This is a genomic window from Nocardioides sp. NPDC000445, assembly GCF_040300245.1.
Classification (GTDB): domain Bacteria; phylum Actinomycetota; class Actinomycetes; order Propionibacteriales; family Nocardioidaceae; genus Nocardioides.
In genome coordinates this window covers 57,672-113,994 of the sequence record NZ_JBEPDH010000020.1, presented here as the reverse complement: position 1 = coordinate 113,994, position 56,323 = coordinate 57,672, and the positions used below count along the sequence as shown (strand labels likewise).

Annotated in this window: 56 protein-coding genes and 1 pseudogene (2 of these 57 only partly in view); 8 read left to right on the top strand and 49 right to left on the bottom strand. The window is 70.4% G+C overall.

The annotated features are described in order from the left end of the window. A protein-coding gene (locus ABT304_RS24150; protein WP_350719102.1) for an NAD(P)/FAD-dependent oxidoreductase crosses the window boundary here: on the top strand, positions 1-755 show its 3' portion. 622 nt of this gene lie to the left of the window's left edge; only the last 755 of its 1,377 coding nucleotides appear in the window; its start codon lies beyond the left edge, outside the window; its stop codon occupies positions 753-755. Positions 756-919: 164 nt separating this feature from the next. Next, positions 920-1,792, top strand: a complete 873-nt coding sequence (locus tag ABT304_RS24145) for a serine protein kinase RIO (RefSeq protein WP_350719100.1) — start codon at positions 920-922, stop codon at positions 1,790-1,792. A gap of 3 nt (positions 1,793-1,795) precedes the next feature. Here the strand turns inward: ABT304_RS24145 and ABT304_RS24140 are convergent, their stop codons facing one another. Further along, positions 1,796-2,389, bottom strand: coding sequence for a TetR/AcrR family transcriptional regulator (locus ABT304_RS24140; protein ID WP_350719098.1), 594 nt, complete (start codon positions 2,387-2,389; stop codon positions 1,796-1,798). A gap of 71 nt (positions 2,390-2,460) precedes the next feature. On the opposite strand from ABT304_RS24140, the gene ABT304_RS24135 reads away from it, so the two are divergent. Together ABT304_RS24135 and ABT304_RS24130 are read left to right on the top strand one after the other, a co-directional pair. Continuing rightward, positions 2,461-3,339: an oxidoreductase gene (locus tag ABT304_RS24135; RefSeq protein ID WP_350719096.1), complete on the top strand. Its 879-nt coding sequence runs from the start codon at positions 2,461-2,463 to the stop codon at positions 3,337-3,339. A gap of 18 nt (positions 3,340-3,357) precedes the next feature. Further along, positions 3,358-4,470, top strand: a complete 1,113-nt coding sequence (locus tag ABT304_RS24130) for an LOG family protein (protein WP_350719094.1) — start codon at positions 3,358-3,360, stop codon at positions 4,468-4,470. Here ABT304_RS24130 and ABT304_RS24125 read toward each other — a convergent pair. Beyond that, entirely contained in the window at positions 4,445-5,605 is a 1,161-nt protein-coding gene (locus ABT304_RS24125) for a glycosyltransferase family 4 protein (protein WP_350719093.1), read from the bottom strand. The two genes, ABT304_RS24130 and ABT304_RS24125, sit on opposite strands and share 26 nt — an antisense overlap. A 187-nt stretch (positions 5,606-5,792) precedes the next feature. On the opposite strand from ABT304_RS24125, the gene ABT304_RS24120 reads away from it, so the two are divergent. Then, on the top strand, positions 5,793-6,227 hold the full coding sequence (locus tag ABT304_RS24120) for a hypothetical protein (RefSeq protein ID WP_350719092.1): 435 nt from the start codon (positions 5,793-5,795) through the stop codon (positions 6,225-6,227). A gap of 4 nt (positions 6,228-6,231) precedes the next feature. Here the strand turns inward: ABT304_RS24120 and rlmN are convergent, their stop codons facing one another. The 8 genes from rlmN to rpsB form a co-directional block, all read right to left on the bottom strand. Beyond that, positions 6,232-7,350: a dual-specificity RNA methyltransferase RlmN gene (rlmN, locus tag ABT304_RS24115; protein ID WP_350719138.1), complete on the bottom strand. Its 1,119-nt coding sequence runs from the start codon at positions 7,348-7,350 to the stop codon at positions 6,232-6,234. Positions 7,351-7,472: 122 nt separating this feature from the next. Then, positions 7,473-7,871, bottom strand: a complete 399-nt coding sequence (locus ABT304_RS24110) for a hypothetical protein (RefSeq protein WP_350719090.1) — start codon at positions 7,869-7,871, stop codon at positions 7,473-7,475. Between the two features lie 79 nt (positions 7,872-7,950). Continuing rightward, a complete protein-coding gene (locus ABT304_RS24105) occupies positions 7,951-8,454 on the bottom strand; it encodes a histidine phosphatase family protein (protein WP_350719088.1) in 504 nt (167 codons plus the stop codon). Between the two features lie 15 nt (positions 8,455-8,469). Beyond that, on the bottom strand, positions 8,470-9,378 hold the full coding sequence (locus tag ABT304_RS24100) for a phosphatidate cytidylyltransferase (RefSeq protein WP_160024469.1): 909 nt from the start codon (positions 9,376-9,378) through the stop codon (positions 8,470-8,472). 144 nt (positions 9,379-9,522) lie between these two features. Continuing rightward, the gene (frr, locus tag ABT304_RS24095; RefSeq protein ID WP_201451342.1) at positions 9,523-10,077 is read right to left on the bottom strand and encodes a ribosome recycling factor; all 555 of its coding nucleotides are present in this window, start codon (positions 10,075-10,077) and stop codon (positions 9,523-9,525) included. A 62-nt stretch (positions 10,078-10,139) separates the two neighbouring features. After that, positions 10,140-10,853 carry a UMP kinase gene (gene pyrH, locus ABT304_RS24090; RefSeq protein WP_091049739.1) on the bottom strand — a complete coding sequence of 238 codons (714 nt, stop codon included), beginning with the start codon at positions 10,851-10,853 and terminating at the stop codon, positions 10,140-10,142. 168 nt (positions 10,854-11,021) lie between these two features. Then, positions 11,022-11,831 carry a translation elongation factor Ts gene (gene tsf, locus ABT304_RS24085; RefSeq protein WP_350719085.1) on the bottom strand — a complete coding sequence of 270 codons (810 nt, stop codon included), beginning with the start codon at positions 11,829-11,831 and terminating at the stop codon, positions 11,022-11,024. A gap of 48 nt (positions 11,832-11,879) precedes the next feature. After that, entirely contained in the window at positions 11,880-12,779 is a 900-nt protein-coding gene (gene rpsB, locus ABT304_RS24080) for a 30S ribosomal protein S2 (RefSeq protein WP_350719083.1), read from the bottom strand. 422 nt (positions 12,780-13,201) lie between these two features. Here rpsB and ABT304_RS24075 point away from each other — a divergent pair, with 422 nt between their 5' ends. Further along, positions 13,202-13,825 (top strand): murein hydrolase activator EnvC family protein, encoded by a 624-nt coding sequence (locus tag ABT304_RS24075; protein WP_350719082.1) that lies wholly within the window; start codon positions 13,202-13,204, stop codon positions 13,823-13,825. Between the two features lie 54 nt (positions 13,826-13,879). On the opposite strand, the gene ABT304_RS24070 is transcribed toward ABT304_RS24075, so the two are convergent. From ABT304_RS24070 to rplS, 8 genes are all read right to left on the bottom strand, one after another. Next, positions 13,880-14,842, bottom strand: coding sequence for a tyrosine recombinase XerC (locus tag ABT304_RS24070; RefSeq protein WP_350719080.1), 963 nt, complete (start codon positions 14,840-14,842; stop codon positions 13,880-13,882). Positions 14,843-14,871: 29 nt separating this feature from the next. Further along, entirely contained in the window at positions 14,872-16,044 is a 1,173-nt protein-coding gene (gene dprA / locus ABT304_RS24065; protein ID WP_350719078.1) for a DNA-processing protein DprA, read from the bottom strand. Beyond that, a complete protein-coding gene (locus tag ABT304_RS24060; RefSeq protein WP_350719076.1) occupies positions 16,041-17,624 on the bottom strand; it encodes a YifB family Mg chelatase-like AAA ATPase in 1,584 nt (527 codons plus the stop codon). The genes dprA and ABT304_RS24060 overlap by 4 nt, the downstream gene beginning before the upstream one ends. Beyond that, positions 17,624-17,989: a YraN family protein gene (locus ABT304_RS24055; RefSeq protein WP_160024477.1), complete on the bottom strand. Its 366-nt coding sequence runs from the start codon at positions 17,987-17,989 to the stop codon at positions 17,624-17,626. The genes ABT304_RS24060 and ABT304_RS24055 overlap by 1 nt, the downstream gene beginning before the upstream one ends. A 139-nt stretch (positions 17,990-18,128) precedes the next feature. Then, a complete protein-coding gene (locus ABT304_RS24050) occupies positions 18,129-18,437 on the bottom strand; it encodes a DUF2469 domain-containing protein (protein WP_045550889.1) in 309 nt (102 codons plus the stop codon). A 3-nt stretch (positions 18,438-18,440) separates the two neighbouring features. Then, positions 18,441-19,133, bottom strand: coding sequence for a ribonuclease HII (gene rnhB / locus ABT304_RS24045; RefSeq protein WP_350719074.1), 693 nt, complete (start codon positions 19,131-19,133; stop codon positions 18,441-18,443). Then, on the bottom strand, positions 19,130-20,032 hold the full coding sequence (gene lepB, locus ABT304_RS24040; RefSeq protein ID WP_350719072.1) for a signal peptidase I: 903 nt from the start codon (positions 20,030-20,032) through the stop codon (positions 19,130-19,132). Before lepB ends, rnhB begins: the two co-directional genes overlap by 4 nt. A 139-nt stretch (positions 20,033-20,171) precedes the next feature. After that, positions 20,172-20,522, bottom strand: a complete 351-nt coding sequence (rplS, locus tag ABT304_RS24035; RefSeq protein ID WP_091050100.1) for a 50S ribosomal protein L19 — start codon at positions 20,520-20,522, stop codon at positions 20,172-20,174. A 278-nt stretch (positions 20,523-20,800) separates the two neighbouring features. Between rplS and ABT304_RS24030 the strand changes: the two genes are divergently transcribed. Then, entirely contained in the window at positions 20,801-22,012 is a 1,212-nt protein-coding gene (locus ABT304_RS24030) for a Fic family protein (protein WP_350719070.1), read from the top strand. A gap of 57 nt (positions 22,013-22,069) precedes the next feature. On the opposite strand, the gene ABT304_RS24025 is transcribed toward ABT304_RS24030, so the two are convergent. The 14 genes and pseudogenes from ABT304_RS24025 to ABT304_RS23960 form a co-directional block, all read right to left on the bottom strand. Beyond that, entirely contained in the window at positions 22,070-23,329 is a 1,260-nt protein-coding gene (locus ABT304_RS24025; protein WP_350719068.1) for an ammonium transporter, read from the bottom strand. Between the two features lie 133 nt (positions 23,330-23,462). After that, positions 23,463-23,849, bottom strand: coding sequence for a GNAT family N-acetyltransferase (locus ABT304_RS24020; RefSeq protein ID WP_350719136.1), 387 nt, complete (start codon positions 23,847-23,849; stop codon positions 23,463-23,465). A 102-nt stretch (positions 23,850-23,951) separates the two neighbouring features. After that, positions 23,952-24,620, bottom strand: a pseudogene (trmD, locus tag ABT304_RS24015) (tRNA (guanosine(37)-N1)-methyltransferase TrmD); the annotation flags it as partial. Next, positions 24,617-25,177, bottom strand: a complete 561-nt coding sequence (gene rimM / locus ABT304_RS24010; protein ID WP_201451068.1) for a ribosome maturation factor RimM — start codon at positions 25,175-25,177, stop codon at positions 24,617-24,619. The pseudogene trmD and the gene rimM, both read right to left, overlap by 4 nt. A gap of 215 nt (positions 25,178-25,392) precedes the next feature. Then, positions 25,393-25,635, bottom strand: a complete 243-nt coding sequence (locus tag ABT304_RS24005) for an RNA-binding protein (protein ID WP_008363327.1) — start codon at positions 25,633-25,635, stop codon at positions 25,393-25,395. A 5-nt stretch (positions 25,636-25,640) separates the two neighbouring features. Next, positions 25,641-26,123, bottom strand: a complete 483-nt coding sequence (rpsP, locus tag ABT304_RS24000; RefSeq protein ID WP_160024482.1) for a 30S ribosomal protein S16 — start codon at positions 26,121-26,123, stop codon at positions 25,641-25,643. Positions 26,124-26,287: 164 nt separating this feature from the next. After that, a complete protein-coding gene (locus ABT304_RS23995) occupies positions 26,288-27,361 on the bottom strand; it encodes an amidohydrolase family protein (protein WP_350719066.1) in 1,074 nt (357 codons plus the stop codon). A 14-nt stretch (positions 27,362-27,375) separates the two neighbouring features. Continuing rightward, positions 27,376-29,076: an FHA domain-containing protein gene (locus tag ABT304_RS23990; RefSeq protein WP_350719064.1), complete on the bottom strand. Its 1,701-nt coding sequence runs from the start codon at positions 29,074-29,076 to the stop codon at positions 27,376-27,378. Between the two features lie 78 nt (positions 29,077-29,154). Continuing rightward, entirely contained in the window at positions 29,155-31,152 is a 1,998-nt protein-coding gene (locus ABT304_RS23985; RefSeq protein ID WP_350719062.1) for a glycoside hydrolase family 3 protein, read from the bottom strand. Between the two features lie 130 nt (positions 31,153-31,282). After that, positions 31,283-31,645: an NYN domain-containing protein gene (locus ABT304_RS23980; RefSeq protein WP_350719060.1), complete on the bottom strand. Its 363-nt coding sequence runs from the start codon at positions 31,643-31,645 to the stop codon at positions 31,283-31,285. A 13-nt stretch (positions 31,646-31,658) separates the two neighbouring features. After that, on the bottom strand, positions 31,659-33,221 hold the full coding sequence (ffh, locus tag ABT304_RS23975; protein WP_160024488.1) for a signal recognition particle protein: 1,563 nt from the start codon (positions 33,219-33,221) through the stop codon (positions 31,659-31,661). A gap of 103 nt (positions 33,222-33,324) precedes the next feature. Then, the gene (locus ABT304_RS23970) at positions 33,325-35,538 is read right to left on the bottom strand and encodes a [protein-PII] uridylyltransferase (RefSeq protein WP_350719058.1); all 2,214 of its coding nucleotides are present in this window, start codon (positions 35,536-35,538) and stop codon (positions 33,325-33,327) included. A 20-nt stretch (positions 35,539-35,558) separates the two neighbouring features. Then, positions 35,559-35,897, bottom strand: a complete 339-nt coding sequence (locus tag ABT304_RS23965) for a P-II family nitrogen regulator (RefSeq protein ID WP_008363338.1) — start codon at positions 35,895-35,897, stop codon at positions 35,559-35,561. A gap of 49 nt (positions 35,898-35,946) precedes the next feature. Beyond that, entirely contained in the window at positions 35,947-36,285 is a 339-nt protein-coding gene (locus ABT304_RS23960; protein WP_141803747.1) for a P-II family nitrogen regulator, read from the bottom strand. Positions 36,286-36,481: 196 nt separating this feature from the next. Here ABT304_RS23960 and ABT304_RS23955 point away from each other — a divergent pair, with 196 nt between their 5' ends. Continuing rightward, entirely contained in the window at positions 36,482-37,528 is a 1,047-nt protein-coding gene (locus tag ABT304_RS23955; protein WP_350719056.1) for a class I SAM-dependent methyltransferase, read from the top strand. Between the two features lie 111 nt (positions 37,529-37,639). Here the strand turns inward: ABT304_RS23955 and ABT304_RS23950 are convergent, their stop codons facing one another. The 17 genes from ABT304_RS23950 to ABT304_RS23870 all read right to left on the bottom strand — a co-directional run. Then, complete coding sequence (locus ABT304_RS23950) at positions 37,640-39,208, bottom strand: glycosyltransferase family 2 protein (protein WP_350719054.1); 1,569 nt, start codon at positions 39,206-39,208, stop codon at positions 37,640-37,642. Positions 39,209-39,396: 188 nt separating this feature from the next. Beyond that, a complete protein-coding gene (locus tag ABT304_RS23945; protein WP_350719052.1) occupies positions 39,397-40,362 on the bottom strand; it encodes a sugar phosphate isomerase/epimerase family protein in 966 nt (321 codons plus the stop codon). 40 nt (positions 40,363-40,402) lie between these two features. Continuing rightward, positions 40,403-41,410, bottom strand: coding sequence for a sugar phosphate isomerase/epimerase family protein (locus ABT304_RS23940; protein WP_350719050.1), 1,008 nt, complete (start codon positions 41,408-41,410; stop codon positions 40,403-40,405). A gap of 30 nt (positions 41,411-41,440) precedes the next feature. Further along, entirely contained in the window at positions 41,441-42,814 is a 1,374-nt protein-coding gene (locus ABT304_RS23935) for an alkaline phosphatase family protein (protein ID WP_350719048.1), read from the bottom strand. Beyond that, entirely contained in the window at positions 42,811-43,995 is a 1,185-nt protein-coding gene (eboE, locus tag ABT304_RS23930; RefSeq protein WP_350719046.1) for a metabolite traffic protein EboE, read from the bottom strand. The genes ABT304_RS23935 and eboE overlap by 4 nt, the downstream gene beginning before the upstream one ends. After that, positions 43,992-44,849 (bottom strand): TatD family hydrolase, encoded by an 858-nt coding sequence (locus ABT304_RS23925; RefSeq protein WP_350719045.1) that lies wholly within the window; start codon positions 44,847-44,849, stop codon positions 43,992-43,994. Before ABT304_RS23925 ends, eboE begins: the two co-directional genes overlap by 4 nt. Continuing rightward, complete coding sequence (locus ABT304_RS23920; RefSeq protein ID WP_350719043.1) at positions 44,849-45,595, bottom strand: EboA domain-containing protein; 747 nt, start codon at positions 45,593-45,595, stop codon at positions 44,849-44,851. The genes ABT304_RS23925 and ABT304_RS23920 overlap by 1 nt, the downstream gene beginning before the upstream one ends. Next, entirely contained in the window at positions 45,592-46,470 is an 879-nt protein-coding gene (locus tag ABT304_RS23915) for a sugar phosphate isomerase/epimerase family protein (RefSeq protein WP_350719041.1), read from the bottom strand. Before ABT304_RS23915 ends, ABT304_RS23920 begins: the two co-directional genes overlap by 4 nt. Continuing rightward, the gene (locus ABT304_RS23910; protein WP_350719039.1) at positions 46,467-47,315 is read right to left on the bottom strand and encodes an SCO3242 family prenyltransferase; all 849 of its coding nucleotides are present in this window, start codon (positions 47,313-47,315) and stop codon (positions 46,467-46,469) included. Before ABT304_RS23910 ends, ABT304_RS23915 begins: the two co-directional genes overlap by 4 nt. Then, positions 47,312-48,478 carry an inositol-3-phosphate synthase gene (locus ABT304_RS23905; protein WP_350719038.1) on the bottom strand — a complete coding sequence of 389 codons (1,167 nt, stop codon included), beginning with the start codon at positions 48,476-48,478 and terminating at the stop codon, positions 47,312-47,314. Before ABT304_RS23905 ends, ABT304_RS23910 begins: the two co-directional genes overlap by 4 nt. Continuing rightward, on the bottom strand, positions 48,475-49,296 hold the full coding sequence (locus ABT304_RS23900; protein ID WP_350719036.1) for a ThuA domain-containing protein: 822 nt from the start codon (positions 49,294-49,296) through the stop codon (positions 48,475-48,477). The genes ABT304_RS23905 and ABT304_RS23900 overlap by 4 nt, the downstream gene beginning before the upstream one ends. Positions 49,297-49,361: 65 nt before the next feature. Then, positions 49,362-50,537, bottom strand: coding sequence for a Gfo/Idh/MocA family protein (locus ABT304_RS23895; RefSeq protein ID WP_160024500.1), 1,176 nt, complete (start codon positions 50,535-50,537; stop codon positions 49,362-49,364). Positions 50,538-50,619: 82 nt separating this feature from the next. Beyond that, entirely contained in the window at positions 50,620-51,657 is a 1,038-nt protein-coding gene (locus ABT304_RS23890) for a substrate-binding domain-containing protein (protein ID WP_350719034.1), read from the bottom strand. 80 nt (positions 51,658-51,737) lie between these two features. Next, positions 51,738-52,790 carry an ABC transporter permease gene (locus tag ABT304_RS23885; protein WP_350719032.1) on the bottom strand — a complete coding sequence of 351 codons (1,053 nt, stop codon included), beginning with the start codon at positions 52,788-52,790 and terminating at the stop codon, positions 51,738-51,740. Next, the gene (locus ABT304_RS23880; RefSeq protein WP_350719030.1) at positions 52,787-54,346 is read right to left on the bottom strand and encodes a sugar ABC transporter ATP-binding protein; all 1,560 of its coding nucleotides are present in this window, start codon (positions 54,344-54,346) and stop codon (positions 52,787-52,789) included. Before ABT304_RS23880 ends, ABT304_RS23885 begins: the two co-directional genes overlap by 4 nt. Next, complete coding sequence (locus tag ABT304_RS23875) at positions 54,343-55,614, bottom strand: ROK family transcriptional regulator (RefSeq protein ID WP_350719029.1); 1,272 nt, start codon at positions 55,612-55,614, stop codon at positions 54,343-54,345. The genes ABT304_RS23880 and ABT304_RS23875 overlap by 4 nt, the downstream gene beginning before the upstream one ends. 230 nt (positions 55,615-55,844) lie before the next feature. Further along, a protein-coding gene (locus ABT304_RS23870; RefSeq protein ID WP_350719027.1) for a PQQ-dependent sugar dehydrogenase crosses the window boundary here: on the bottom strand, positions 55,845-56,323 show its final stretch. It continues 1,651 nt past the right edge of the window; 479 of the gene's 2,130 nt are visible here — the last part of the coding sequence; the start codon falls outside the window, past its right edge; its stop codon occupies positions 55,845-55,847.

Below are 56,323 nucleotides of genomic sequence, written 5' to 3'. Positions count from 1 at the left end.
ACGAGCAGACCCGGGTCACTGCGATCGAGCCGCACCTCGTGCGGACGGAGTGTGATGCGGTCACCGCCGACGTGGTCGTACGCGCCACCGAGGGCTACACCCCGACACTGGCCGGTCTCGAGCGCGAGGTCATCCCGGTGCGCTCCCTCATCATCGCCACCGAGCCACTCTCCGACCTGGTCTGGTCAAGCATCGGCCTGGACGAGCGCGAGACGTTCTCCGACGGCCGGCACCTGCTGATCTACGGACAGCGCACCGCGGACGACCGGCTCGTGTTCGGCGGGCGGGGCGCTCCGTACTCCTTCGGATCGAAGATCACCCACGCGGACTCCTCCGACGTCCGCACCCACCGTCGCCTGCAGGAGACCCTGGTCGAGCTGTTCCCTGCCGTACGCGGCCACAAGATCACCCACCGCTGGGGCGGCGTGCTCGGCATCCCGCGCGACTGGCACGCCTCGGTCGGCTACGACCCCGCCAGCGGCCTCGCGCACGCCGGCGGCTACGTCGGCGACGGCGTCGCGACCACCAACCTCGCCGGCCGTACGCTGCGCGACCTGGTCCTCGGCACCGAGTCCGATCTCACCGCCCTCCCCTGGGTCGGTCACGTCTCACCGCGCTGGGAGCCGGAGCCGCTGCGCTGGCTCGGCGTCAACGCCGGTCTGCGCGCGATGACCATGGCCGACGCGGAGGAGATCGCCACCGGCAAGGGTTCCCTGGTCGCCCGGGCCGTCGCGCCGCTCGTCGGAGGTCACTGACCCGATCCGATAAACCTGTTGCGTACGCCGGTCGCGGTCCTCCACCATGGAGCGCGACCGGCGTCCTCGTCCACGAGGCGCCCCTGATCGAGAGGAGCAGACCATGACTGTCGTTGTCCTGTGCCTGCCCACAGACCACATCTCTCGTATCAGGAGCACCCGAAGTGACTCAGGAGAACATCTCCGCTGATCCTCTCCAGGGGATCGACTCGAATTTCGTCTTCGACTTCCAGGCGTACGACGACCTGGACGACGGACAACGCTGGTCCACCTGGCTCTCCGTGGAGCCGCTCTCGCGTGGACCGGAGCCGCGCCCGGACTGGGTGGTGACCTCTCAGGGCGCCATCGACACCGAGCTCGGCATCCTCAAGACCGGCAAGGAGGCCGACGCCTTCCTGGTCGTACGGGCCGACCCGCTCTTCCCCGAGCAGGAGGCACTGATGGTCGCCAAGCGCTACCGCGACACCGACCATCGCACCTTCCACCGGGCCGCGAGCTACACCGAGGGCCGCTCGGTCAAGCGCTCCCGCGACGAGCGCGCGCTGAAGAAGAACTCGACCTTCGGCCGCGAGGTCGCCAAGGCCGAATGGGCCAACGCCGAGTGGAACGCGCTCGTACGCTGCTGGAACCTCGGCCTCCCGGTCCCCTATCCGGTGCAGATCGACGGGACCGAGATCCTGATGGAGTGGATCGCGGTCGACGACGGCAACGGCGAGCTCGAGACGGCGCCGCGGCTCGCCCAGACCCGGCCGGAGCACCACGTCCTGGAGATGTGGTGGGACGGGCTCATCGACGCGCTGGCCACGATGGTGCAGGCCGGCCTGGTCCACGGTGACCTCTCGCCGTACAACATCCTTGCCCAGCAGGACCGGCTCGTGATCATCGATCTCCCCCAGATCATCGACCTGGTCGGCAACCCGCTGGGCTTCGACTTCCTGCTCCGCGACATCACCAACGTCGCGAAGTGGTTCCAGGCCCGAGGCCTGGAGGTCGACGAGCAGGAGGTCTACGCCGACCTGATGGCGCACGCCTTCTGAGAGCTAACGGGCCAGGCCGCGCATCAGGGTGGCGACGACGTCTTCCAGCATCCCCTGCGACTGCTCGGGCGTCACGAAACCGGAGCCGACGAAGGTGGCGAGGCCCTGGATGGCGGCCAGGACGGTGACCCCGATGACCTCGGGGTCGCCGTCGACGACCTCACCACGGGCCTGGCCCTCGGTGAGCAGGGCGGTGGGGTGGGCGAAAGCGGCGGCGACGGCCTCGGCGATCTCGGCGCCGGAGGTCTCGCTGTGCTTGCGCGCGAACATCACCGAGAGCAGCGCCGGGTTGTCGGTGGCGAAGTCGAGGTAGGCCGAGGCGAAGGCCACCAGGTCGTCGGTGAGCGAGCCGCGGGTGGCCAACGCGGCGTCCATGACCTCGCCCAGCCGCCGGAACCCGGCGACCGCGAGTGCGTCGAAGAGCGCGTTCTTGTCGCGGAAGTGAGCGCTCGGCGCGGCATGGCTCACGCCCAGGTCGCGGGCGATGCCGCGCAGCGAGAGCGCGTCGGTGCCCGACTCGCGCAGCACCTCCTCCGCACGGCGGAGCACCGCGGCGCGCAGGTCGCCGTGGTGGTAGCGGGTCATCGTCTCGGTCATCAGGCACACCTTATCGAGATTTCACCGATTTAGACATTGTCAAGATTCTTGGCACCGCCTAGATTGGTTACATGACCGAACAGAAGTGGACTTCCGAACGGCTGCCGTCCTTCGAGGGCCGCACCGTCATCGTCACCGGCGCGACCAGCGGCCTCGGCCGCGTCGTCGCCACCCAGCTGGGCGCGAAGGGCGCCCACGTCGTCCTGGCCGTACGCAACGTCGCCGCCGGCGAGGAGGTGGCCGCCACGATCGGCGGCGGCGCCGAAGTGCGCGCACTCGACCTGGCCGACCTCAGCTCGGTGCGGCACTTCGCCGACGAGTGGGAGGGTGAGATCGACGTACTCATCAACAACGCCGGGATCATGATGGTGCCCAAGCGCCTCACGACCGACGGCTACGAGAGCCAGTTCGCCACCAACCACCTGGGACACTTCGCGCTCACCAACCTGCTGCTCCCCCACATCACCGACCGCGTCGTCACGGTCGCCTCCTCGGCCCACCGCTGGGGCGGCTTCGACCTCGACGACCTCAACTGGGAGCGGCGCGACTACCGGACCGAGCGGGCCTACGGGCAGTCGAAGATCTCCAACCTGCTCTTCACTCTCGAGCTCCAGCGGCGCCTGGAGGGCACCGGGCTCCGGGCGTACGCCGCCCACCCGGGCTACGCCGCGACCAACCTGCAGAGCCACACCGGCAACGTGGTCAAGCACGCCCTCATGGCGATCGGCAACCGAGTCGTCGCGCAGTCCGCGGAGGCGGGCGCACTCCCGACCCTGTACGCAGCCAGCCAGGACCTTCCGTCGGGAAGCTACGTCGGGCCGGACGGCTTCGGCGAGTACCGCGGCAGCCCGACCCTCGTCGGCCGCACCGCGGTCGCCTCCGACCCCGAGCTCGCCCGCAAGCTGTGGACCGAGTCCGAGCGCCTGACCGGAGTCTCCTGGCCACTGTGAGTCGGTAGGTTTCTCGGTATGAAGCATCACCGGGGACGGCATGTCGACATCGAGTCGGTGGACGAGCTCGACGGGCACTTGGCGGCTGGAGCCGGCAGTCTGAAGGGATGGCGGCTGCGGTCGCTGGACCTGAGCTCACGTTCGGACACCCTGCGGGAGACCGAGCTGGCCGGTGCCACGTTCCTCGGGTGCACCTTCGCACCCGGGGACGGCGACTACGCCGAGGACGAGGGCGCGCTGGTGATGCCGGTGATCCCGGAGGCACCCGTCGACGTCTACCGATCCCGGCTCTACACCGCCGAGGAGCTCTACGACGACCCGGTCTATGCGCGGAGCCTGGATGCGAGGGCGTACGCCTGGCTGCAGCAGCCGCTCGACGCCGACGACGAGCTCGCGATGACCTTGCACGATCATGCGATCGACGCCGCGCTCGAGGCATGGGTGCGGGCGCGACGCGACGAGGGCACGCGGATCATCGGGATGATGGGTGGGCACGCGCTGCGGCGGGGCGAGGAGGGCTACGCGACCGCCGCCCGCCTCGCCCAGCACCTGGCGAGCCGTCATGTGGTGGCCACCGGCGGCGGCCCGGGAGCGATGGAGGCCGCCAACCTGGGCGCCTTCCTCGCCGGGGCGCCGAAGACCGTGCTCGACGATGCGCTCGCGGCGCTGGCCGCGGTGCCGTCGTTCCGGCCCTCGATCCGGTCATGGGCACGGGTGGCTCTGGACGTACGGAACCAGGTCGAGGGCAAGCCCGGAAGGTCGCTGGGGATCCCGACCTGGCACTACGGGCACGAGCCGCCCAACGTGTTCGCCGGGGCGATCGCGAAGTACTTCCGCAACGCCACCCGTGAGGCGGTGCTGCTGGAGGTCTGCGACGGCGGGATCGTCTTCCTGCCCGGCGCCGGCGGCACCGTGCAGGAGGTCTTCCAGGACGCCTGCGAGAACTACTACGCCGACGCGAGCGCGGTCGCGCCGATGGTGCTGGTCGGGCGCAGCTACTGGACCGAGGAGCTGCCGGTCTGGCCGCTCCTGCAGGCCCTCGCCCGTGGCCGTGCGATGGAGGGCCACATCCACCTCGTCGACACCGACGAGGAGGTCCTCGACGTCATCGCAGCCGGCGCGCCCGGATGACGTCGCGGTAGTGGTCGACCAGGGCGGCGTTCACCGCGCCCCAGGACTTGTGCGCGACGCTCTTGCGGGCTTCGCGCCCCATCCGCAGCCGCAGCTGCGGGTCGTTGTGGAGCAGCGCGACGTGCGAGCCGAGGTCGTCGCGGCTGCCGGGCTCGTAGAAGAACCCGGTGACGCCGTCGGCGACCAGGTCCAGCGGCCCGCCCGAGCGCGGCGCCACGACCGGGACCCCGGAGGCGAGCGCCTCCTGGACCGCCTGGCAGAACGTCTCGTGAGAGCCGGTGTGCGCGAACACGTCGAGAGAGGCGTACGCAGCCCCGAGCTCCTCCCCCTGCAGCACGCCCAAGAAGGTCGCGTTCGGGAGCAGGTGGCGCAGCTCGCGCTCCTGCGGGCCGCCACCGACGAGCACGACCTTGTACGCCGGGTTGTGCGCCAGCGGAGCCAGCAGGTGCAGCTCCTTCTCCTGGGCGAGGCGGCCGACGTACCCGACGATGGTCTCCCCGTTGGGCGCGAGCCGGGCGCGCAGGTCGTGGTCGATGCGACTCGGGTGGAACAGCTCGACGTCGACACCTCGCGGCCACAGCCCGGTGCGCTGTACGCCGAGGCCCTCGAGCTGGGTGAGGGCCGACGAGCTCGGGGCCAGGGTGCGGTCGGCAGCCGAGTGGGCCTGGCGGGTGAGCATCGCCGCGGCCTGCGGGCCACCGACTGCCTTGTACTTGTCCCAGAAGCCGACCAGGTCGGTCTGGTAGATCGCCACGCTCGGGATGCCGAGCTCCTTGGCCACCAGCACCGCCTGCCGCCCCAGCAGCGCGGGTGAGGCGACGTGGATGACGTCGGGGCTGAACCGGCGCATCACCGCGCGCAGCTTGCGCCGCGTCTCCAGGCCCACACGGAAGTCTTTGTAGACCCAGAACGTCGCGCCCCGGGTGCGGGTCACCGGGAACCCGGCGTACTCGGTGGGCCCGGTGGGGGCCACGACCTCGACGGTGTGGCCGTCGATCGCAAGATGCTCCAGGACGCGGCGTACGGAGTTCGTCACGCCGTTGACCTGGGGCAGGAACGACTCCGTGACGATGAGGACACGGAGCGGCTCTGAGTTGGCGGCGACCAGCGGGACCCGATCGAGGCTGATGCTCATGTTCCCGATCGTGAGCGCCGTCCGGCAACGTGACCCCCGACTTGGTTGACGGGTCGGTGAACCTCCCGTGGCCAGAACTCCGTGCCGGACGACAGGTAGTCCGGGCGGTGTCATCAGCGGAAACACCGTGTGACCCTCAGAGATCCAGGGCTTGCCGCCCGCTCGCTCCGTTTGCCACGATCACGACATGACCACCGATGAGGAGCACATCCGGCCCGAAGGCGTCGACGACCTCACCGTCGAGGCGCTCGGCTCCATCAGCGAGGCACTCGAAGCGATCGAGATCGCCCGCGGTCATCTGTACGCGATGCATCGCATCACCGGCACCGCCGACCTCACCCTCGGCAAAGGTGTCCAGCAGCTGCGCGAGGCCGGCCACACCGAGCTGGCCGACACGTTCGAGCGCGAGCTCGTCGGACTCAACGTGCTCAACGGCCGGTGGACGTTTCAGATCGTCGAGGAGTACGACGACGGCTACTACGCCACCTTCAAGCGGCTGGAGAAGGAGGCTCGCGACACTCTCGTCGAGGGCAAGCGGCACCTCTACGAGGCGGAGATGAAGGAAGTACGCCGCACCCAAGGCCGACCCGGCCACGAGCGCCGGCCCGCCCCCGGGGCTTGAGCCACTACTCCGCGGCAGCGAGCTGGCCGCAGGCGCCGTCGATCTCGCGGCCGCGGGTGTCGCGGACGGTGGTGGAGATGCCCTTGGCCTCGAGGCGGCGTACGAACTCGCGCTCGTCGGCCGGGTCGCTCGCGGTCCACTTCGAGCCAGGTGTGGGGTTCAGCGGGATCAGGTTGACGTGGACCCAGCCCCAGTCGCCGTAGGAGTTGAGGACGTCAGCGAGCAGGTCGGCGCGCCAGGCCTGGTCGTTGATGCCGCGCATCATGGCGTACTCGATGGAGACCCGGCGCTTCGTGACGCGCGCGTAGTTCCAGGCGGCGTCGACGGTCTCGGCGACCGAGAAGCGGGTGTTGATCGGGACGAGCTCGTTGCGCAGCTCGTCGTCGGGCGCGTGCAGCGAGAGGGCGAGGGTGACCGGGATGCCCTCCTCGGTGAGCTGCTTGATCCGGGGTACGAGGCCGACCGTGGAGACGGTCACGTGGCGGGCCGAGAGACCCAGGCCCTCGGGCGCCGGCGAGGTGAGGCGGCGGACCGCGCCCATCAGCGCCTTGTAGTTGGCCATCGGCTCGCCCATGCCCATGAAGACCACGTTGGAGAGGCGGCCGGGGCCGCCGGGGATCTCGCCGCTGGCCATCTGCCGGGCAGCGACGACGACCTGGTGGACGATCTCGGCGGTCGACATGTTGCGCTCGAGGCCGCCCTGGCCGGTCGCGCAGAACGGGCAGGCCATGCCGCAGCCGGCCTGGGAGGAGATGCAGACCGTGGCGCGGTCGGTGTAGCGCATCAGCACCGACTCGACGAGAGCGCCGTCGAAGAGCTTCCACAGCGTCTTGACGGTGGTGCCCTTGTCGGCCTCCTGCTGACGGATCGGCGTCATCAGGTCGGGCAGGAAGGTGTTGACCAGCTCCTGGCGCTGGCCGGCGGGAAGGTCGGTCATCTTCTCGGGGTCGTCGACCAGCCGCTCGAAGTAGTGCACCGAGAGCTGCTTGGCCCGGAACCCTGGCAGCCCGGCCTCCTTCGCCGCGTCCTGGCGGCCGGCGAGGTCGAGGTCGGCCAGGTGGCGCGGCGGCTTCCCGCGGCCCTTGGGCGGAGCCATCACCAGGGGCAGGCGGCGCCCCTCCATCGCGGCGGCCTCGGCCTCAGGGCTGTGCGGGGCCGGTACGTTCGCAGGGTCGGGCTCGGTCACGCATCCATTGTCCCATCGGGGTGCGGCGTACGGCTAAACCTGGATCCCGCCCCGCTCGCTCAGCCGGTCTTCAGCAGGATCCAGAAGACCAGCGAGCCGACACCGACCACCACCAGCACGGTGAGGATGATCCCCAGCCAGACGAACTGGGCCAGGCGGCGGGTCTTGCGCGGGATGAGCAGGGCCAGGGGCACGAGAAGGGTCAGCGCCACCCACGGGAACAGCTCCTCGGCGCGCTCCTGCCCGACGACCCACGTCAGCAGTGCGCCCCAGGTGCCGGGGACGAGGATCGCGTACGCCAGGCCGATGTAGAAGCCGACCAGGGCCGCAACGGTCGGGTGCGAGTCGTGCAGCCAGGCCCACAGGCCACCGGACCCCGAGGACTCCTCCTCCGGGCCGTGATCGGCCTCGACGTCTGGATCGGAGTCCACGTCGAGGTCCGCGGGACGCTGGGTCACTCTTCAACCGTAGCGCCGAACACCGCGATCCTTGGGTAAAGAATCGCTGCCGCGACGAACTCGCGATGGTTGCGGACGATCAGGCGTCGACGGTGATCAGGTCCGGGAAGCCGAGGTCTCGCCACCGGGCGAGATCTGGCGGCGTGCCGGTCAGCTCGCTCACCAGGACGGTCCAGGCGGTGCCGTGACCGATGAGCACCGCGTCTTCGCCCGCGTGGGCCGAGAGGATCCCGGCCACGGCCTTCGTCACGCGGGCACGGCACTCTTGGAGCGGCTCCCAGCCGTCGTACGCCGGCACTGTCGGCTCTGCGAACGCCCGCTCGACCGTGGCCTGGAAGTCGTCGACCCAGGCCTCGCCGCGGCGGTGCTCACGGAGGGCATCGACCACACCGACATCGCCGTCGGTGAGGAGCTGGGCGGTCTGCTGCGCCTTGGGCTCGGGCGAGGAGTACCACGCGGCGCCGGCCGGCAGCCGGTCACGCAGAGCCCAGACGTCGTCGAACCCGGCCGGGTCGAGCTCCCAGTGCTCCGCGGCGACGCCGCGCACCTGGATGGGTCGTCCGTGGCGTACGAGGAAGAGCATCGGGGCCGGGCCTGCTCAGAAGACGGCGTAGTGAAGGATCAGCCAGACCGGGGCAACGGTCGCCAGGAGCGAGTCGAGACGGTCCATGAGGCCGCCATGGCCGGGAATGATCTGGCTCATGTCCTTGACACCGAGGTCGCGCTTGATGACCGACTCGACCAGATCGCCGAGGACGGCCATCACGCAGGCGACCACGCCGAGCGCGACACCGACCCACCAGGCGCCGTCGAGCAGCCATACGACCAGGCCGACGCCGGTGGCGACGGTGAAGACCACCGATCCGGCGAAGCCCTCCCACGACTTCTTCGGGGAGATCACCGGCGCCATCGGGTGCTTGCCGAAGAGGACCCCGGCCACGTAGCCGCCGATGTCGGACATGATCGTGAGCAGGACCCAGACGATGATGCCGCGTACGCCGTCGTCGGAGAGGCCGCCCGAGGTCCAGCCGCCGCCCTCGCCGAGCATGAGCGCGACGAACGAGCCCAGGAACGGCAGGTAGAACAAGGTGAGGACGGCCGCGGCCGAGGTGCGTACGTAGCCCTCGACCCCACGCCGCAGCACCCACAGCATGATCACCAGAGCGGTCACCGCGGTGGCCGTCACCAGCGCGTCGGAGCCCAGGAAGTAGGCGACCAGGACCATCACCGTGCCGCCGATCATCAGCGGTTGCTCGGGGACGTCCATGTCCTTGGCCATCAGGCCTCGGTGGAGCTCCCACACCGCGGCGACGACACAGCCGACGACGATCAGCATGAACGCCGTCTTCACGAACATCAGGCTCAGCGCGATGGCGACCAGGAGGACGACAGCAGAGCCGATCGCCGCGGGCAGGTTGCGGCCGGCGCGGCCGTAGTCCTTCTTCGGCGGCTCGGGGGCCGGGGAAGAAGGAGACGGCGGCGTCTGGGTCACTTGAGATTCAGCCATTCATCCGTGGGTGTTGTCGGCGGTGGAGCCGTGTCGGGAAACTCACTGGATCTCGACACGCGATCACGCTTTCGCAAGCTCAGGCGTGCGCTCGCTCGATCTTTTCGCGTTGTGACCCCGCTCGTTCCTCGCGGGGTCACAGGCTCAAACCTCGAGCAGCTCGGCTTCCTTGGACTTGAGCAGCTCGTCGATCGCGTCGGTGTGCTTCTTGGTGAGGCTGTCGAGGCGCTTCTCGGCACCGGTGACGTCGTCCTTGCTGGCCTCGCCGTCCTTCTCGAGCTTCTCGAGACCCTGCTTGGCCTTCTGGCGCACCTGACGCACGGAGACGCGGCCCTGCTCGGCCTTCTCCTTGGCGAGCTTGATGTATTCCTTGCGGCGCTCCTCGGTCAGCTCCGGGAAGACCGCGCGCAGGATCTTGCCGTCGTTGGACGGGTTGACGCCGAGGTCGGAGTCGCGGATCGCCTTCTCGACGTTGGCCATCGCACCGATGTCGAAGGGGGCGATGTTGATGATCCGCGGCTCGGGGCTGGTGAACGAGGCGAGCTGCTGGATCGGCGTCGGGGTGCCGTAGTAGTCGACCAGGATCTTGCTGAACATCTGCGGGGTGGCCCGGCCCGCACGAATCGTGGCGAAGTCCTCACGCGTGGAGTCCACCGACTTCACCATCTTGCTGTCGGCCTCGTTGAGGATGTCGTTGATCACCGGATGCTCCTGTGCGCTCGTAAGTGTTGTGGTGTGGGTGGCGTGTGGGCTCGTCCCGCTCAGCCAGCGGTGACGAGCGTACCGATCTTCTCACCCTGGACGATCCGGTAGACCGCCCCCTCGTCCTCGGCACCGTAGACGACGATCGGCATCTTGTTCTCCATGCAGAGGGCGAACGCGGTGGCGTCGGCGATCTTGAGCTGCTTCTGCAGGGCCTCGCCGAAGGTGATCTCATCGTACTTAGTCGCCGTCGGGTCCTTCTTCGGGTCGGCGGTGTAGATCCCGTCGACGCCGTTCTTGGCCATCAGGACCACCTCGGCGTGGACCTCGAGGGCACGCTGGGCCGCGACGGTGTCGGTGGAGAAGTAGGGCATGCCGGAGCCGGCGCCGAAGATCACGACGCGGCCCTTCTCGAGGTGGCGCATGGCCTTGCGCGGGATGTAGGGCTCGGCGACCTGGCCCATCGTGATCGCGGTCTGCACGCGGGTGTCGACACCCTCCTTCTCGAGGAAGTCCTGCAGCGCGAGGCAGTTCATGACGGTGCCGAGCATGCCCATGTAGTCGGCGCGCGACCGGTCCATGCCGGCCAACTGGAGCTCGGCGCCGCGGAAGAAGTTGCCACCGCCGACGACGATCGCGACCTGCACGCCGGAGGCCGCGACAGCGGAGATCTCCTTGGCGATCGAGGCGACCACGATGGGGTCGACACCGACCTCGCCACCGCCGAAGTTCTCTCCGGACAGCTTGATCAGGATGCGCTGGTAGCGGGTCATGCCGTGGCCTTTCCTGGGGCGACGTCGTGCGGGGTGGTGCATGTAGGGGTGGCGTACGAAAGGGCCGGTCCGATGATCACCATTCGGTTCATCGGACCGGCCCCTTTCGTCGTACGTTGCTGCTCAACCTAACTGATCGCGCGCCGTTGGCGCGGAGTCAGGCTCGGTTCAGGCGCCGACGTCGAAGCGGGCGAACTGCTTCACCTGCGTGTTGGCGGCGTCGAGGACCTGCTTGACGGACTTCTTCGACTCGAAGACCGACTCCTGGTCGAGCAGGACGATCTCCTTGAAGAACGCCTTGATCCGACCCTCGACGATCTTGCCGACGGCAGCCTCGGGCTTGCCCTCCTCGAGCGTCTTCTTGGTGAGGACGTCCTTCTCGGCGTCGACCACGTCGGCCGGCACCTCGTCGGAGGTGAGGTACTGCGCCTTGAGCGCGGCAGCCTGCTGGGCGGCCTGCTTCGCGGCCGCCTCGTCACCCTCGTAGGCGACCAGGACGCCGAGGCTCGGCGGCAGGTCGGAGGCCTTCTTGTGCAGGTAGACCGTGGTCTCACCCTCGAAGTAGGCGACCTGGCCGAGCTCGATCTTCTCGCCGATGGTGCGGGCGAGCTCCTCGACGGTCTCGCCGACGGTCTTGTCGCCGAGCGAGATGGCCTTGAGGGCCTCGAGGTCGTTGACCTTGTTGGCGTCGGCGGCCTCGGCGATCTGCTGGGCAGCAGCGACGAAGCTCTCGTTCTTGGCGACGAAGTCGGTCTCCGAGAGGAGGCTGACCAGAGCGTTGCCGGACGCGGCGACGAGGCCGGCCGAGGTGGTGCGCTCCGCGGCGCGGGCGGCGGCCTTGGCCGTGCCCTTGACGCGAAGGATCTCGACAGCCTTGTCGAAGTCGCCGTCAGCCTCGTCGAGCGCCTTCTTGCAGTCCATCATGCCGGCCTGGGTCAGCTCACGGAGCTTCTTGACGTCGGCAGCGGTGTAAGCCATGCGTGTCTTCCTCTGACTTGTTAAGTGGCTTTGGGTGGACGATGAGGCTCAGGCCTCGGCCGGGGCCTCGGGGGTGTCGGCGGGGGTCTCCTCGGCCGGAGCCTCGGTGGTCTCAGCAGCCTCGGCGGCGGGGGCCTCGGCGGCCGGGGTCTCCTCGGCCTTCGTCTCCTCGGCAGCCGGGGTCGCCAGGAGCTCGCGCTCCCACTCGGCCAGCGGCTCCTCGGCGGTGGCGCCCTCGGTGCCCTCGGTCTTGCCACCGGAGCGGGCGATGAGGCCCTCAGCGACGGCGTCGGCGACCACGCGGGTCAGCAGGCCGACCGCGCGGATGGCGTCGTCGTTGCCCGGGATCGGGAAGTCGACCTCGTCGGGGTCGCAGTTGGTGTCCAGGATGCCGACGATCGGGATCCTGAGCTTGCGAGCCTCCTCGACAGCGAGGTGCTCCTTCTTGGTGTCGACGATCCAGACGGCGGACGGGGTGCGACCCATCTCGCGGATGCCGCCCAGGGTCTTCTCGAGCTTGTCGCGCTCCCGCTTCATCTGCAGGAGCTCCTTCTTCGTGCGGCCCGAGCCGGCGACGTCGTCGAAGTTGACCTCGTCGAGCTCCTTGAGGCGGTTGATCCGCTGGTGCACGGTCTGGAAGTTGGTGAGCATGCCGCCCAGCCAGCGCTGGTTGACGTAGGGCATCCCGACGCGCGTCGCCTGCTCGGCGATGGCCTCCTGGGCCTGCTTCTTGGTGCCCACGAACATGATCGTGCCGCCCTTGGCCACGGTCTCCTTGATGAAGGCGTAGCTGCGGTCGATGTAGGCCAGCGACTGCTGCAGGTCGATGATGTAGATGCCGTTGCGGTCGGTGAGGATGAACCGCTTCATCTTCGGGTTCCAGCGACGGGTCTGGTGTCCGAAGTGGACGCCGCTCTCGAGGAGCTGGCGCATGGTCACGACTGCCATGATGTTTTTTCTCCTAGGTGGTGGCCCGCGTGTGCACCGCTGGTGGCTCGACCTTGCGTTTCTCGAGGTCGGGCGGGTGTTGGCGCGAGCCGGTCGGTTTTCAGTTTCGCGCCCATCAGTGCTGATGGGCCCTGACGCCTGCACGCGGTCCGACCTGAGCATTACGCTCGGGACTGAGGGCCGCGCCCGCGGGCGACCGGCGTCTCGGAGCGAGACACCGTCGCGGTCTGCTGGCGTGCGAAGTCAGCCCACAGGGGGCTGCCGGTCCAAGACTAGCCGCCGACCGGTGTCTCGGGCCAATCCTCCGTGACCGGCACCGGCGCGGGCCGATCAGTGTCCACAGGGGCGTCTCGGGACGGGGTTATCCACAGGACGTACGCCGCTCGTTGTGCGGGTCCCCGATCCGGGGTTGTCTGCTCGTCATGACCTCGAACCGCCTCTCCGACCGGGCCCGCGCCCTCGTCGCGGCCCTGTTCCTCGTCGTCCTCATCGCCCCGGCAGGCCCAGCACTCGGAACGCCACGTGCCGAGGTGGCGCCGTCCGGCGCCTCGCTGGGTGGGGCAGTGGGTCACGACGAGGGTCCGAGCCCGGTCGGAGAAGGCGACGAGGTCCCCCGAGGCGAATGGCCGCTGGCGCCGCAGCCGGAGGTCGTACGCCGCTTCGACCCGCCAGCTGCTCCGTGGGGTGCGGGTCATCGCGGCGTGGACCTGGCCGGATCGCCGGGCGCGGTCGTCCGCGCCGCGCTGGCCGGGACGGTCGCGTTCGTCGGAGTGATCGCCGGCAAGGCGGTGGTGAGCGTCGACCACGGGGCCACGCGGACCACCTATGAGCCGGTCGTGGCCACCGTGGCCGTCGGCGATCGGGTCGCGGCCGGAGCGCCGTTGGGCCGACTCGGCATCGCCGGCTCCCACTGCTTCCCGGCGGCCTGCCTGCACTGGGGCTGGATCCGCAACGCGGACGACGTCTACCTCGACCCACTCCTGCTCGTCGACGCACCGCAGCCGGTCCGGCTCCTCCCCCTCTGGCGCGGCGAGCCCGTCCGGTAGGCCGAGGCCCGCCACAACTACACACTCGGCCGACGCGGGTGACGTCTCGGCGGGTCAGGCGCGGGGGTGGGCCTGACGGTAGGCCTTGCGGAGCCGGTCGCTGCTGACGTGGGTGTAGATCTGGGTGGTGGCAAGGCTGGCGTGACCGAGGAGCTCTTGGACCGAGCGCAGATCGGCGCCACCCTCGAGGAGATGGGTGGCCGTGCTGTGGCGTAGGCCGTGGGGTCCCAGGTCGGGGGCGCCGGGGACGTCGGCGAGGCGGCGGTGGACGAGGGTGCGTACGGCTCGCTGGTCGAGCCGGCCGCCGCGGGCGCCGAGAAACAGAGCCGGACCGGAGGACTCGGTGACCAGCTGCGGGCGGCCACGGACGACCCAACGGTCGAGCGCCCGCACCGCGGGGCCGCCGAAGGGCACCATCCGCTCCTTGCGTCCCTTGCCGAGCACCCGGATGACGCGGCGTTCGTAGTCGACATCGTCCAGGTCGAGGCCGACGAGCTCGCCGACGCGGGCGCCGGTCGCATAGAGCATCTCCAGCACGGCGATGTCGCGCATCCCTACGGGCGTGCCATCCTCGGCCGCTGTGATGGCGGCGGCGATGAGGGACTCGACCTCATCGGGGCGCAGTACGGGCGGAAGGGTTCGGTGGGCCTTGGGCGAGCCGAGCGCGGCGCCGGCATCTACCTGCGCCCGGCCGGTCCGGACCAGCCATCCGCAGAAGACCCGGGCCGCGGTGGCCCTCCGGGCCAGGGTCGTACGCGAGTGGCCGGTCGTCTGCTGCTTGGCCAGCCAGCTGCGCAGCGTGCGCAGGTCGATCGCCTCGGGCTCGGTGCGGCCCATGCGGCCGGCGTGGTCGAGCAGGCTGCGGATGTCGCCCAGGTAGGCCCGGACGGTGTGGTCGGAAAGTCCGCGTTCGGCGCTGAGGTGTCGCTCATAGTCCCCGAGCAGCGCGGCGTAGACCTCGGGGAGCTCCGCATCAGCGGACCCACCTTCCGGGTCCGGCTCGGGTTCAGCGCTCACCCGAGCCAGGATAGGTGGTTGCTCGGGCCTCAGGTGCGAGCCGCGCCCGGTGCCAGCTGCCACCCGTCGGGGAACCGCTCGACGAGACCGAGCGCCTCGAGTCGCGACAGCGCTGTGCCGGCCGTCTTCGGGTGCAGGCATGCCGACCTCGCGATGGTGAGCTGTGACGAGGGGCTGCTCACCGGGACCGCGTCGAGGACCTGCTTCTCGACGGAGGTGAGCGAGTCGCGGCGGCGTACGGGGCCACGCGGTTCCTCGGGGACCGCCTCGCCGATGTCGCCGACGAGCTCGCGTACGTCGAGACCGTCGGTCACCAGGACGCCTTTGCCGCTGCGCACGAGCTCGTGGGTGCCGACCGAGGTCATCGCGCCCACCTGACCGGGCACCGCCATCACGGGTGTGTTGATGCTGTAGGCCCAGTGGGAGGTGTTGAGGGAACCGCTGCGCGCTGCCGCCTCGACGACCACGGTGCCCCGGGCGAGGGCGGCGATGATCCGGTTGCGGGAGAGGAATCGATAACGCGTCACGGGGAACCCGGGCGCGATCTCCGAGATCACCGCTCCGCTCTCGGCGATCGCGTCGATCAGGCGCCGGTTGCGCAGCGGGTAAGGAACGTCGACGCCTCCGGCGAGCACGGCGACGGTGCTCCCCGGTGGGCCGGTGAGCGCGCCCCGGTGTGCGGCCGAGTCGATGCCGACCGCTGCCCCGGAGACCGTCACGAAGTCGTTGACCGCGAGGTCCGCCGCGATCCGCGCCGCGGCGTCGGCACCGTAGGCTGTCGCGTCCCGGGACCCGACGATCGCGACCGACCGGTCGAGATCGCTGAGCAGGAGCGGTCCCCGCACCCACAGGCCGAGCGGGGTGCCGGTGCGGTATTGAAGAGGCTCCTGACCGGCGAGCCGCTCGACCTGGGTGGGCCACTCCTCGTCGCCGGGGATGACGTAGCGGAACCCGGCGTTGGCCGCCCGCTCCAGGTCGCGGTCGGGGTGGATCTGGGCCAGCCGCAGCCTGGCTTCGAGGCCGTCGTCGCCGAGGTCGGGGTCCTCCTCGGCGAAGCGTCGGTAGACCTCGGTGGCGGTCGATCCCACCATGCAGGTGTCGAGCAGCGGGGTGCCCGGTTCGATCAGCTGGGTCAGCGCGATCCGGGCCAGGCGCTCGCGCTCGAGATCGGTGAATGTCGGTGCGACGGGCGCCGCGGTCATGCCGACCTCCCCTCGAACGCCGAGACCGTGAGCGAGCCGCCGTTGCGCAGCGCGAGCGCCGTCTCGGTCTCGGTGACGCCCGGCCAGTCGACCCCGGCGAGGTCGGCCACCGTCCACGCGAGGCGATGCACGCGCACCGCGCCGCGACGGGTCAGAGCGCCGGAGAAGATGCGTGAGTCGATGAGCGCCTCGGCCGATGGCGGCAGCGGCCAGTTGTCGCGCAGCGCGATCCCGCTGGCCTGCCCGTTCAACCGCCACCCGAAGTCGGCGTAGCGCTCACGTTGGCGGCGCCTGGCCGCCGTGACGCGTTCGCGGATGTCGGCGCTGGTCTCCGAGCCCCACGGGTCATGGTTCTGCTCGGACATCGGCCGCAGCGTGCGGATGATGTCGATGCGGTCCGTGATCGGTCCGGAGACCTTCCGCTCGTAGGACTGACGCTCGTTGGACCTGCAGATGCAGCCGTCCTTGGTGATGGAGGCGTCGAAGTTGCCGCACGGGCACGGATTGGCGGCGAGCACGACCAGGGCGCGCGCCGGGAGCGTCACCGACTCCTCGCCTCGCGACACCGTGATGTCGCCGCTCTCCAGCGGCTCGCGCAGGCACTCGATCACGTCGCTCTTGAACAACGGGAACTCGTCGAGGAAGAGGACGCCGGCGTGGGACAGCGAGACCTGGCCCGGGCGGACCCGGCCGGTGCCGCCGCCGACGATGCCGGGTTTGGAGGCATCGTGGTGGGGAGCCGCGAACGGCGGCCGGGTCAGGAGCCCTCGGTCGACGTCGAGCACCCCGGCCAGTGACTGCACCGCCATCACCTCCAGCGACTCCTCACGCGAGAGATCGGGCAGGATCGTCGGGATCCGCTCGGCGATCGAGGTCTTGCCGCAGCCCTTCGGTCCCTTGAGCAGCAGGTGGTGTCCACCGGCCGCCGCGACCTCGACCGCGTACCGGGTCTCGGGCATGCCGCGGAGGTCGGACATGTCCATGTCGTCGAGCCTGCGGTCACCCCGCCAGCCGAGCAGGCTGCCGCCGGTGCCGGTCGCGACCGGCGGCGCGTCGGGCACCGGCTCGCCGCGCAGCTCGGCGACCACCTGGCCCAGGGACCGGAACCCGAGGACCTCCATCCCCGGCACCATCCGCGCCTCGGCCACCTGCGGCTCCGGCACCACCACCCGAGCGATCCCGGCGTGGGAGGCGGCGAGCACCATCGGGAGCACACCGGAGGTCGGCCGCAGCCCGCCGTCGAGCGCCAGCTCTCCGATGAACACCGTGCGTTCCAGCCCGATCGTCTCGAGCTCGCCACCGGCCGCGAGGATCGCCAAGGCCATCGCGAGGTCGTAGTGTGACCCGCCCTTCGGCAGGTCGGCCGGCGAGAGCAGCACCGTGATCCGCTTGGTCGCGGGCCACTCGAGGTCTGAGTTGATGATCGCCATCCGGACCCGGTCGCGCCCCTCGGCCAGCACGCTGTCGGCACGGCCGACCAGAGTCACCCCCACCAGGCCGGGCGAGACATCGGCCTGCACGTCGACCAAGTGGCCGACCGCTCCCCGAAGGGCGACGCCATGAGCTCGCGCGTATCCCATCACAGGCCCCTGACGTGCTCGACCAGCGCCGACCCACGAGGCGCATGCATCACCGCGACGAGATCGATCCGGATCCCCGGCGCTCGCACGTCGTGCTGCTCCAGCCAGGCGATCGCCAACCGCTTCAGCCGGTCGAGCTTGGTCTTGTCGACCGCCTCGTGCGGAGTGCCGCACCCGTCATGGCTGCGGGTCTTCACCTCGCAGACGACGAGGGTGTCGCCCTCGCGCAGGACCAGGTCGATCTCCCCATCGGCACATCGCCAGTTGCGGTCGAGCACGGTCATGCCCGCTTCGACCAGATGCCTCTCGGCGACCGATTCGCCGTAGTTTCCCAGCGCGATCCGCGCCGGCGCCGTTGAACTCATCATGGACCTCCTGCCCTTCGGCTTCGAGGTCCAGACTCATCGCGAGCACCGACAATCCGGGCTGGTTCCGGGGCGCCTGGGGATAACCCCGGATCGAGATCGCCCTGTGGACGGTAACTGGCCCGAGATCAGCCGGGCGTCAGTCCAGCGGCTGATCGATGTCGGTCGGGTTGAGCGTCTCCACGTTGACGTCCTTGAAGGTGAGCACCTTGACCGCCTTCGCGAACCGGGCCGGCCGGTACATGTCCCACACCCAGACGTCGTTCATCGACACCTCGAAGTAGACGTCTCCCGAGTCCGTACGCGCTCGCACGTCGACCTGGTTGCACAGGTAGAAGCGGCGGTCGGTCTCGACGACGTACTTGAAGATGCCGACCACGTCGCGATACTCGCGGTAGAGGGTCAGCTCCATCTCGGTCTCGTACTTCTCGAGATCCTCCGCGCTCATGATCTAAGACTCTAGAGCCAACACAGGCGAAGCGCCGGGAAGACTCCACGAGCGACGGTGATATGCCGAGGGCCCGAGGCGCTCCAGCGCGGCGATGTGAGCGGGCGCGGAGTAGCCCTTGTTGTCGGCCCAGGCGTAGTCGGGGTACTCGTCGTGGAGCGCAACCATCAGCGCGTCGCGCGAGGTCTTCGCCAGGATCGAGGCGGCGGCGACGGCGGCGCACTTCATGTCGGCCTTGATCATCGTCGTCACCGGCGGCACCTCGACCTCCTCCACCATCTGGGAGACCTCTCCGAAGAGGCCCTCCTGCACAGGCGGGGTCAGATAGTTGTGGTTGCCGTCGAGCAGCAGCGCGTCCGGACGTACGTCCAGGGCACTCAACGCTCGCTGACCGGCCAGCCGCATCGCGGCCATGATCCCGACCTCGTCGATCTCGGAGGCCAGCGCGTGCCCTACGGCCGAGTCGACCGCCCAGCGGCGCACCTTCGGCGCGAGCATCTCGCGAGCCTCGGGAGTGAGCAGCTTGGAGTCGCGTACGCCCTGGGGTGCTGTGCGGGTCGCCGCGGAGATCACCACGATCCCGATCGAGACCGGCCCGCAGAGCGCGCCGCGCCCCACCTCGTCGACGGCACCGAGATGGGTGACGCCGTCGCGCAGCATCGACCGCTCGACGCGCAGGGTTGGCGCACTGCTCACTGTGACGGCACGTCCTCGAAGCTCTCGGGCCGGTGGATCCACTTCGCCCGGTCCAACGGCCATCCCAAGGCTACGACCTTGCCGACCACGTTGTCCTCCGGCACCCAGGGCACCAGCGCGCAGTCGGTCTCGTTGGCCGTGCACATGTGGACCGTCGAGTCGGCCGAGTTGGCCCGGTTGTCCCCCATCACGAACAGCGAACCCTCGGGCACCGGACCGGCCTCCCAGTGGCGGTTGCCGGGCATCGGCCCGAAGCACTCACCCTCCTTGTTGGGACGGCCGCACTTGGTCTCGGAGGGCCGGGCGTACGGCTCGTCGATCGGGACACCGTTGACGATCAGCCGACCCTGCTTGTCGCAGCACTCGATGACGTCGCCGGGAACCCCGATGACACGCTTCACCAGGTGGCCGCCCTCGGGGTAGAGACCGATGACCGCGAGCGCCTTGCCGAAGAGATTGCTGGGGCCGGCCGACTCGTCGACACCGAGCCAGGAGCCGGGGTCGGAGAAGACCACGACATCGCCGCGCTGCGGCGTGCCCGAGAGCCAGTAGGACGGCTTCTCCACCAGCACCCGGTCGTCGGTCGCCACCGACGGTCCGCCCTGGAGCCCAGGCTCCATGGACTCCGAGGGGATGTAGAAGGCCTGCACGAACAGGGCCTTCACGACGATCGCGACCAGGATGGCCAGCACGACCAGGACGATGCCCTCCTGCCAGGCCGACAGGCGGGGCTTGTGCTCCTCCTCGCGGCGCGGGCCGCTGGCCGGGCCCGGCTGCTCAGAGGCCCAGCGCGGGGCCTGAGGAGAAGACGAGAACGACCGCGATCCCCCCATCTCGGGCCCGTCCCAGCGGGCCTGGGGCCCGACGCCGACGGAAGGATCGCGGTCGTTCGAAGTCACGCGGTGAGTCTAGAGACTCCCTCCACAACGAGCCTCATCGACTCGCAATGCTCAGGAAACCCTCAGACCTCCGAGGCTCTCGCCTCGGTCTGGGGCAGATCGGGCGTCGCTGCGCTCCGCCGATCAAGCCCCAGCCGGCTCACGCCTCGCGGCGCTCCTTGATCTTCGCCTTCTTGCCGCGCAGGTTGCGCAGGTAGTAGAGCTTCGCGCGACGGACGTCACCGCGGGTGACGACCTCGATCTGCTCGAAGATCGGGGAGTGCAGCGGGAAGGTGCGCTCGACACCCACGCCGAAGGAGACCTTGCGGACGGTGAAGGTGCGGCCGATGCCGGAACCGTGGACGCGGATCACGACGCCCTGGAAGACCTGGACGCGGGACCGGTTGCCCTCGACGACCTTGACGTGAACCTTGACGGTGTCACCGGCGCGGAACTCCGGCAGGTCGTCGCGCTTGGAGGCGTTGCCGACCTCAGCGAGTACGTTGCTCATCATTTCTCCTCACGCTCGCCACAGGCCGATCGCGGTCATCCATGCCCTGGTCAGGGCGATCTTTGGCGGTGGTCCAGCCACGCTGGCCGGCGGCGTACGGTTCCCCCTGTGGCAGGAGCCCGTCGCGACACCTCCGGGTGTCATCTTCGGAGCGTGCTTCGGCCGACTGGACCGGCCCACAAGTCTGCCACAGCGCCGCGGACCGTCGGGAATCGCGACGACCGAGCGGAGCGCGGAGACGTACGCCGCGCAGTGGAGCCGCATGCAAGGATGCCACCGTGACCGACACCGACTGGCCACCGCACACCTACGTGACGCTCCCCTACAAGCAGCGGATCCCGCGCGGCCCACGCGTGGACCGGCTGCTGCGTGAGGTCACGGTGGCGCTGCCGCCGCACATCGCCGACCTCGACCTGGCGCTGGAGCGGCCGGTGGCGGCGATGACGACCGCCAGCGCGGGCGCGCTCCGCCATCTCGACCTCGTCCACGGCCGGACGATGGACGGGCTCAACCACCTGCAGCTGCGCACCGAGGCGATCGACTCCTCCAAGATCGAGCACGTCGAGGCCAGCCTGGCCGACTACGGCCGGGCCCTGCTCGGCATCGGTGCCAACTCCTCGGCCACCTCGATGGCATCCGCGACCCAGGCGATGCAGCGGCTGATCAGCGAGGCCGACACGACCCGCAAGCTCACCTCCGACGCGATCCTGCGCGCTCACCGGGACCTGTTCGCACGCCATCCCGACGAGGCGGCCAACGCCGGCAGGTTCCGTGTCGTGCAGAACTGGGTCGGCGGCTCCGACTACGCGCCCCGCGACACCCTCCACGTGCCACCGCCACCGGAGACGGTCATCGACTACATCGAGGACCTGGTCGCCTTCGCCAACCGCGACGACCTCTCCCCCATCGCCCAGGCCGCGATCGTGCACGCCCAGTTCGAGTCGATCCACCCCTTCATCGACGGCAACGGCCGGATCGGGCGTGCCCTCATCCACGCCGTGCTCCGCCGGCGCCGCGCCTCGCGCCACCTGGCCGTCCCGATCGCCTCGGCGCTCGTCGCCCACCGCGACCGCTACTTCGCCGCCCTCAACGACTACCGGGCCGGCACCGCGTCCACGATCATCGCCATGCTCGCCGCCTCGACGACCATCGCGACGACCGAGTCGTGGAAGACGGCAGAGACGCTGGAGAGCATCCGGCGCGGCTGGGGCGAGGCGGCCGGCAACCCACGGCCCGGGTCTGCTGCGTACCGTCTTCTCGACCTGCTCACCGAGGAGCCCATCCTCAACGCGGAGCTGGTCACCAAGAACCTCGGGATCGAGGACCCCACCGAGACGATCGACGGTCTGGAGCAGGCCGGGATCCTCACCCGCGCCAAGCGCACCCGCCGCTCCCCCGTGTGGGTCGCGCCGGCGGTCCTGGCCGAGGTCGAGGACCTCAGCGCCCGCATCCAGCACCAGGCCAGGCAGCTTCCGTACGGACCGCGCTGAGGTACGCCGCGAGGCCCGCCCCGGCGAACCGGGACGGGCCTCGTGGAACTGAAGAGGTCAGCCGACCTCTTGGTAACCGGGCTCGTGGATGGCGAGGTCGATACCGGCGACCTCGTCCTCCTCCTTGGCGCGGAAACCGATGGTCTTCTCGATCGCCATGCCGACCACGTAGGCGACGATGAACGCGAAGGCGATCACGGCGAGCGAGGAGCCGAGCTGCTTGATGAGCTGGTCGAAGCCGCCGCCGAAGAAGAGGCCGGTGCCGCCGACCTGGGCGAAGAAGCCGAGGTAGATGCAGCCGATGAAACCGGCGACCAGGTGGATGCCGACGACGTCGAGGGTGTCGTCGAAGCCGAGCTTCCACTTCAGCTCGACGGCGAGGCAGCACACGACGCCGACGAGGAGGCCGAGGAGGATCGCCCAGATCGGCGCGATGTGGGCACACGCCGGGGTGATCGCGACCAGACCGGCGACGACACCGGAGGCGGCGCCGACGGCGGTGGACTTACCGTCCTTGAACTTCTCCACGATGATCCAGCCGATCAGACCCGCGGCCGGGGCGATCAGGGTGTTGAGGAAGATCAGGGTGGTCTGGCCCTGGGTGGTGCCCGGGACGCCGGTGTTGAAGCCGAACCAGCCGAACCAGAGGATCGCGGTGCCGATCAGGACCAGCGGTACGTTGTGAGCAGCCGTCTCCTCCTTGGAGAAGCCGACCTTGCGCTGACCGAGGACGAGCGCCAGCGCGAGCGCGGCGGCACCGGCGGCCTGGTGGACGATCGTGCCACCGGCCCAGTCGAGAGCGCCCCACTTGCCGATCCAGCCGATGTAGTCACCGTCGGCGTTGAGGGCCCACACCCAGGCCTGGCCCGGGAAGTAGACGACGGTCGCCCAGATGCCCGCGAAGAGCAGCCACGGCCAGAACTTCGCCCGGTCGGCGATCGAACCCGAGATCAGCGCCACGGTGATGATGGCGAACGAGCCGCCGAAGGCGAGCCCGCCGAAGAAGTTGGTCGACTCCTCGACCGGCGTACCGTCGTCGAACTCGGTGACCAGGTCGCTGAAGGCGCTGGTCAGGCCGAAGTCCTGGAACGGGTTGCCGAAGAAGTTCGTGATGCCGGACTCGGAGATGGTTCCGATGCCGCTGAAGCCGTAGAGCACCCACAGCAGGGTGATCAGGCCGAGAGAGCCGAAGCTCAACATCATCATCGACACGACACTCTTCGACTTCACGAGGCCGCCGTAGAAGAAGGCAAGACCAGGAGTCATGAAGAGCACGAGTGCCGTACACAGCAGCTGCCATGCAAGATCGGTAGTCATTCGTACCTCATAGGGTCGGGGTTCGGATCGCGTGAGCCGAGCACACGTTTCGCCGGATCCTGTCGAGCCCTCGTTTCGGTAACAAACTCTTTATGTTACAGACACGTAACAGGCCACTGATGTATGTGACTTGTTATCTACTTGCTCGCCTGGGTTTGGTGAGGATCACAGCTCCTGGCGGCGCGTCGAGGTCGCGGCGCAGCCGGAAGCCGGCCTTCTTGTAGATCCTCTGGTTCCGCTCGCTCTTCGCTCCGGTGAAGAGGGAGTACGTCGTGGCGGTCGCCGGGGCCACGGCCTGGATGTGGTCCAGGAGCTGACGCCCGAGACCTCGCCCCTGGAGGTCCGGGGCGGTCATCAGCCGTCCGATCTCCCACACGTCGCCCTCGAGCCGGGCACGGACCGAGCCGACCAGCCGCCCCGCGGAGCGGACCACGTAGACGTCGTGCGTCTCCAGCGCGCGCACGGTGTCCTCGAGCGACTCGTGCAGCGGCGGGATCTCGACGCCGGGGTTGTCGTGCATCTCCTGCACCCAGCAGGCGAGCTGCAGCGTGTGCAGCTCGGGGACGTCGGCGCGTACGGCGGGCACGATCTCCCACTCCGTGGCTGCCTGGGAGGCGTGGAGCAGGTCGGGGCGGCGCACGGCGGTCCGGGCCACCGCCTGGTCGTGGCGCCACTGCGCGATGCGCTTGTGGTCGCCGCTGAGCAGCACCTTCGGGACCTCGAGGTCACGCCAGGAGGCGGGCTTGGTGTAGACCGGGTACTCCAGCAGGCCGTCCTCGTGGGACTCCTCCACGAGCGACTCGGCGTTGCCCATGAACCCGGGGAGCAGGCGTACGACGGCCTCGGTGATCGCCATGGCGGCGACCTCTCCCCCGTTGAGCACGTAGTCGCCCAGGGAGATCTCGCGGACCTCGGCGCGGGTGGCGGCGTGGTCGAGAACGCGCTGGTCGATGCCCTCGTAGCGGCCGAGCAGGAAGACCAGCCTCTCCCGGGTCGACAGGTCGCGAGCCAGCGCCTGGGTGAACGGCTCACCGCTCGGAGTCGTCACGATCACGGTCGCACCGTCGATCGCCAGCTCGTCGAAGGCCTCGCCGAACGGCTCCGGCTTCATCACCATCCCGGCGCCGCCGCCATAAGGCGTGTCGTCGACGGTGCGGTGGCGGTCGTGGGTCCAGTCGCGTACGTCGTGGACGTGCATCTCCAGCAGCCCCGACTCGATCGCCTTGCCCGGCAGGCTCAGCCGGAGCGGGGCAAGATAGTCGGGGAAGATGGTGAGGTAGTCGAGCCTCACCTGGCGTCGTCCTCGTCCTCGGCGAAGGGCGTGACCAGGCCGGGACGGTCGGCGATGACGACCTTCTTCTCGGCGAGGTCGACGACCGGCACCAGCGCCTTCACGAACGGCACCAGCGCGTCGCGCCGGTCCGGGGTGCGGATCGTCAGCAGGTCCTGGGCTCCCCCGTGGACCAGCGCCTTCACCGTGCCCAGCTCGCGGCCCTCCTCGTCGAAGGCGGTCAGGCCGACGAGCTGATGGTCGTAGTATTCGTCGGGATCCTCGGGAGTCTCCTCGGCCGGGACGTCGGCGAAGAGCAGCGTCCCGCGAGCAGCCTCGGCCTCGTTGCGGTCGGTGATCTCCTCGAAGGCGACCTGGAGCACCTGCCCGTGCCAACGGGCGCCCTCCACGGTCAGCTGCTTGGCGGCGTACGCCGATCCCTTCGGCGGCTGCGCCCGCAGCACCGTGCCCTCGGCGAACCGCCGGTCGGGCTCGTCGGTGCGCACCTCGACGGTCACGAACCCCCGGATGCCATGCGGCTTGCCGATCCGTCCGACCAGCACCTCGATCAACTCCACGAGGTGAGCCTAGAGGGTGGCGTACGTCGGGCCGAACTCCTCAACGTGGGTCCGCCGGCTCGCTGTAACACGTTGTTCGTAGCACTATCCGGTCGTCCCAATAGGGCGAGTAGTACTACGAACGACGTGTTACACGGCGCCCGGCCCCCGAAATGAGCGACAGGCGCCACCCCGCAACGGGGATGGCGCCTGTCGTGAGTTGGTGCAGCCGGTGCTCAGCGACCGCCGTCGACGTCGACGAAGTCGATCCGCGCGCCGCCCTTGCCGGCCAGCGCTGAGATGACCGTACGGAACGCGGTGGCGGTGCGGCCGCCGCGGCCGATCACCTTGCCGAGGTCGTCGGGGTGGACCCGGACCTCGAGGACGGAGCCGCGACGAAGCTGCTTGTCGCGCACGCTCACCTCGTCCGGGTTGTCGACGACTCCTCGGACGAGGTGCTCGAGAGCTTCGGCGAGCATGCTGCTCAGGCCTCGGCCTCGGCGGCCGGGGTCTCCTCGGCCTTGGGCTCCTCGGCCTTCGGCTCCTCAGCCTTGGGCTCCTCAGCCTTGGGCTCCTCAGCCTTCTTGGCGGACTTCTTCGTCACGGCCTCGGCGCCGGCGGAGGCGTGAGCCTCGGCGAGGGCCTTGTTGAAGAGCTCGAGCTTGTCGGGCTTCGGCGGGGCGACACGGAGGGTGCCCTCGGCGCCCGGGAGGCCCTTGAACTTCTGCCAGTCGCCGGTCACCTTGAGGATCGCCTCGAGAGCCGGGGTCGGCTGGGCGCCGACGCCGAGCCAGTACTGGGCGCGCTCGGAGTCGACCTGGATGAAGCTCGGCTCCTCCTTGGGACGGTAGAGACCGATCTCCTCGATGACAGCGCCGTCGCGCTTCTTGCGCGAGTCGACGATGACGATGCGGTACTGCGGAACCCGGATCTTGCCCAGGCGCTTCAAGCGGATCTTGACAGCCACTGTTGGTGGTATTCCTTTGGAATCGAATATGGGTGAAGAGGCCCGTGTCGGTGTGGGGACACCCGTCAGGCAACTTCGGCGGGCACTGTTGCGCTGGGTGAGAGGGTCCCTGCGCACAGGACACACAGCTCAGTTTGCCAGAGGTCGCCGGGAGCGGCGAAATCTCAGGCGTAGACCTTCCCCCGGAGTACGACAGCTGCCGGACGCGCCAGCACGGCGAGGTCGTCGAGAGGGTTGCTGTCGTAGACGACGAAGTCTGCGGGATCGCCCTCGGCGAGCCCGGGGTTGTGGCCGAGCCACTCCCGCGCGCGCCAGGAGGCGGCCCCGAGGACGACGTCAGCCGGAAGGCCGAGCCGGTGCATCGCGAGCACCTCGGTCGGGAGTACGCCGTGCAGCTGGGCTCCCGCACCGTCGGAGCCCGCGTAGAGGGCGACCCCTGCCTCGTAGGCGCTCATGATCGTCTCGCGACGGCGCGCGTAGAGGTCCTCCATGGTGGCGGCGTACGTCGGGAACTTGGGTGCCGCGGCGGCGGCCAGGTCGGGGAAGATCTCCAGCTGGGCGACGGTGGGGACCAGCGCGGTGCCCTGCTCGGCCATGGCCTCGACGAGGTCCGGGGTCAGGCCGGTGCCGTGCTCGATGCAGTCGATCCCGGCCTCGATCAGGCCGGGCAGGACCTCGTGGCCGAAGCAGTGCGCCGTGACCCGCGCGTCGTTGTCGTGGGCCACCTTGATCGCCTCGGCGAACGACTCCGCGGGGAAGGACGGCTTCAGGTCTCCCTCGGCACGGTCGATCCAGTCGCCGACGAGCTTGACCCAGCCGTCACCGGAGCGCGCCTGCCGCTCGACGGCCTCGGCCAGACCGTCGGGCTCGACCTCGTCGGCGTAGTTGCGCATGTAGCGCTTCGTACGTCCGATGTGGCGGCCGGCGCGGATCAGCCGGGGCAGGTCGTCGCGGGACTGCACCCAGCGGGTGTCGGCGGCGGAGCCGGCGTCGCGCAGGAGCAGTGCGCCGGCGTCGCGGTCGGCGATCGCCTGCGCCTCGGCGGTCTCCTGGTCGACGGCGCCGTCGGGACCGAGCCCGATGTGGCAGTGGGCGTCGACGAGACCCGGGACGATCCAGCCCGATGCGCCGGTCTCCGCCCCCGACGGCCGCTCGTAGGTGATGCGGCCGTCGAGGACGTAGAGGTCCCGCACCTCTCCATCGGGAAGGACCGGGCCGGAGAAGCGCAGAGCAGTCATGTGACGCAGGTTACCTAGTTGCCCGGCACCTTCACGCCGGCGGCCTCGAGGATCGGGAAGTGCTGGGCGAGCGGGATGACCTGGCCGGTGACGACGTTGCTCTCGTCCCACCCGATGGAGGTCGGTACGCCGACGAGCTCACCGTCGTCGTTGACCGCGGCACCACCGGAGTTGCCGCTGGAGATCCGAGCGGTGACGTCGAAGACGGCCCGCTCCTCCCCCTCGAAGGAGAGGATCGTCGCCACGTTGCCCTCGGCGACGGTCGGCGGCTGGAAGAGCACGCCCTCCTTGTCGGCGAAGCTCTCCTTCGGCAGCATCGGGAAGCCGATCGTGGCGATGAAGTCACCACGGTCGACCGCGTTGGAGTCGCCGAGCGAGATCGTCGGCAGGTCCAGCGAGGACGGGTTCACCGGGTTGCCCTCACCGTCGGCGATGATCTGCACGACCGCGCTGTCGACCTCGCCGTCGGACTCGATGACCTTGGCGATGTAGTCGGGCTCGCCGACCTTGTAGCCCTCGGCCGGGTCGGTGAGGTGGATGTTGACGACCTCGGGCGAGACCTCGCCCTTGGCGGCGTACTCCGGGATCTTCGCCGGGTCGGCGACGTGGGCGTTGGTGAGGATCTTGCCGTCCTCGGTGACGATCGACCCGGATCCCATCGCGATGGTGTCCTCGGTCGGCGCGTAGGTGATCCAGACGGCGGCCCGCTGCGCGCTGTTGAGCTCGTCCTTGGTCAGACCGGTGTCCTGGGCGGCCGACTCGCCGCCGGGCACGACGAACATCGCGACCACCAGTCCGATGACCACGACCGCGGCCGCAGCGCCGATCCCGCCCCACAGCAGCAGCTTGTTGCGGCGCTTGGCCGCGGCCCGGGCGACCTCGACCTCGGCGGCGTAGATCGGGATGACCTTGAGGATCTCGCCCGCGACCGGGTGGCCGAGGCGGATCTCGGTCTCCTCGTCGATCTCCTCCCTGACCAGCGGCTTCCCCTTGAGGAACGACCCGGTCTGGGAGCCGTTCTCGAAGGTCCAGCCGCCGGGCGTGGCCACCAGCCGGGCGTGCTGGCGCGAGACGCCCTGGTCCTCCAGCACGACCGAGTTGTCGGCCGCGCGGCCGATCGTCACCGTGACCGGGTGGCGGAAGCGGTGCTCCTTGCCCTCAGCGACCAGCAGCAGGTCGGGTCCGGTCGGCGGGGCCGGCGGCTGCCCGGGAGCTGAGGGGCGCGCCATCCCGGGAGCGATCGTCATCTCCGAGATCCCGTCGTCCGCCGACTGAGCCGGGGGCGGGGGCGGAAAATTGGCGGGCGGCGGCGGAGCCGCCGGTGCCGCCCCGGAGGGCGGGGCCGCCGTGGCGCCCGCCATCGCCGGCGGAGGCGGCGGCGCCGGCGCCTGGGCACGCGGAGCACCCGCCGCGACCGGCGCGTCGTCGAGGGTGACGGTGATCGTCGAGCCCGGTCCCGCCGGGCCGAGCTGGATCTCGGTCGCCCCGGTCAACGGCACCTCCGTGACGCGGCTGCCGGAGACGTACGTCCCTCCGGCGGAGCCGACGTCGACCAGCTTCCACCCGGACGGGTCCGGGCGCAGCTCCGCGTGAGCGCGGGAGACCGAGGAGGACGAGAGCACCACGTCGGCATCAATCGAACGCCCTATTCGGACGATCTTGTCGGGCGGGAAGCTGAGCGCACGTCCCGATACGTCTACGCGTAGCGTCTGCATGCACGAATCATGCACCGAAATGGCCCGATCCAAGCGTCGCGAATCGAAGATTCGCACAACTCGGACCGGGCCTTTTCGCTAGCGGCGAGTCTTCAGGCCGTGACCGTAGGCAAACAGCGGGTCATAGTCGGAATCCCCGATGTTGATCGGCTCCTGGTCGATCGAGCGGGGCCAGGTCACCGGGAGCTTCCCGGTGAACGGACGCTTGCCGAAGAGCACGTCGGCGACGCCCTTGCCCTCGCTGCCCGGGAGCCAGGAGGCGACCAGGGCGTCGATCTGCCCGAGCAGCTCCGGCGGGATGATCATCGGACGCCCGGAGACGACGAGCACCGTGCAGGTGGCGGCGGCCGCGCAGACCGTCTCGATCGCCGCGGTGTCGGCGTCGCTGAGGTGCATCGTCAGCGCGGGCCGCTGCACGCCGCCCTCGCCCGGGTCGTAGCCCCAGCGAGGCCCGCCGATGTCACCGAAGCCCTCGGCGTACGGGTGCTCGCCGACGACCACGACACCGTGCGCTCCGGCCGGGACCGGTGCGGAGGCGTCGGGCGAGTGGGTGACCTCGCCGCGGGCCGCGGACTTGATGCCGTCGAGGATCGTGTCGCCGGGGATCTGGTGGGTCGAGTTGCCCTGCCAGGTGATCGTCCAGCCGCCGGCCTGGTCGCCGATGCTGTCGGCCTTGCTGCCCGCGACGTAGACGTCGTCGCCGCTCGAGAGCGGGAGCGCGTGCCTGTTCCGGAGCAGGACCTGCGACTTCGCGACCGCCTCGCGCGCCACGCGACGGTGGGCGGCGCTGCCGATCTCGTCGATGTTGCGCCGGTCGGTGAACGGCTTCTCGAAGAGGCCGAGGTCGAACTTGGCGGTCAGGATCCGGGAGACCGCGTCGTCGATGCGGGCCATCGGGACGGCGCCGCCCTCGACCGCGGCGGTCAGGGTCTCGATGAACTGCGGGTAGCCGACGGTGTCACCGGAGAACGGCTCCATGAACATGTCGACGCCGGCGTTGACGGAGATGGCGACCTGCTCGGCGTACGTCCCCGGGATCTGGTGGATCGCCCGCCAGTCGGAGATCACCAGGCCGTCGAAGCCCTGCTTCTCCTTGAGCCAGCCGGTGACGAGCTCCTCGTGGGCGTGCATCTTGAGCGGGTTGCCGAGACCGTCCTCGGTCCAGTCGACGCTGGAGAAGGACGGCATCACCGAGCCGACGTCGTGCTTCTTGATGGCGGTGACGTACGGCGAGAGCGCCAGCTTCTCGAACTCGGCGCGCGAGGCCTGGGTGATGCCCTGGTCGATGGTGTAGTCGCCCTCGCCGGTGCCGAAGGTCGTGAAGCCGTCGCCGGCGAAGTGCTTGGCGGTGGCCAGGACGCGGTCGGGGTCGTCGAGCTCACCCTTGTCGCCCTGGAGCCCCTCGATCATCTGCGCCATCTGGGCGGCGAGCTTCGGGTTCTCCCCGAAGGACTCGTACGTCCTCCCCCACCGGTCGTCGCGGGCGACGCAGATGCACGGGGCGAAGTTCCACTGCGGCCCGGAGGCGCGAGTCTCCTCCGCGGTGATGTGCCCGATCCGCTCGGCGAGCTTCGGGTCACGGGTCGCGCCGAGGCCGATGTTGTGCGGGAACACGGTCGCGCCGTTGAGGTTGCCGTGACCGTGGACCGCGTCGACGCCGTAGAGCAGCGGGATCCCCAGCCGCGTCGAGAGCGCCTGCTCCTGGAAGGCGTCGACCGTGTCGGCCCAGGCCTCCGGGGTGTTCTCGGCGGGGGTCGAACCGCCGCCGGAGAGTACGCTGCCGAGCCCGAGCTCGGCGATCTGGCCGGGGTTCGCGGCGACATCCGCACGCTCGGCCTGGGCCATCTGACCGACCTTCTCGGCCAGTGTCATCCGGGCCAACAGGTCGGCGACGCGGGTCTTGGTGGACAGGCGTGGGTTCTTGTAGGGCAGCGTGTGGTCCGCGCGCGTGAGCGCATCGGTGGACACGGTGGGTGACGCTGCGGTGGGCGCTGGGGCTACGAGGAGCGTGGCGCAGAGCAGGCCGGCGAGAGCCGAGGCTCCACCGATCGCGCCGCGCTGTCTGGGTGATCGCACGGGACAGGCCTCCTGAGAGTGATCTGTCGGCACCTCGGCGTTGGGGTGCCGCGGCTCGTGAGAGCGCTCCCAGCGTGACGGCGATCACAACAGCGGTCAATGGCTACGCATGCGTAACCCTGTGAATTCCTCAGATCTGGTCAAGCAACCAGGACGGTCCCAGAGCCGTGGCGCCGCCGCAACGAGCCTGGAGCAGCCGGTCGGCGGTCACCAGCGTCACCCGGTCACCCTTCTCCAGCGCCTCCCGGACGACCCCGACGATCGCGGCGTCACCGTCCTTGGGCGCGTGGACCGTGTGCACGTGGGCATCCCTGCCCGGACGTACGCCGCCCTTGGCCTGTCCCTCCAGGACCAGGACGATCCGGTCCTGCGGGAGATCGGCGACGAGCAGGGCCTCGTGCAGCCGGCGCGCCGCGCCGGCACGATCCTTCCACCAGCCGTCCGGGCGGGCGCCGACGACGTTGGCGCCGTCGACGACGAGCACCGTGCTCACCTGGAGGGGCCGCTTACTTGAGGAACTTGGAGAAGTCCGAGGGCAGGTTGAGCTCGGCTGCGGCCTTCTCGTAGTCGATCTCCTCGCCACCCGGCGTGCCGAACGGGTTGGCTGCGGCCGGCTTCTTCTCGGCCTCCGCCTTCGCCTGCTGGGCGGCCTTGGCCGGGTTGCCGGACTTGCGCGCGCCCTTGCCCTTCTTCTTCTGAGCCACCTGCTTGGCGCCGGCGCGCTTGCCGAACCCGGCACCGGGCGCGCCGGGCATCCCGGGCATGCCGCCACCGGAGGCGAGCTGCTTCATCATCTTCGACGCCTCGGTGAAGCGCTGGATGAGCTGGTTGACGTCGGAGACCTGGCGGCCCGAGCCCTTCGCGATGCGGGCGCGGCGGGAGCCGTCGAGGATCTTCGGGTTGGCGCGCTCGGCCGGGGTCATCGACTGGATGATCGCCTGGATCCGGTCGATCTCGCGCTCGTCGAAGTTGTCGAGCTGCTCGCGGAACTGGCCCATCCCGGGCAGCATGCCCATCAGCTTCGACATCGAGCCGAGCTTGCGCAGCTGCTGCATCTGCTTGAGGAAGTCCTCGAGCGTGAACTCGCCGGTCGCGATCTTGGCCGCGTCCTTCTCGGCCTGCCCCTGGTCGAAGGTCTTCTCGGCCTGCTCGATCAGGGTGAGCATGTCGCCCATGTCGAGGATGCGCCCGGCCATCCGGTCGGGGTGGAACAGGTCGAAGTCGGTCATCTTCTCGCCGTTGGAGGCGAACATGACCGGCTTGCCGGTGATCTGGACGATGGAGAGCGCCGCACCACCGCGGGCGTCACCGTCGAGCTTGGTGAGGACCACGCCGTCGTAGCCGACGCCATCGAGGAAGGCCTGCGCGGTGTTGACCGCGTCCTGACCGATCATCGCGTCGACGACGAAGAGGACCTCGTCGGGGTTGACCGCCGCCTTGATGTCGGCGGCCTGCTTCATCAGCTCCTCGTCGATGCCGAGGCGGCCGGCGGTGTCGACGATGACCACGTCGTGGAGCTTGCGCTTGGCCTCCTCGACGGCATCGCGGGCCACGTCGACCGGGTTGCCGACACCGTTTCCGGGCTGGGGCGCGTAGACGGGGACGCCGACGCGCTCACCGTTGACCTGGAGCTGGTTGACCGCGTTGGGCCGCTGCAGGTCGGCGGCGACCAGCAGCGGGGCCTTGCCCTGCTCCTTCAGCCACAGCGCGAGCTTCGCGGCCAGGGTGGTCTTACCGGCACCCTGCAGACCCGCGAGCATGATGACGGTCGGGCCGGTCTTGGCGTAGCGGAGCCGGCGGGTCTCGCCACCCAGGATCGTGACCAGCTCGTCGTTGACGATCTTGACGATCTGCTGGGCGGGGTTCAGCGCCTGGCTGACCTCCTCGCCGCGTGCCCGCTCCTTGACCCGGGCGACGAACTCGCGCACCACCGGCAGCGCGACGTCGGCCTCGAGCAGCGCGATGCGGATCTCGCGAGCGGTGGCGTCGATGTCGGCATCGGTGAGGCGGCCCTTGCCCCGAATGTTCTTGAACGTCGTGGCGAGCCGGTCGGAGAGCGTGGCGAACAAGGCGGTCCTTCAGCAGAGTGGTTGTCCTGCCAAGCCTAACGAACTGTTGTACGTGGCGTGATATCCGGCGGGCGCGTGCGGGATGCTGACCGAGATACCTCGGTCAGCATTCGAGGGCCGCGCGGACCGCGTGGGCCGCCTCGGCCGCCCGGTGCTCGGCGAGGGCTCCGGCCGAGGCCTCCTGGAGGTAGAACACATCGACGGCCTGCGGGCCGAGGGTGGAGATGTGGGCGGAGCGGACCGCGATCTCCATCCGCGCCAGCGCGACGGCGACCGTGTAGACGACCCCGGGACGGTCGACGGTGCGCACCTCGAGGACGGTGGCCTTGCTGGATGCCTCGGGCCGTACGACGACCGAGGGCTCGCTCCCCCGCGCGGCCGCGCTCGGGGCCAGCCGGGTAGCCGGGTCGAGGCGGCCCTCGGTGATGGCGGAGAAGCGCGTGCGCAGCACCGCGGCGTCGACATAGGAGTCGTCGAGGTCCCACACGCTGACCCCGAAACCGCCCTGCTGCCAGGCACGACACGCTCTGACCGGCAGCCGCGCGACCGCGAAGGTCGCGGCCAGGTCGGCGAGCAGGCCGAGCCGGTCGGGCGCGATCACCCACACCCGGGCGCCGTCGGCGAGCGGCTCGGCGCGGAAGGAGGTCGAGCCCGAACGTACGCTCTCGGGGATCTCCACCGCGGCCTGCGGCCGCTCCCCCGCGGCGACGCCGGTGTCGAGGACCCGCGCGGCCCGTCGGGCGAGGTCCAGGATGAGCCGGGCCCGCCAGGTGCTCCATGCCTGGGTGCTGGTCGCCCGGGCGTCGGCCTCGGTGAGCGCGGTGAGCAGGGCGAGCGCCTCGGCATCGCCCATCGTGTCCACCACCAGGTCGACGGTCGCCGGGTCGTCCGGGTCACGGGTGGTCGCGGTCACCGACAGCAGCAGGTGCCATCGCACCAGCTGCGAGATCAGGTCGACCTCCTCCTCCGGAAAGCCCATCCGGGAGGCGATCCGGCGGGCGATCGGCTCCCCCGCGACGCTGTGCTCGGTCAGCGACCCCTTGCCGATGTCGTGGAGCAGAGCCGCGACCAGCAGCACATCGGGTCTGGCCACGCGCGGCAGCAGCGCGACCGCCTCGATGCAGGTCTCGATGGTGTGCCGGTCGACGGTGAACCGGTGGATGATCGAAGCGTGCGGGAGGAGCCGGATCCGCTCCCACTCGGGCAGGATCCGGGAGACCGCGCCGGTCTCCTCCAGCGTCTCCCAGACCGCGAGCAGCCCGCGTCCGGCACCCAGGAGCCGTACGAACAGATGCCGAGCCTCCTCCGGCCACGGCTCGGCCAGCGCCGGGGTGTCCCGGGCCAGTCGCGCGGCGGTCGGCGGCGCCAGCGCGACCCCGTGCTCGGCGGCGAGCGCCGAGGCGCGCAGCAGCATCAGCGGATCCCGCGACGGACGGGCGCCCGGCACCAGCACCACCTCACCCGAGGCGAGCGCCAGACCGTTGCCCAGCGGCGCGAGCCGCGGGCGGCGCGGGGCTCCGGGCCGCGAGCGTTCCAGGACGCCGTCGACCCGCCGCCAGGCCAGACGGGAGAGATGGGTGAGGCGGCGGCCGATGGTGCGTACGTGGGCCTGTGCCGTGCGGGCGTCGGCCAGCTCGAGCCGCTCGGCGAGCTGGTCCCACATCTCCGGCACGACCCGGTCGGTGGCCCGCCCGCCGATCTCCTGCACGAGATCACGGACATCGAGCATGGCACGGCGCGACTTCTCCAGGTCGACCGCGGGCACGTCGACCAGCCAGGTCGCCACGATCGCCTTGATCACAACCGCGTCCCGCAGCCCGCCGTACATCTCCTTCAGATCCGGCACCGAGGCGTGCGCGAGCTCACCGGCACGCCGGTGTCGCTCCACGCTCATCGTCCTCAGCTCGGGCAGCAGGGCCCGGGCGTGCTTGCGCCAGTGCGCCAGCATCGTCGTACGCAGCCGCAGCACCAGCCCGCGGTCGCCGGCCAGGTGCCGGATGTCGAGCAGCCCGAGGGCGACCCGGAGGTCACCGGTCGAGGAGGAGAGCATCTCGGAGAACGACCGCACCGAGTGGTCGAGCCTGGGCGCGGTGTCCCAGAGCGGATACCAGACCTGCTCGGCCACCGAACCCGGCGAGACGGCGTCGTCGTGCACCAGGACCACGTCCCAGTCGGAGAACGGTGCGAGCTCCCCGCGCCCGTATCCTCCGACCGCGACGAGGGCGACCCCGACCTCGGGGCCGCCCGCTGCGGCGTACGCCTTGGCGCACTGCTCGTCTGCCTCGGCTGTGCGCGCCGCCCGGCCCTCAGCGGTCACGCGCAACCTCCTTCATGGATTCAGATCGCGGCGTCGTCGCGGTCGCCGGTGCGGACCCGCACGATGGTCTCCAGCGGGGAGACCCAGACCTTGCCGTCACCGATGCGCTCGGTCTTCGCCGAGGTCTCGATGGCGCTGACCACCGACTCGACCTCCTCGTCGGGCACGGCGATCTCGATGCGGATCTTCGGCACCAGAGCGACGTCGTACTCAGCGCCGCGGTAGACCTCGGTGTGACCCTTCTGCCGGCCGTAGCCGGAGACCTCGGAGACGGTCATGCCGGTGACACCGACAGCTTCGAGGGCGACGCGAACGTCCTCCCACTTGTGGGGTTTGATCACTGCGGTGACGAGCTTCATTTCTCTCCTCCGGTGGGATTCGATGGACCGGCACTCGGACGAAGCCTAGTCAGAGCGCCTCGGCATCACGTGCACCGGTCCGAACACGGACGACGGACTCGATCGGGCTGAGCCAGACCTTCCCGTCGCCGATCCGTCCGGTCTGTGCGGTCTTCACGACGATCCCGACGACGTCCGCGGCATCCTCGTCCTCGACGACGATCTCGATGCGGATCTTCGGCACCAGGGCGATGTCGTACTCGGCGCCGCGGTAGACCTCGGTGTGACCCTTCTGCCGGCCGTAGCCGGAGACTTCGGAGACGGTCATGCCGGTCACGCCGAAGGCCTCGAGGGCCTCGCGCACGTCCTCCCACTTATGGGGCTTGATCACTGCGGTCACGAGCTTCACGAGAGGGCGCCTCCAGAGGTCCTTGATCCTGTCATCTTCGCCGCCACCTTCACCCGGGGACGTTTCGACACCCCGAAACATCTGTTTCCACTGTGTAACAGACCATTTCACCGTACGTCGCCGAAGCGTCGAAACAGCCTGTAAATCACCCGTGCCGGACCCGCGCGGCGCCACCAAAGGTCGCTACCCTCGTCGCATGTCGCACTACGCCGTCGAGATCGACCTCGATCACCGCAACACCAGCCATGTGCAGGTCATCGACCTGGCTGAGTCCGCCGTCTCGGCGGGCAGTGGGAAGCGGGTCCTCGACGTCGGCTGCTGGACCGGTGAGATCGGCCGGATCCTCACCGAGCGCGGCTGCACCGTCACCGGCATCGAGATCGACCCGGAGGCGGCGAGCCTGGCCGAGAAGGTCCTGGAGCGGGTGGTCGTCGCCGACCTCGACGCCACCCCGCTGACCGAGATCGTCGAGCCCGGCTCCTTCGACGTGGTGATCTTCGCCGACGTCCTCGAGCACCTCGTCGACCCGCGGGCGGCGCTCGAGCAGGCCCGTGACCTGCTCGCCCCTGGCGGCCAGGTGGTCATCTCGATCCCCAACGTCACCCACGGCTCGGTCCGCCTCGCCCTGCTCCAGGGCCGCTGGCAGACCACCGACACCGGTCTCCTGGACCGCACCCACATCAAGTTCTACTCACGCGAGGGGCTGCTGCAGCTCTTCACCGAGGCGGGCTACGCGGTCGAGGACCTGCGCGGCACCACGGCCGACCCGCTCAACGTCGAGGTCTCCGTCGACCCCGGCCTGCTCCCCGAGGTGGCCGTGGAGTGGGTGCGCCTGCAGCCCGACGCGCTGGTCTACCAGTTCCAGCTGGCCGCCCGGCCGCTCGCCGACGGCGAGGTCGCGCCGGCCGCTCCCGAGCTCGTCCAGGCCGCCCCGGCCGACGAGGTCCGGCTCCGCGACGTACACACCCAGAAGTTCGAGGAGGTCACCCGATCCCGGCTGGCCACCCGCGACCACATCCTCGGCATCCAGGCCTCCGCCAACTCCGCCCAGGCCCGGGTCGGCACCCTGTCCAAGCAGCTGCGCGAGGCCCGCGAGGTCAACCGGCGCCGCCGCGAGCGCATCGAGCGGCTGCGCGGCAAGGTAGCCGGCCTCGAGGCCGACCTGACCTACGCCACCCGCCACCCGGTGCGGAACTTCGGCCGACGAGTCGTACGCCGCCTCCGCCGCGCAGCCCAGGGCTGAGCGCCGAGTCGGCTCGTTCTGACCAAGTTCCTCGCCGAGTCGGCTCGTCATAACGCGCCGACTCGGCGACCCGTCCGGTCAGTTTGCGCCGACTCGGCGATCGCACGTGGGTCAGCGGACTCCGTTCGAGTAGGCCTCGCGTACGTACTCGTAGTTGCCCCAGCGGTTGTTGATGAAATCCTTCTCCCAGTCGTGGACCGCGTTGTCGCGGCTGACGGACTCGAAGTGGAAGAGGGTGACGTCGTGGAGCCAGACCAGGCGCAGGCCCAGTGAACGACGCACCTTGAGGCACAGGTCGACGTCGTTGTAGTTGACCGGGAGGCGTTCGCTGAAGCCACCGGCGTCGAAGAAGACCTCGCGCCGCATCGCGAGGCAGGCGCCGGTCAGGGCGGAGGTCTCCCGGTTGATGTGCAGCTCGCCGTGGTTGCCCCGCTCCTCGGGGCGCGCGCGGTAGTAGGCGTGGGTGATGGTGCCGCTGCCGTAGACCAGCCCGGCGTGCTGGATGCGGTAGTCCTCGAAGAGGAGCTTCGGACCGGTCATGCCGACGTCCGGCTCGCGCAGCGGCGCGATCAGGTTCTCGATGACGCCCTCGGAGTAGGCCTCCATGTCGTCGTTGAGGAAGATCAGGACGTCACCGGTGGCGTGGGCGGCGCCGACGTTGCACTTGGCGCTGAAGCTGAACTTCTCGGTGAACTCTACGAGCTTGATGTCGGCGCCCTCGATGGCCCGCAGCGCCTCCAGCACCGGGGCCGGGGTCGGGGTGTCGTAGACGATCACGAACTCGACGTTGCGGTGCTGGGTGGAGGCGACCACGGAGCGTACGGTCTCGACGACCATCGCGCGCTTCTCGCCCCACACGATCGCACTGGTGCCGATGGTCGGGATGATGACGCTGACCGGGGTGTCCAGGTCGGGCTCCCGCTCGACGCGGTAGAGCCCGGGTGAGACGCCCCGCGAGGCCGTGGCCCGGATCCCGAGCCGGTCGAGGTGGGCCTGGACGGCGCGTACGCCGGCGTCCCAGGCGTACGGCTTGGCCTGGTTGTCCGCGGCGGCGGAGCCCGGCACCATGCGCCAGTGGTAGAGCGCGCCGGGGACGTGGACGATGCGCCGCGCGCGCTCGCTGACCCGAAGGACGAGGTCGTGGTCCTGGGAGCCGTCGAAGCCCTCCTGGAAGCCGCCGACCTCCTCCACGACCGAGCGGCGGAACACCGAGAAGTGGGTGCAGTAGTTGTGGTGCCGCAGCCGCTCCGGGGACCAGTCGGGCTTGTAGTAGGCGTCGCGGAGCTCGCCGGCGTCGCTCATCAGGTCCTGGTCGCTGTAGGCGTAGTCGAGGTCCTCGAACCGGTCATAGGCGCGGACCATCTTCTCCAGCGCGTTCGGCTCGAGCACGTCGTCGTGGTCGAGCAGCGCGATCAGCTCGCCGGTCGCCTCGGCCAGCGACGAGTTCGAGGCGGCCACGATGCCACCGTTCTCGGCACGCTCCACGATCCGCACCCGCGGCTCCTTCGCGGCGAGCTCGCGAAGCCGCGGAAGCACCCAGGGCGCGGGTGAGCGGTCGTCGCTGAGAACCCACTCCCAGTCCTCATGGGTCTGGCCGAGGACCGACGCGATCGTGTCCTCGAAGGCATCGGCGGGCGGGTTGTAGACAGCGGTGATCAGCGATACCCGGGGCGATGGCATGGTCTTCAGCCTATGACCCTCGCCGAGGGTTCGCAGCACCCGACACGGGGCACCCGACCGTTTGGGGACGGTCGTCATCCCGACTTCTCGGAGGGTTCACCGAGTGTCCGGGAGGAGACGGCAGCCGCCCCGCAGGGAGGGTCGGGGGCGGCTGCCGGGTCAGGCGTGACGTACGTCAGAGGCGTACGTCAGTAGCGCAGGCCACGCAGGTAGGAGTAGCCGACCTCCGCGGTGTGGAGCGGGCTGATCTCCGGGGTGTCGTTCTCGACGATGTACTCCTCGACCTCGTGGGCCGCGAAGACCTTGGCGAAGTCGATGAAGCCGGTGCCGAGGTCGACGTGGTCGCCGGTGGTGGGGTTGCGGTCCTTGACGTGGTACTGCCGCACCCGCTGCGGGCCCGACTTGATGGTGTCGATCGCGAAGTCGACGGCGTCGTCGTTGGACAGGCCCTGGTTGACCCCGCCGGTGACGGCCCAGTAGATGTCGATCTCGAGGTGCACCAGAGCCGGGTCCAGCTCGGTGGTGAGGACGTCCCACGGGGTCACCCCACCGCCGAGATCGGTGGTGAACTCGTGGGCGTGGTTGTGGTAGCCGTAGGCGATCCCGTAGCGCTTCGCGGCCGCCGCCTCGACGTTCATCTGCTCCGCCCAGGTCTGCCAGTCCGAGAGCGAGTTGGAGGCGAGGTAGGGCACCACCATGTAGCGCTGGCCGAGGGTCGCGGCGTTCTGCAGCTTGGTCTGCAGCTCGGCGGGGGTGGCGCTGATGCCGTCGTGGGACGAGGAGGCGCGGATGCCGAGGCCGTCGTAGAAGGCCCGCAGCTCGGCCGCTGTCTTGTCGAAGTAGCCCAGAGCCTGCTCCACCCGCGGGTAGCCCATCTCGGCGATCGAGGTCAGCGTGGCGTCGAAGCCCGGGTCGCCCCACAGCGCGTTGCGGACGGTCCACAGCTGGATGCTGATCCGGCCCGGAGGCACCCGGCACCCGCCGCGCTTGGCCGCCACGGCAGCGCCGGCCGGCGAGAGCAGACCCGGAACGGCCGCCAGCGCGGCACCGCCGGCGACGGCGCCCAGGGCGCCCTTGAACATGGAGCGACGGCTCAGGCCACGCTCCTCCAGCGAGCGGCGCAGCGCGCCCTCACCATCGAATCCGTAACACATGGGGGTTTCCTCTCGGGTTGTCGAACTCTCGGGGGTCGAGTCAGTCGGTGGTGCTGAAGGCGGCGTCGAAGGAGGCGTCGGGGGCGTCGAAGGCGAGCCGGCGGACGAACTCGAGCGCCTCGGGGGCACCGACGAGACGGTCCATGCCGGCGTCCTCCCACTCGACCGAGATGGGGCCGTCGTAGCCGATGGAGTTGAGCATCCGGAAGCACTGCTCCCACGGCACGTCGCCGTGGCCGGTGGAGACGAAGTCCCAGCCGCGGCGCGGGTCGGCCCACGCGAGGTGGGAGCCGAGCCGGGCGTTGCGGCCGTTGCCGGTCTGCATCTTCGTGTCCTTGCAGTCCACGTGGTAGATCCGGTCGCGGAAGTCCCACAGGAACCCGACCGGGTCGACCTGCTGCCACACCATGTGGCTGGGGTCCCAGTTGAGCCCGAACGCCTCGCGGTGGCCGATCGCCTCCAGCGTCGCCACGGTCGACCAGTAGTCGTAGGCGATCTCGGAGGGGTGGACCTCGTGGGCGAACCGCACCCCGCACTCGTCGAAGACGTCGAGGATCGGGTTCCACCGGTCGGCGAAGTCCTGGTAGCCGGCCTCGACCATCTCCTGGGAGACGGGCGGGAACATCGCGACGTACTTCCAGATGGAGGAGCCGGTGAAGCCGACGACCGTCTTGACCCCGAGGTTCTTCGCCGCCCGGGCGGTCATCTTCACCTCCTCGGCCGCCCGCTGACGTACGCCCTCGGGGTCGCCGTCACCCCAGATCTTGGCGGGCAGGATGTCCCGGTGACGCTGGTCGATCGGGTCGTCGCAGACCGCCTGGCCCTTGAGGTGGTTGGAGATCGTGAAGAGCTGCAGGTTGTGCTTGGCCAGCAGGTCCAGCTTCGCCTGGACGTACGTCTCGTCCTCGGCGGCCTGCCAGACGTCGAGGTGGTCGCCCCAGCAGGCGATCTCGAGGCCGTCGTAGCCCCACTCGGAGGCGAGGCGGCAGACCTCCTCGAACGGCAGGTCGGCCCACTGGCCGGTGAAGAGAGTGATCGGTCGGGTCATGGTGTGGTTGTCCTTCCTCAGGGGAGCGGTTCAGGGGAGCAGGGATGCGAGCAGGTCGCGGACCTCGGTGGCCTCGAACCGGTCGCGCTTGGCGGAGGCGTCGGAGCAGACGAGCACCGGGCCGTGCTCGGGGTCGTCCGGCAGCCGGCCGTGGCTGCCGGAGACCGGGGCGGGGTCGAGCGGCACCACGCTCATGGCGTAGCGCAGCCCGGCCGTCTTGCGGGCCAGCGTGGTGGCGGCGCGCAGCTTGACCCAGCGGTCCTCGGGGTCGAGGAACAGCTCGGCAGGGTCGTAGCCGGGCTTCTTGTGGATCTCGACACCGCGGGCGAAGTCGGGCGCGTTCGCGTCGTCGAGCCAGTAGTAGTAGGTGAACCAGGCATCCGGCTCGGCCACCACGACGAGCTCGCCGGCGCGCTCGTGATCGAGTCCGTACGCCGCCTGGCCGGCGCGGTCGAGGACCTCGGCCACGCCGTCGAGGCCGGTGAGCAGGTCCCGCACGCGGTCCAGGTCGGCGGGGTCCTTGATGTAGATGTGGGCGATCTGGTGGTCGGCGACCGCGAAGGCCCGCGACGTCCACGGGTCGAGCAGCTCGCCGGTGGCGTTGTGGTGGACGTGCAGGAGGCCCTCGCGGCGCAGCAGCCGGTTGACGTCGACCGGACGGGTGGCGCGGGTGATGCCGTACTCGCTCAGCAGCACGACGCGTACGCCTGCGGCCTCGGCGTCGTCGAGCAGCGGCGCCAGGGTGGCGTCGACGTCGCGGGCAGCCTGGGCCGCCTGCGGGCTGTCGGGGCCGAACCGCTGCAGGTCGTAGTCGAGATGCGGGACGTAGACGAGGGTGAGGTCGTGGTCGGGCATGACCTTGCGGGCGGCAGCGACGATCCAGGCCGAGCTCTTGATCGAGGCCGTGGGACCCCAGTAGGTGAACAGCGGGAACGGGCCCAGCTCCGAGGTGAGGGTGTCGTGGAGCTCGGGCGGCCACGTCCAGCAGTCCGGCGACTTCTTGCCGTCGGCGTGGTAGGCCGGGCGCGGGGTGACCGTGGTGTCGACGTCGGCACCCATGGCGTACCACCAGCAGATGTTGGCGACCTTCGCGCCGGGACGGCGCCTGCGGACGACGTCCCACAGCTTCTCGCCCTGCACCAGCGCGTTGTGCTGGCGCCACAGGAGCACCTCTCCGAGGTCGCGGAAGTACCAGCCGTTGCCGACGATGCCGTGATCCCGCGGCAGCGCGCCGGTCAGGAAGGTCGACTGGACCGAGCAGGTGACCGCGGGCAGCACCGTGCCCAGCTCGGCGGTGAACCCCGACTCCCCCACCTGCCGCACCCGCGGCATGTGCTGGAGCAGCTCGGGGGTCATGCCGACCACGTCGATGACCAGCAGCTTCTCGTTGTGGTTGTCGCTCATGCCGATGCCTCCTGCAGCTGTTCGAGACCGGCTTCGAGGAGCCGGTCGCGGGTCCAGGCCAGCTCGGCCGCGATGCCCGCGACCAGGCCGGCGTCGCCATCGGGGCGGACCTGCTCGGGCAGTACGCCCCAGGTGTAGGTCTCGACCTCGAGGTGGTCGGTGTGGGCCACCGGGCCGCCGAGGAGCGCGTCGAGCGTGCCCGCCAGGTGGTCGCGGGTGCTGCGCAGCGGCGGGGCCGGATCGGCGTGGAGAGGTACGTGGAAGTGCACCCGCCAGGGATGCTCGGCCGGCAGCGGGCGATGGCCGGCGAGCGCCTCGGGCAGGTCGTCACGGCTGTCCACCCGCGCCCCGCGCGGCTCGCGGGTCTGGTGGAGGAAGCGGTCCTCGGCGTAGGAGGCCAGGGCCTCCCGGGTCGCCGGGTCGCTCGGGTCGTCGGCGTGCAGGGCGGCGGAGACCTGGACCTTGACGACCGGCAGCCCGGCCACCCGCAGCCGGTCGAGCGCCTCGGTGGCGTCCTCGAACTGGGTGGCGAGGTGGCAGGTGTCGACGCAGATCCCGAGATGGTCCGGCGCCAGTCCGGCGAGCCGGGTGACCGCGTCCCGGGTCGTCTCCACGACGCAGCCGGGCTCGGGCTCGAACCCAACCCGCACGGGCCGGCCGTGCTCGGCCTCGATGCCGGCCAGGCCGTCGGCGAGCTCGCCGATCAGCTCGCGCGCCGCCCGGTCGCGGTCGGTGAACCACGGGGTGCGCCAGCCCAGCGGGAGCGTCGAGATGCTGCCGCGGGAGGCATCGTCGGGCAGCAGCGCCGACAGGACCCGCGCGCAGTCGAGGGTGTAGTCGAGGCGGCGCCGGGTCGACCAGTCCGGGGAGTAGACGTCGCGCTTCACGACCGGAGCGTGGAAACCGGCGTACGGGAAGGCGTTGAGCGTGACGACCTCCAGGCCGTGGCGGTCCAGGCCGGTGCGCAACCGGTCGAGGGTGGCCGGGTCGCCGGCGAGCTCGTGCGCGGTGGCGGCGGGCAGCCACAGACCGAGGCCGAGCCGTTGCACGCCGAGCCGGGCGCGCACCTCGCCGGCGTAGCGGCGGAGCTGGTCGAGGATGCCGTCGACGTTCTCGGCGGGATGCACGTTGCTGCAGTAGCCGAGGTGGACGACCGTGCCGTCGCGGTGCCGGAACCTCATGCCCGCTCACCTCGCAGCAGCGAGTTGCCGGCGAAGGTCGCGCCCTGGTCGGCCGCAGGTACGTCGAGCAGCAGCCGTCCACTCTGGCCGAAGAACTCCACCGGGTTGCGCCACAGCACCCGGTCGACGTCGTCCTCGGTGAAGCCGGCCGCCAGCATCGCCTCGCCGGTCGCCCTTGTCCGGAGCGGATCCGACCTGCCCCAGTCGGCGGCGGAGTTGACCAGCACCCGGTCGAGACCACGGCGCTGGAGGATCGCGACCATCCGGTCGGGGTCCATCTTGGTGTCCGGATAGATCGAGAAGCCCATCCAGGCGCCGGCCTCGTCGACGACGTCGACGGTCACCTCGTTGAGGTGGTCGACGACGACCATCCCGGGCTCCATCCCGGCCGCCTCGACGAGGTCGAGGGTGCGGCGGGTGCCGGCCAGCTTGTCGCGGTGGGGCGTGTGCACCATCGCGGGCAGCGCGAACTCGCGGGCCAGCTCCAGCTGGCGGCTGAACGCCTTCTCCTCGTCCTCGGTCATCGAGTCGAAGCCGATCTCGCCGACCGCGACGACCCCGTCCTTGGCGAGGTAGCGCGGCAGCAGGTCGAGCACCGGGGTGCAGCGGGGGTCGTTGGCCTCCTTCGGGTTGAGCGCGATCGTGCAGTGGTGGGCGATGCCGAACTGCGAGGCCCGGAACCGCTCCCAGCCGACCAGCGCGTCGAAGTAGTCGACGAACGAGTCGACGCTGGTCCGCGGCTGGCCGAGCCAGAAGGCCGGCTCCACGAGGGCACGGACGCCGGCGGCGTACATCGCCTCGTAGTCGTCGGTCGTACGCGAGGTCATGTGGATGTGCGGGTCGAAGATGCGCATCAGGACTCCCGAGCGGTCTGGGTGGGGGCGGGCAGGAAGGAGAGGGCGTCAGCGGGCACCTCGCGGCCGGCCGCTCGCCGCTCGGCGGCATAGTCGGCGACCATCCGGCGCAGCTCGTCGTCGGATCCTGTGGGTCCGTCGGGTCCGTCGAGGCCGGCCACCAGACGAAGAGGTACGCCGACGAAGAGGCACTTGAGGACGGCCTGGCGCCACGCGGCGGGATCGAGACGAGCGGCGTACGTCCCCAGCGCGGCTGCCACCAGGCGCGGGTCGTTGGTGCGCAGCGCGTCGTGGAGCAGGTCGACGGCACGGTCGCCGATCGCCTCGTCGAGGTGCCCGAGGCCGAGCAGGACCGCCCGTCGCTCGTCGGCGTCGCCGAAGCGGTAGAGGTCGTGTACCTCGGCGCTCAACGCGTCGGGGTCACCGGCCAGGCCACGGCCGAGCGCCAGCAGCAGCCGCACACGTACGTCGTCCTCGACCCGCTCCGCACCCGGCTCGGGCGAGGTGCCCGGAGTGCGGCCGATCTCCCTGGCCGCGGCCGGGAAGCGGGTCCTGATCCGGGTGGGGTCGGTCTCGATCTCGGCGCACCAGGCATCGAGTGTCCGCTCGTTGGCAACCGTGTTGGTCTCGACACGCTCGCTGGCGCTCGCGGCTCGACCGACGGAGGCATCGCTGGTCGAGCCGCCGGAGCCGCTAGGCGGAGGCGTGTCGAGACCAACACGGTCACCTTCCGAAGACATGTTCATGACTGCACCTCCACAGATCTGGAAACCCCTGCGAGCGTGTCCCGCAGGAACGCGAGGGAGCGCTCGGCGACGACCGGGGCGGCGTGGGACTGGCGGGGCAGCTCGAGCGCGGCGAGCCCGGTGTAGCCGATCTCGACCAGGGTGCCGAGCGCGACGGCGAAGTCGACCTCGCCGGTGCCCAGCTCCAGGTGCTCGTGGACTCCCTCGACCATGTCGTCGACCTGCACGTTGGCCAGCAGCGGCCCGGCGAGGCGGATGGTCTCGGCCATCCCCCGCGGCTCGTTGCACACCACGTGACCGAGGTCGAGCGTGACCCGCAGCAGCTCCGGGTCGTCGAGGCGCCGGCGCAGCTCGATCACGGAGTCGAGGGTGTCGACGAAGTGCCCGGGCTCGGGCTCGACGGCGCACACGACGCCGCGGCGACCGGCGAGGTCGAGGACCCGCCACACCCCGTCGCACAGGCGTCCCCAGGCCCGGTCCTCGTCCACGCCGTCCGGCAGGGTGCCCGACCAGAACGAGACCGCCTCGGCGCCGAGGTCGGCGGCCACCTCGACCGCCCGGTGCAGATAGTCGACCCGGCGGCTCGCGTCCGGTCCCGGGTGGAGCAGGGTCGGGTAGTGCTTGCGAAGAGGATCGAGGATGTAGCGAGCCCCGGTCTCGATCACGACCGACAGGCCGAGCTCGTCCAGCCGACGGCCGACCTGGGCGACCCGGCCCGCAAGGTTCGGCCGGAAGGGGTCCAGGTGCAGGTGGTCGAGGGTCAGCGCGACCCCGTCGTAGCCCAGCGCTGCCAGGAGGCTCAACGCGTCCTCGAGCCGGTGGCTGTGCATGCCGTTGGTGCCGTAGCCGAACCGCAGCGTGCCCGTCGTGCTCATGTCGGTGACACCACCTTCGAGGCGGCCTTGACGATCGGGCCGGCGGCCAGCAGCGCGACCGCGGCCAGCGGAGAGCGGCGGGCGATGAGCGCGGCCTGGAGCGGGATCATCCCGCGGATCCCGGCGCCGGTGGCCCGCCGGACCGTACCGGCATCCGGCGAGGAGACCGCGGCCAGCTGCGCGGAGCCGACACTGCGTGCGTACGTCGCGGCGAGGGCGACGGGCAGCGCCGCCCGCCCGTGGCCGGCCGCCGCGGCCGCGGTCGCGACCGTGACCGCCCCGGCGAGGGTCGCGGTGACGGGACGGGTGCCGTGGACCTCGCCCCGGCTGAGCAGGGTGACCCCGGCGGTGTGGGCGGCGAGCATGCCGGCAGGCACCAGCCCGGCGCGCGTACGCCCGCTCGCGCTCGCGCCGAGGAGCACGTCGAGGCCACGGGCCGCGGCCATCGCGACCGGTCCGGCCGAGGTGTCCTTGAGGACGGTGTCGTAGGCCCACACCGTCCCGGCCAGGGCGGCCGCCGTCACCGCGGCCGGACGCCCGCCGGCGAGCCCGGCCAGCCCGACACCCGCCGCGGTCAGCCCGACGGCCACCCCGAGCGCCTGCCGCGGGCTGACCCGGCCCGACGGGATCGGCCGCTCGGGGCGCTCGACGGCGTCGAGGTCCCGGTCGGCCCAGTCGTTGAGCGCCATCCCGGCCCAGTAGAGCGCCACCGAGGCGGCCGGCATCGCGACCGCGCGGGCCCGCAGCGGACCGGCCGCGGCGGCACCGGCCAGGGTGTCACCCGGAACGGTGAGGGCCGCCGGCAGCCGGACCAGCTCGGCAAAGGCTCGGGCGCGAGATGTCATGCGCCCACCCGAGCGCACCACGCGACCAGCTCTTCCCACTGCGTACCGAGCCGGTGCTCGGTGGAGCCGGCCGGGTCCTTGAAGAAGAACCCGAACGGAAGCGGTCCGCTCTCCCCCGCCTCCTGCGCGCGCAGGACGAGCCGGGCGAGGTCGAGCACCAGGGGTGCGGCCAGCGCGGAGTCGCAGCCGCTCCAGGTGAACTGCAGCGACATCCGCACCCCGAGGAACCCCTCGAACGAGACGTGGTCGATGGCGGTCTTCCAGTCGCCGTGGTCGGGGACGTAGTCGATGTGCATCGGCCCCTGCACCGGGTGACCGAGCATCGCCTCCAGCCCCTGGGCCTTGGTGACGAGCTTGCTCTGCGCGTTGGCCGGATCGGCGAGCGTCGCGCCGTCCCCGCCACCGAGCATGTTGTAGGAGGCCCAGGCGTTGACCTGCAGCGCGCGCGTCGAGAACATCGGCGCCAGCGCAGACTTCAGCAGCGTCTCCCCGGTCTTCCCGTCCGATCCCGTCCACGGGAGCCCGGCGCGCTCGGCGAGGGTGACGAGCACCGGCAGCCGCGGCCCGGGACTGGGCGTGAACGAGACCACCGGGCAGCCGGCCCGGTAGGCGGCCAGGACGTAGACCGAGCTGGCCGGCAGCGGGGACTCCCCCGCGGCCAGCGCCGCGTCGAGGGCGTCGGGATCGGCGAGCGGGCCGCCGTCCACGACCTCGGCCGGCGGCTCGGTGCTCGCCACGTCGATCACGACCACCCGCTCGAGCCCGTGCTCCTCGCGGAAGGCGACGAGGTCGGCGGTCAGCCGCTCGACCGCGACACCTTGCGGCTCGGCGCCCGCCGGGTCGTAGCCCGTACGCAGCCGCCTCTCGACCTCCTCCAGCTCGCCGGCGATCGCCGGCAGGATCCCGGCGGGAACGACCCCGCCCGCGGCGAGCCGCTCGGCCCGCTTCAGCAACGGGTCCGCCCGCAGGTCGTGCCCACCGATCACCAGGTCGTCCAAGGCGGGCAGCCCGGCGGCGGCGATCTCCGGCTGCTCGGCGACCAGTCCGACCCGCCCGGCGAGCCCGGCCCGGACGGCCAGCGCGCCGACGGTCGTCGTGACGCCCACCGAGCCGCAGGCGCCGACCAGCCACAGCCCGACCCGCCCGTTCGTCCGTCCGCTCATCTGTCCGCCTCGCAGCGGAAGCGGGCGACGCCGGCGACCATCTGGATGCCGCCGAGCACGTGGGAGAGGAACTCCGGCTCGGTGAACGACTCCGAGGTGTGGCCCATGCCGGTGTAGAAGGCCCGGCCGCCGTCGTAGCGATGGCACCAGGCGATCGGGTGCGGGTCGCCCATGGCGAAGCGGCCCGGGTCGTAGCTGGTCTCATCGAGGTCGGCGAGGACCCGGATCGAGTCGGCCGGACGGTCGCGGAAGCTGTACCACTCGTCCCAGCGCGTCCACCGCTTCGGCATCTCGGCCGTCGCCGCTGTGTTGTGCGCGTGCACCTTCACCGTCGCGGTCTGCTGGGCGGGGTGGCCGGCGAAGTAGGCGCCGACGAGCCCGCCGTACCAGGGCCAGTCGTACTCGGTGTCGGAGGCGGCGTGCACGCCCACATAGCCACCACCGTCCTGGATGTAGCGCTCGAACGCGGCCTGCTGCCCGGCGTCGAGCACGTCACCGGTCGTGGAGAGCCACAGCACCGCCTCGTACGCCGCCAGGTCGGCGTCGTTGAACACCGCCGCGTCCTCGGTGGCGGTCACCGTGAAGCCGTTCTCGGCCCCCAGCTTCTCGATCGCCGCGATGCCGTCGGGGATGGAGCCGTGCCGGAAACCAGCGGTCTTGGAGAACACCAGGACGTCGTACGTCCCGGCCCTCTCGCTCACCTCGGAGCGGTCCGCGCTCGCGGCCGGCGCCGGTGACAGGCCCGGGGCGAAGGCGGCCACCGCCACCAGCCCGACTCCCGCGATCAGCGTCCGGAACCTTCTCGATCCGTGCTTCATGTGCGTATCCCTTCTGTGCTCAACGGTCTGAACAGGCTGGAATCGGCCGAGCGGCCCCGGGTGGATCAGGTGGGGATCTCCTGCCACGTCCTGGTGTCGGAGCTGGTCTCCACCGCGGCGAGAACGCGCTGCACCTGGAGTCCGTCGGCGAACGTCGGCGTCGGCTCGGCGCCCTCGCCGAGCGCCCGGACGAGGTCGACGACCTGGTGGGTGAAGCCGTGCTCGTAGCCGAGGCCGTGGCCCGGGGGCCACCAGCCGGCCACCCACGGGTGCTCGGGCTCGGTGACGACGATCCGGCGGAAGCCGCCCTCGGCGGCCGGCAGGGTCGCGTCGTGGAAGTGCAGGACGTTCATGTCCTCGAAGTCGAAGGCCAGGCTGCCCTTCGACCCGTTGATCTCGATCCGGATGGCGTTCTTGCGGCCGGTGGCGAAGCGGGTGGCCTCGAAGGAGCCGACCGCTCCCCCGGCGAACCGCGCCAGGAACACCGCGGCGTCGTCGACGGTGACCGGCCCGCGCTCGGTGCCGGCGGTGGCCGAGAGCCCGGACGAGGTCTCCGCCACCGGGCGCTCCTTGACGAACGTCTCCAGCATCCCGGAGACCTCCAGGATCCGGTCACCGGTGATGTGCTGGGTCAGGTCGATGACGTGGGCGCCGATGTCGCCGAGCGCACCCGAGCCGGCCTTGGTCTTGTCGAGGCGCCAGCTCAGCGGGGTCTCGGGGTCGGCCAGCCAGTCCTGGAGATACTGCGCACGTACGTGGTGGAGCTCCCCGAGACGACCGTCGGCGACCAGCTTCCGGGCCAGGGCGATGGCGGGCACCCGGCGGTAGGTGAAACCCACCATCGCCCGCACCCCACGCTCGGCGGCCACCGCGGCGGCCGCGGCCATCCGCTCGGCCTCGGCCACGCTGTTGGCCAACGGCTTCTCGCAGAGCACGTGCTTGCCGGCCTCGAGCGCGGCGATCGCTATCTCCGCGTGGGTGTCGCCGGGCGTACACACGTCGACCAGGTCGACGTCGTCGCGGGCGATCACGTCACGCCAGTCGGTGACGCTCTCCTCCCAGCCGAACCGGGTGGCGGCCTCCGCCACGCGAGTCGCGTCGCGGCCGCAGAGAACCTGCATCCGCGGGGTCAGGGGAAGGTCGAAGAAGCGGTGGGCACTGCGCCAGGCGTGGGAGTGGACGGCGCCCATGAAGGCATAGCCGATCATCCCCACCCCGAGCGTGGCGTTCTGCTCGGTCATCGGAACTCGATCCTGTGTTTCGGTGGTGTCGCTCCGCGCCCGAGCGCGGAGCGATCTTGCGGTCTGACTGGGTCGGGCTCGATCAGGACTCGAAGGCCGTGGGCAGGAACTCGTCCACGTTCTCCTTGGTGACGACCGGCGCGTCCAGCTGGATGGTGCGCGGCACGGTCACCTCGACCAGGTCGGACATGGCCTTGTCCTGGGCCAGGAGCCGGGCGAGCTTGATCCCGTCGGCGGCCTGGGTGGAGGGGTAGATGACCGTCGCCTTGAGGACGCCCTTGTCCGACTCGATCTCGCGCATCGCGTTGGCCGAGCCGGCGCCGCCGACCATCGTGAACTCGTCGCGACCGGCGTTGTTGATCGCGGCGAGGACGCCGACGCCCTGGTCGTCGTCGTGGTTCCACAGGAAGTCGATCTTCGGCGCGGCCTGGAGCAGGTTGGAGGCCGCCTTCTCGCCGCCCTCGACGGTGAAGTCGGCGGCGACCCGGTTGTCGACGTCGAGGTCGCACTTGGCCAGCGCGTCCTTGAAGCCCTTGCTGCGGTCCTGGGTCAGGGGCAGCGAGTCGATGCCGGCGATCTCGGCGACGACGGCGTCCGTCTTGCCGCCGGCCTGCTCGCAGACGTACTCACCGGCCGAGACGCCCATGCCGTAGTTGTCACCGAGCACGGTGACCCGGGCGGCGTTGGGGTCGTTGAACTCACGGTCGACGTTGATGACCGGGATGCCGGCCTCCATCGCCTTGAGAGCCACCGGGGTCATCGCGGCGCCGTCGAAGGGCAGCAGCACGATGGCGTCGACCTTGTCGTTGATGAAGGTCTCGACCTGGCTGATCTGCAGGCTGACGTCGTTGGTGCCCTCCGCCAGGCGCAGGTCGACGTCCTCGTACGCCTCGGCGGCGGACTTGGCCTGCTCGCTGATCGCACCCATCCAGCCGTGGTCGGCGGCGGGCGCCGAGAAGCCGATGACGACCGTGTCGCCCTTCTCGTCGTTGGAGCCGGCCTTGGCGTTGGAGGTGCCACCGACGTTCTCGGACTTCTCGGGGGTGTTGCTGATGCACGCCGAGAGGGCGAGCACCGAGAGACCGGCGACGACGATTCTTGCTGTGGACTTCAGTTTCATGGAAGTGCTCCTAGATCGTGCGAGGTGGAGAAGGGATTGGTCCGAGAGCCGTGGACGGCTGGCTGGGTGGTGTCGGGCGGTCATGACCCTGGCTGTCGAGCGAACCGCTTCTGCAGCAGTACGGCGGCGATGATGATCAGGCCCTTGGTGAAGGCCTGAGCGGAGATCGAGAGGTTGTTGATCACGAACACGTTGGTGAGGGTCGTGAAGATCAGCACCCCGAAGACGGTGCCGACGATGGTGCCGCGCCCGCCGGCGAGCAGGGTGCCGCCGATGACGACCGCGGCGATGGCATCCAGCTCGTAGAGCTGGCCGTGGGTGGCGCTGCCGGTCGTGGTGCGGCTGACCAGCATGATCGCGGCGATGCCGCAGCAGACACCGACGAGGACGTAGAGGAGCACGGTGTGGCGGCGTACGTTGATGCCGGCCAGGCGCGAGGCCTCCGGGTTGCCGCCGATGGCCAGGGTGCGCCGGCCGAAGGTGGTGCGGTTGAGCACGACCCAGCCGATCACGGCCACGATGACGAAGATCCAGACCAGGACCGAGATCCCGAGGATGTCGCGGGAGAACGCGTCGGTGAAGCCGGGCACGCTGAGGATCTGGGTCTTGCGCGCCGAGATGATCTCGGCCAGACCGCGGGCGCTGGCCATCATCGCGAGGGTGGCGATGAACGGCACCACTCCGCCGTACGCCACCAGCAGGCCGTTGATCAGACCGGCGCCCGCGCCGACCAGGAGCGCCGTGGTGACGATGAAGATCCAGTGGTAGTCGTTGGCCATCGCCTGCGTGGACAGCGTCGTGCACCAGACCGAGGAGAGCGCGACCAACGCGCCCACCGAGAGGTCGATGCCACCGCCGGTGATGACGAACGTCATCCCGATGCTGACCACGCCGATCACCGCCGCGAGGCGCAGGATCGTCATCACGTTGTCGACCGAGGCGAACCGGTCGCCGCCGGAGATGACGCCGACCAGGGCCAGCAGCGCCAGCGCCAGGACCAGGCCGAGGTTGTGGCCCGCGCCGCTGCGCATCAGCCGAGCGACGCCGCCGGGCTCCGCCCGGCGGGCCGCCTCCTTCTCCACCCGAGCCGTGTCCCCCTGGGCCACAGCAGCGTTTGTTGGCGTGTCGCTCATGCGACCTCTCCTTCCATCACGAGGTCCAGGACCTTCGACTCGTCGATCTCGGTGGCGGGTCCCTCGTGGACGACGGCGCCCTCGCTGATGACGAGGACCCGGTCGGCGAGACCGAGCACCTCCTCCACCTCGCTGGACACCACGACCACGGCGACACCTTCGTCGGCCAGGCGGCGGACGAGGTTGTAGATCTCGGTGCGCGCCCCGACGTCGACGCCCCGGGTGGGCTCGTCGAGGAGCAGCACCTTGCAGTCGCGCAGCAGCCACCGGGCGAGCACGACCTTCTGCTGGTTGCCGCCCGACAGGTTGCGGACCGGCCGGTCCACCCCGGCCGGACGTACGTCGAGCGAGCGGCTGAGCTCCTCGGCGGCGCGGCGCTCGGCGCCGGTGTCGAGGAAGCTGCCCTTGGAGAACCGGTTCAGGGACGAGACGGTCACGTTGCGGTAGACCGCCTGGTCGAGCAGCAGCCCCTGGCTCTTGCGCTCCTCGGGGGCGAGGCCGATCCCGGCGGCCACCGCGGCGCGCACCGAGCCGCGGCGCAGCCGGCGGCCGTTGACGGTGACCGTGCCCGCGCTGGAGCGGCGGGCGCCGTAGACGGTCTCGAGGATCTCCGAGCGGCCGGAGCCGACCAGTCCGGCCAGACCGACGATCTCGCCGGCATGGACGCGGAGGTCGACGTCGTGGAAGCGGTCGCCGGACAGGCCCGTGGCCTCGAGCACCGGCGTGCCGTCCCGACCGGGTCGCGTCGCGGGGCGCTCGGGGAAGACGTACTCGATCTGGCGGCCGGTCATCAGCGTGATCAACTCCCGGGTCGGGGTCTCCTCGACCGAGAGCCCGGTCGCCACGGTGCGGCCGTCCTTGAGGACCGTGATCCGGTCGCCGATCTGGCGGATCTCCTCGAGGCGGTGGGAGATGTAGATGATCGCGACACCCTCCGCGGTGAGGCCGCGCATCACCCGGAAGAGGTTGTCCACCTCCTCCTGGTCGAGGACCGCCGACGGCTCGTCCAGGATGAGCAGGCGGGTGTCATGGGACAGCGCCCGCGCCATGCTGACGATCTGCTGCCCGGCGGGCGAGAGGTCGCCGACCAGACGGTTCGGGTCGACCTCGCTGTGGCCGAGCCGGGCCAGGAGCGTACGCACCCGCTGGGTCGCCTCCGCCCGGCGGCTGAACCCGGCGGTGGCGAGCTCGTGGCCGAGGAAGATGTTCTCGGTCACGGTGAGCCCGGGCACCAGGTCGAGCTCCTGGTAGATCGTCGAGATGCCGCGCTTCATGGCGGCGACCGGCGTGGTCAGCCGGACCGGCTCGCCCTCCCAGAGGATCTCCCCCTCGTCGGGCTGGTACGCCGCCGAGAGCACCTTGATGAGGGTCGACTTGCCGGCGCCGTTCTGGCCGAGAAGGCAGTGCACCTCCCCCGCGCGGACATCGAGGTCGACGCCGCCGAGGGCGAGCACGCCGGGGAACCGCTTCACGATCCCGGTCATCTCGAGCAGTACGTCACCCCCGTCTGCGCTGGCGGCGGGGCCGTCCGGCGACGGCTTCGGGGTCTGGGTCATCGGGTTCCTCCGTGCAGTTCGGGCAGGTCGGCGAGGACGGTGGGGTCGGAGAGCACCGGTTCCAGGGAGACCAGTGCGCCGCCGCGTACCGCGGCGGTGGGGCCGAAGGCAGAGATCGCGACCTGGGTGCCGCCGGCCCGCGGCGCGAGGACGTCGGCGGCGAGCCGTGCCTCGACGGCCGGACGCAGCCACTCGCCGAGCACGGCGTAGTAGCCGCCGAGCACGACGGTGCCGGGGTTGAGCGTGTTGACCAGGACGGCGGCGCCCGTGCCGAGCCAGGTCCCGACCTCGGCCAGCGCGGCCAGGGTGCGGCCGTCGGCGAGCCGGGCCCGCTCGACCAGGGTGGCGAGGCGCTCCTCAAGGGTGAGCACGGGGTCGCGGACCGGGTCGTCGGGGTCGGTGGCCGCCTCGAGCAGCGCCCGCAGGCCGACCACGGTCTCCCAGCAGCCGGTGCGGCCGCAGCCGCACAGCCGACCGCGAGGGTCGACCGGGAGGTGGCCGATCTCGCCGGCCCAGCCGTGCCGGCCCGGGGCCACCCGGCCGCCGCTGACGATCGCGCCGCCCAGGCCGACCTCGCCGTAGAGCACCACCATGTCGGCGCGGTCGGGATCGGCGGGGTCGAGCTCGGCGGTGGCGGCGAGGGTGGCCTCGTTGGCCACGCGCACCGGCGGCACCGGTGCGGCGCCGGCGGCCAGCCGGCGGCGTACGTCCTCGGCGGCGTCGATGTCGCGCCAGCCGAGGTTGGGAGCGAGGGTGACCCGCTGCGTGGCGGTGTCGACGAGGCCCGCGACACCGATGGTGATGCCCGCGACGGTCGTGCCGGCGGTCCGCGCCTCGGCGAGGGCGTCGTCGACCAGGCCCGCGACCTCGGCCAGCACACCCTCCGGCGGAAGACTGCGTCCGTCGATGCCGCGACGGAACTCGGCGATCACGGATCCGGCGAGGTCGACGGCGACGACGGCGAGATGGTCGACGTTGATCTCCGCACCGACCCCGCACACCGAGCTGCCGACGAGCCGGACCTGGACGCCGGGGCGGCCGGCGCCGCGACGGTCGGCGTCCTCGCAGGTGACCAGCCCGAGCTCGGCGAGCTCTTCGATCAGTCCGGTCGCGACCGTGCGGGTCAATCCGGTCTCCTCGGCCAGGCGCCCACGCGAGCGCGGGCCGCGGTCGCGGAGCGAGCGCAGGAGCAGGCCCATCCGCGCGGCCCGGACTGCCGCCGGGTCGGCGGTGGCGGAGACCCGCACGGTGATGTCTGCGTCGCGCACGGCTGCCTCCTGTCCGGGGTGAAGGGGTCCACCACAGACACAGCCTGTGATGGCAGTCACAGAATTCGGTGACCGAGAGACAAACTAGTGACCGCGCTCACGTTGTACAACCCTTTCGCGGCGGTTTCTGCAAAGTTTCTGGCGAACTTTGAAAAGTGATTGGACAAAGTAGCCGAAAAGGGCACCCGGCCACGGCTGGCCGGATGCCCCTTTCAGGTCGATCGCGAGGGTCACTCGCTGGGTGCGATCACCACCTCGTCACTGCCGGTGAGCGCCGGGATGTCACCCTCGCCGGGGTCGGTGTACTCCGCCACGAAGACGGCGTTCAGATCGTCCTGCCCGGGGTCGTGGCCACCGGGGACGGTCGTCACGATCGAGCCGCTGCAGCCGTTCGCGGTGGACTGCGGGTGCCCGTGCTCGTCGTGGCCCAGGACGTACGTCACCGAGACCCGGGAGCAGTCGACGGCCTGGTCATCGGTCACCTCGACCTGGAACTGGACGGTGTCACCGAAGTGGAACGCCTCGCCGGGCGCCGGGCTGGTCGTCAGGGTCACCACCGGAACGTCGTTGCCGACGACGATGTCGACGTCCGCCGAGGCGTGCTTGCCGCGGCCCGCCTTGCCCTTGTCCGTGACGGTCAGAGTCGCACGGTAGGCCCCCGGCTCCTCGTAGGTGTGGGTGGCGGTCTTCCCGGTGGCGTCGAACGTGC

Coding starts and splice junctions, on each gene's coding strand:
- ABT304_RS23935 (WP_350719048.1), bottom strand. CDS start 42,814: ATGAGCGACAACCACAACGAGAAGCTGCTGGTCATCGACGTGGTCGGC.
- ABT304_RS23950 (WP_350719054.1), bottom strand. CDS start 39,208: ATGCCATCGCCCCGGGTATCGCTGATCACCGCTGTCTACAACCCGCCC.
- ABT304_RS23910 (WP_350719039.1), bottom strand. CDS start 47,315: ATGACATCTCGCGCCCGAGCCTTTGCCGAGCTGGTCCGGCTGCCGGCG.
- ABT304_RS24020 (WP_350719136.1), bottom strand. CDS start 23,849: ATGCACGACAACCCCGGCGTCGAGATCCCGCCGCTGCACGAGTCGCTC.
- rpsB (WP_350719083.1), bottom strand. CDS start 12,779: ATGGCAGTCGTGACCATGCGCCAGCTCCTCGAGAGCGGCGTCCACTTC.
- ABT304_RS23920 (WP_350719043.1), bottom strand. CDS start 45,595: ATGAACATGTCTTCGGAAGGTGACCGTGTTGGTCTCGACACGCCTCCG.
- ABT304_RS24105 (WP_350719088.1), bottom strand. CDS start 8,454: ATGCTCTTCCTCGTACGCCACGGACGACCCATCCAGGTGCGCGGCGTC.
- ABT304_RS24075 (WP_350719082.1), top strand. CDS start 13,202: ATGACCTCGAACCGCCTCTCCGACCGGGCCCGCGCCCTCGTCGCGGCC.
- rlmN (WP_350719138.1), bottom strand. CDS start 7,350: ATGGAGGGGCGCCGCCTGCCCCTGGTGATGGCTCCGCCCAAGGGCCGC.
- ABT304_RS23885 (WP_350719032.1), bottom strand. CDS start 52,790: ATGAGCGACACGCCAACAAACGCTGCTGTGGCCCAGGGGGACACGGCT.
- ABT304_RS23905 (WP_350719038.1), bottom strand. CDS start 48,478: ATGAGCGGACGGACGAACGGGCGGGTCGGGCTGTGGCTGGTCGGCGCC.
- ABT304_RS23925 (WP_350719045.1), bottom strand. CDS start 44,849: ATGCGCATCTTCGACCCGCACATCCACATGACCTCGCGTACGACCGAC.
- ABT304_RS23965 (WP_008363338.1), bottom strand. CDS start 35,897: ATGAAGCTCGTCACCGCAGTGATCAAACCCCACAAGTGGGAGGACGTT.
- ABT304_RS24050 (WP_045550889.1), bottom strand. CDS start 18,437: ATGAGCGCGGAGGATCTCGAGAAGTACGAGACCGAGATGGAGCTGACC.
- ABT304_RS23915 (WP_350719041.1), bottom strand. CDS start 46,470: ATGAGCACGACGGGCACGCTGCGGTTCGGCTACGGCACCAACGGCATG.
- ABT304_RS23955 (WP_350719056.1), top strand. CDS start 36,482: ATGTCGCACTACGCCGTCGAGATCGACCTCGATCACCGCAACACCAGC.
- ABT304_RS24100 (WP_160024469.1), bottom strand. CDS start 9,378: ATGGCTGAATCTCAAGTGACCCAGACGCCGCCGTCTCCTTCTTCCCCG.
- ABT304_RS23995 (WP_350719066.1), bottom strand. CDS start 27,361: ATGACTGCTCTGCGCTTCTCCGGCCCGGTCCTTCCCGATGGAGAGGTG.
- ABT304_RS24140 (WP_350719098.1), bottom strand. CDS start 2,389: ATGACCGAGACGATGACCCGCTACCACCACGGCGACCTGCGCGCCGCG.
- ABT304_RS23990 (WP_350719064.1), bottom strand. CDS start 29,076: ATGCAGACGCTACGCGTAGACGTATCGGGACGTGCGCTCAGCTTCCCG.
- ABT304_RS24060 (WP_350719076.1), bottom strand. CDS start 17,624: ATGGGATACGCGCGAGCTCATGGCGTCGCCCTTCGGGGAGCGGTCGGC.
- ABT304_RS24125 (WP_350719093.1), bottom strand. CDS start 5,605: ATGAGCATCAGCCTCGATCGGGTCCCGCTGGTCGCCGCCAACTCAGAG.
- ABT304_RS24130 (WP_350719094.1), top strand. CDS start 3,358: ATGAAGCATCACCGGGGACGGCATGTCGACATCGAGTCGGTGGACGAG.
- ABT304_RS23945 (WP_350719052.1), bottom strand. CDS start 40,362: ATGTGTTACGGATTCGATGGTGAGGGCGCGCTGCGCCGCTCGCTGGAG.
- eboE (WP_350719046.1), bottom strand. CDS start 43,995: ATGAGGTTCCGGCACCGCGACGGCACGGTCGTCCACCTCGGCTACTGC.
- rplS (WP_091050100.1), bottom strand. CDS start 20,522: ATGAGCAACGTACTCGCTGAGGTCGGCAACGCCTCCAAGCGCGACGAC.
- tsf (WP_350719085.1), bottom strand. CDS start 11,831: ATGGCTTACACCGCTGCCGACGTCAAGAAGCTCCGTGAGCTGACCCAG.
- ABT304_RS23880 (WP_350719030.1), bottom strand. CDS start 54,346: ATGACCCAGACCCCGAAGCCGTCGCCGGACGGCCCCGCCGCCAGCGCA.
- ABT304_RS24120 (WP_350719092.1), top strand. CDS start 5,793: ATGACCACCGATGAGGAGCACATCCGGCCCGAAGGCGTCGACGACCTC.
- ABT304_RS23890 (WP_350719034.1), bottom strand. CDS start 51,657: ATGAAACTGAAGTCCACAGCAAGAATCGTCGTCGCCGGTCTCTCGGTG.
- ABT304_RS24005 (WP_008363327.1), bottom strand. CDS start 25,635: ATGCTCGCCGAAGCTCTCGAGCACCTCGTCCGAGGAGTCGTCGACAAC.
- ABT304_RS23940 (WP_350719050.1), bottom strand. CDS start 41,410: ATGACCCGACCGATCACTCTCTTCACCGGCCAGTGGGCCGACCTGCCG.
- dprA (WP_350719078.1), bottom strand. CDS start 16,044: ATGACCGCGGCGCCCGTCGCACCGACATTCACCGATCTCGAGCGCGAG.
- ABT304_RS24025 (WP_350719068.1), bottom strand. CDS start 23,329: ATGACTACCGATCTTGCATGGCAGCTGCTGTGTACGGCACTCGTGCTC.
- ABT304_RS23895 (WP_160024500.1), bottom strand. CDS start 50,537: ATGACCGAGCAGAACGCCACGCTCGGGGTGGGGATGATCGGCTATGCC.
- pyrH (WP_091049739.1), bottom strand. CDS start 10,853: ATGACCCGCTACCAGCGCATCCTGATCAAGCTGTCCGGAGAGAACTTC.
- ABT304_RS24135 (WP_350719096.1), top strand. CDS start 2,461: ATGACCGAACAGAAGTGGACTTCCGAACGGCTGCCGTCCTTCGAGGGC.
- ABT304_RS23900 (WP_350719036.1), bottom strand. CDS start 49,296: ATGAAGCACGGATCGAGAAGGTTCCGGACGCTGATCGCGGGAGTCGGG.
- ABT304_RS24055 (WP_160024477.1), bottom strand. CDS start 17,989: ATGAGTTCAACGGCGCCGGCGCGGATCGCGCTGGGAAACTACGGCGAA.